49 protein-coding genes and 1 tRNA gene (2 of these 50 only partly in view) are annotated in these 57671 nt (G+C 65.9%); 37 read left to right on the forward strand and 13 right to left on the reverse strand.

All coding sequences use genetic code 11. The features are described 5' to 3' along the window. Nucleotides 1-212: the 5' portion of a class I SAM-dependent DNA methyltransferase gene (locus HBF26_RS03185; RefSeq protein WP_167122953.1), read on the reverse strand. It extends 385 nt beyond the left edge of the window; 212 of the gene's 597 nt are visible here — the first part of the coding sequence; its start codon is at nt 210-212; the stop codon falls past the left edge of the window. 96 nt (nt 213-308) lie between these two features. Between HBF26_RS03185 and HBF26_RS03190 the strand changes: the two genes are divergently transcribed. Then, the gene (locus tag HBF26_RS03190; RefSeq protein WP_167122955.1) at nt 309-608 is read left to right on the forward strand and encodes a hypothetical protein; all 300 of its coding nucleotides are present in this window, start codon (nt 309-311) and stop codon (nt 606-608) included. 121 nt (nt 609-729) lie between these two features. Here HBF26_RS03190 and HBF26_RS19850 read toward each other — a convergent pair whose 3' ends face one another. From HBF26_RS19850 to HBF26_RS03205, 3 genes are all read right to left on the reverse strand, one after another. After that, nucleotides 730-2547, reverse strand: coding sequence for a glycoside hydrolase family 15 protein (locus tag HBF26_RS19850; RefSeq protein ID WP_205287581.1), 1818 nt, complete (start codon nt 2545-2547; stop codon nt 730-732). Nucleotides 2548-2628: 81 nt separating this feature from the next. Next, entirely contained in the window at nt 2629-4863 is a 2235-nt protein-coding gene (locus tag HBF26_RS03200) for a DUF5916 domain-containing protein (protein WP_167122957.1), read from the reverse strand. Nucleotides 4864-4943: 80 nt separating this feature from the next. Then, nucleotides 4944-5831: a LysR family transcriptional regulator gene (locus HBF26_RS03205; RefSeq protein ID WP_193569737.1), complete on the reverse strand. Its 888-nt coding sequence runs from the start codon at nt 5829-5831 to the stop codon at nt 4944-4946. 110 nt (nt 5832-5941) lie between these two features. Here HBF26_RS03205 and HBF26_RS03210 point away from each other — a divergent pair, with 110 nt between their 5' ends. Next, nucleotides 5942-7360, forward strand: a complete 1419-nt coding sequence (locus tag HBF26_RS03210) for an aldehyde dehydrogenase family protein (protein WP_167122959.1) — start codon at nt 5942-5944, stop codon at nt 7358-7360. A 101-nt stretch (nt 7361-7461) separates the two neighbouring features. Beyond that, the gene (locus HBF26_RS03215; protein ID WP_167122961.1) at nt 7462-8361 is read left to right on the forward strand and encodes a peptidylprolyl isomerase; all 900 of its coding nucleotides are present in this window, start codon (nt 7462-7464) and stop codon (nt 8359-8361) included. A gap of 97 nt (nt 8362-8458) precedes the next feature. Here HBF26_RS03215 and HBF26_RS03220 read toward each other — a convergent pair whose 3' ends face one another. The 4 genes from HBF26_RS03220 to HBF26_RS03235 form a co-directional block, all read right to left on the reverse strand. Beyond that, the gene (locus HBF26_RS03220) at nt 8459-9289 is read right to left on the reverse strand and encodes a DUF3014 domain-containing protein (protein WP_167122963.1); all 831 of its coding nucleotides are present in this window, start codon (nt 9287-9289) and stop codon (nt 8459-8461) included. A 128-nt stretch (nt 9290-9417) separates the two neighbouring features. Further along, complete coding sequence (locus HBF26_RS03225; RefSeq protein WP_167122965.1) at nt 9418-10185, reverse strand: SGNH/GDSL hydrolase family protein; 768 nt, start codon at nt 10183-10185, stop codon at nt 9418-9420. A gap of 115 nt (nt 10186-10300) precedes the next feature. Continuing rightward, nucleotides 10301-13753: a methylmalonyl-CoA mutase family protein gene (locus HBF26_RS03230; protein ID WP_167122967.1), complete on the reverse strand. Its 3453-nt coding sequence runs from the start codon at nt 13751-13753 to the stop codon at nt 10301-10303. Nucleotides 13754-14055: 302 nt separating this feature from the next. Next, nucleotides 14056-14925 carry an alpha/beta fold hydrolase gene (locus tag HBF26_RS03235; protein WP_167122969.1) on the reverse strand — a complete coding sequence of 290 codons (870 nt, stop codon included), beginning with the start codon at nt 14923-14925 and terminating at the stop codon, nt 14056-14058. A gap of 103 nt (nt 14926-15028) precedes the next feature. Here HBF26_RS03235 and HBF26_RS03240 point away from each other — a divergent pair, with 103 nt between their 5' ends. Both HBF26_RS03240 and HBF26_RS03245 read left to right on the forward strand, forming a co-directional pair. Beyond that, entirely contained in the window at nt 15029-15367 is a 339-nt protein-coding gene (locus HBF26_RS03240; RefSeq protein ID WP_167122971.1) for a YXWGXW repeat-containing protein, read from the forward strand. Between the two features lie 189 nt (nt 15368-15556). Then, nucleotides 15557-16660: a Glu/Leu/Phe/Val dehydrogenase dimerization domain-containing protein gene (locus HBF26_RS03245; protein WP_167025921.1), complete on the forward strand. Its 1104-nt coding sequence runs from the start codon at nt 15557-15559 to the stop codon at nt 16658-16660. A gap of 63 nt (nt 16661-16723) precedes the next feature. Here the strand turns inward: HBF26_RS03245 and HBF26_RS19720 are convergent, their stop codons facing one another. Beyond that, nucleotides 16724-16852 (reverse strand): hypothetical protein, encoded by a 129-nt coding sequence (locus tag HBF26_RS19720; RefSeq protein WP_275690549.1) that lies wholly within the window; start codon nt 16850-16852, stop codon nt 16724-16726. 445 nt (nt 16853-17297) lie between these two features. On the opposite strand from HBF26_RS19720, the gene HBF26_RS03250 reads away from it, so the two are divergent. The 15 genes from HBF26_RS03250 (at nt 17298) to HBF26_RS03320 (ending at nt 29485) form a co-directional block, all read left to right on the forward strand. Beyond that, complete coding sequence (locus HBF26_RS03250; protein WP_167122973.1) at nt 17298-17567, forward strand: acyl carrier protein; 270 nt, start codon at nt 17298-17300, stop codon at nt 17565-17567. 8 nt (nt 17568-17575) lie between these two features. Then, nucleotides 17576-18364 carry a glycosyltransferase family 2 protein gene (locus HBF26_RS03255; RefSeq protein ID WP_167122975.1) on the forward strand — a complete coding sequence of 263 codons (789 nt, stop codon included), beginning with the start codon at nt 17576-17578 and terminating at the stop codon, nt 18362-18364. A 31-nt stretch (nt 18365-18395) separates the two neighbouring features. After that, nucleotides 18396-19622, forward strand: coding sequence for a beta-ketoacyl-ACP synthase (locus HBF26_RS03260; RefSeq protein ID WP_167122977.1), 1227 nt, complete (start codon nt 18396-18398; stop codon nt 19620-19622). Further along, entirely contained in the window at nt 19622-20848 is a 1227-nt protein-coding gene (locus HBF26_RS03265) for a beta-ketoacyl-[acyl-carrier-protein] synthase family protein (RefSeq protein ID WP_167122979.1), read from the forward strand. The genes HBF26_RS03260 and HBF26_RS03265 overlap by 1 nt, the downstream gene beginning before the upstream one ends. Continuing rightward, nucleotides 20845-21570 carry a beta-ketoacyl synthase chain length factor gene (locus HBF26_RS03270; protein WP_205287582.1) on the forward strand — a complete coding sequence of 242 codons (726 nt, stop codon included), beginning with the start codon at nt 20845-20847 and terminating at the stop codon, nt 21568-21570. The genes HBF26_RS03265 and HBF26_RS03270 overlap by 4 nt, the downstream gene beginning before the upstream one ends. After that, a complete protein-coding gene (locus HBF26_RS03275; RefSeq protein ID WP_338039618.1) occupies nt 21531-22331 on the forward strand; it encodes a lysophospholipid acyltransferase family protein in 801 nt (266 codons plus the stop codon). Before HBF26_RS03270 ends, HBF26_RS03275 begins: the two co-directional genes overlap by 40 nt. Further along, entirely contained in the window at nt 22328-22591 is a 264-nt protein-coding gene (locus HBF26_RS03280) for a phosphopantetheine-binding protein (protein ID WP_167122981.1), read from the forward strand. The genes HBF26_RS03275 and HBF26_RS03280 overlap by 4 nt, the downstream gene beginning before the upstream one ends. Further along, entirely contained in the window at nt 22579-23751 is a 1173-nt protein-coding gene (locus HBF26_RS19490) for an ApeI family dehydratase (RefSeq protein ID WP_240151165.1), read from the forward strand. The genes HBF26_RS03280 and HBF26_RS19490 overlap by 13 nt, the downstream gene beginning before the upstream one ends. After that, nucleotides 23744-24697 carry a lysophospholipid acyltransferase family protein gene (locus HBF26_RS03290; protein ID WP_167122983.1) on the forward strand — a complete coding sequence of 318 codons (954 nt, stop codon included), beginning with the start codon at nt 23744-23746 and terminating at the stop codon, nt 24695-24697. The genes HBF26_RS19490 and HBF26_RS03290 overlap by 8 nt, the downstream gene beginning before the upstream one ends. Next, a complete protein-coding gene (locus HBF26_RS03295) occupies nt 24687-25145 on the forward strand; it encodes an acyl-CoA thioesterase (protein ID WP_167122985.1) in 459 nt (152 codons plus the stop codon). Before HBF26_RS03290 ends, HBF26_RS03295 begins: the two co-directional genes overlap by 11 nt. Beyond that, nucleotides 25142-25864, forward strand: coding sequence for a class I SAM-dependent methyltransferase (locus HBF26_RS03300; RefSeq protein WP_167122987.1), 723 nt, complete (start codon nt 25142-25144; stop codon nt 25862-25864). The genes HBF26_RS03295 and HBF26_RS03300 overlap by 4 nt, the downstream gene beginning before the upstream one ends. Further along, nucleotides 25861-27039, forward strand: coding sequence for a beta-ketoacyl-ACP synthase (locus tag HBF26_RS03305; protein ID WP_167122989.1), 1179 nt, complete (start codon nt 25861-25863; stop codon nt 27037-27039). Before HBF26_RS03300 ends, HBF26_RS03305 begins: the two co-directional genes overlap by 4 nt. A 2-nt stretch (nt 27040-27041) precedes the next feature. Next, entirely contained in the window at nt 27042-27509 is a 468-nt protein-coding gene (locus HBF26_RS03310; RefSeq protein ID WP_240151166.1) for a hotdog family protein, read from the forward strand. After that, on the forward strand, nt 27506-28234 hold the full coding sequence (gene fabG / locus HBF26_RS03315) for a 3-oxoacyl-ACP reductase FabG (RefSeq protein ID WP_167122991.1): 729 nt from the start codon (nt 27506-27508) through the stop codon (nt 28232-28234). The genes HBF26_RS03310 and fabG overlap by 4 nt, the downstream gene beginning before the upstream one ends. A gap of 93 nt (nt 28235-28327) precedes the next feature. Continuing rightward, the gene (locus HBF26_RS03320) at nt 28328-29485 is read left to right on the forward strand and encodes an isovaleryl-CoA dehydrogenase (protein WP_167122993.1); all 1158 of its coding nucleotides are present in this window, start codon (nt 28328-28330) and stop codon (nt 29483-29485) included. Nucleotides 29486-29582: 97 nt separating this feature from the next. On the opposite strand, the gene HBF26_RS03325 is transcribed toward HBF26_RS03320, so the two are convergent. Continuing rightward, nucleotides 29583-32393, reverse strand: a complete 2811-nt coding sequence (locus HBF26_RS03325; protein WP_167122995.1) for a S8 family serine peptidase — start codon at nt 32391-32393, stop codon at nt 29583-29585. A gap of 248 nt (nt 32394-32641) precedes the next feature. Between HBF26_RS03325 and HBF26_RS03330 the strand changes: the two genes are divergently transcribed. From HBF26_RS03330 to HBF26_RS03350, 5 genes are all read left to right on the forward strand, one after another. Then, the gene (locus tag HBF26_RS03330; protein ID WP_167122997.1) at nt 32642-33817 is read left to right on the forward strand and encodes a thiolase family protein; all 1176 of its coding nucleotides are present in this window, start codon (nt 32642-32644) and stop codon (nt 33815-33817) included. A gap of 156 nt (nt 33818-33973) precedes the next feature. Continuing rightward, nucleotides 33974-34357, forward strand: coding sequence for a hypothetical protein (locus HBF26_RS03335; protein ID WP_167122999.1), 384 nt, complete (start codon nt 33974-33976; stop codon nt 34355-34357). Between the two features lie 146 nt (nt 34358-34503). Next, nucleotides 34504-36111 carry a carboxyl transferase domain-containing protein gene (locus HBF26_RS03340; RefSeq protein ID WP_167123001.1) on the forward strand — a complete coding sequence of 536 codons (1608 nt, stop codon included), beginning with the start codon at nt 34504-34506 and terminating at the stop codon, nt 36109-36111. A gap of 74 nt (nt 36112-36185) precedes the next feature. Beyond that, a complete protein-coding gene (xseA, locus tag HBF26_RS03345; protein WP_167123003.1) occupies nt 36186-37532 on the forward strand; it encodes an exodeoxyribonuclease VII large subunit in 1347 nt (448 codons plus the stop codon). A 73-nt stretch (nt 37533-37605) separates the two neighbouring features. Further along, entirely contained in the window at nt 37606-39039 is a 1434-nt protein-coding gene (locus HBF26_RS03350; RefSeq protein ID WP_167123005.1) for an aldehyde dehydrogenase family protein, read from the forward strand. A gap of 25 nt (nt 39040-39064) precedes the next feature. Here the strand turns inward: HBF26_RS03350 and HBF26_RS03355 are convergent, their stop codons facing one another. Both HBF26_RS03355 and HBF26_RS03360 read right to left on the reverse strand, forming a co-directional pair. Continuing rightward, entirely contained in the window at nt 39065-40450 is a 1386-nt protein-coding gene (locus HBF26_RS03355; RefSeq protein ID WP_167123007.1) for an FAD-containing oxidoreductase, read from the reverse strand. 56 nt (nt 40451-40506) lie between these two features. Beyond that, nucleotides 40507-40583 (reverse strand) — tRNA-Arg (locus HBF26_RS03360). Between the two features lie 187 nt (nt 40584-40770). Between HBF26_RS03360 and HBF26_RS03365 the strand changes: the two genes are divergently transcribed. The 5 genes from HBF26_RS03365 (at nt 40771) to HBF26_RS03385 (ending at nt 48798) form a co-directional block, all read left to right on the forward strand. Further along, nucleotides 40771-41973 carry a hypothetical protein gene (locus tag HBF26_RS03365; protein ID WP_167123009.1) on the forward strand — a complete coding sequence of 401 codons (1203 nt, stop codon included), beginning with the start codon at nt 40771-40773 and terminating at the stop codon, nt 41971-41973. A 75-nt stretch (nt 41974-42048) separates the two neighbouring features. Further along, nucleotides 42049-42567: a hypothetical protein gene (locus HBF26_RS03370; RefSeq protein WP_167123011.1), complete on the forward strand. Its 519-nt coding sequence runs from the start codon at nt 42049-42051 to the stop codon at nt 42565-42567. Between the two features lie 34 nt (nt 42568-42601). Next, the gene (locus HBF26_RS03375) at nt 42602-43603 is read left to right on the forward strand and encodes a hypothetical protein (protein ID WP_167123013.1); all 1002 of its coding nucleotides are present in this window, start codon (nt 42602-42604) and stop codon (nt 43601-43603) included. A gap of 26 nt (nt 43604-43629) precedes the next feature. Further along, on the forward strand, nt 43630-47652 hold the full coding sequence (locus tag HBF26_RS03380; RefSeq protein ID WP_167123015.1) for an RHS repeat domain-containing protein: 4023 nt from the start codon (nt 43630-43632) through the stop codon (nt 47650-47652). 12 nt (nt 47653-47664) lie between these two features. Beyond that, on the forward strand, nt 47665-48798 hold the full coding sequence (locus HBF26_RS03385) for an RHS repeat-associated core domain-containing protein (protein WP_167123017.1): 1134 nt from the start codon (nt 47665-47667) through the stop codon (nt 48796-48798). 22 nt (nt 48799-48820) lie between these two features. On the opposite strand, the gene HBF26_RS03390 is transcribed toward HBF26_RS03385, so the two are convergent. Next, complete coding sequence (locus tag HBF26_RS03390; RefSeq protein ID WP_167123019.1) at nt 48821-49081, reverse strand: DUF2188 domain-containing protein; 261 nt, start codon at nt 49079-49081, stop codon at nt 48821-48823. Between the two features lie 207 nt (nt 49082-49288). Between HBF26_RS03390 and amaB the strand changes: the two genes are divergently transcribed. The 7 genes from amaB to ppk1 all read left to right on the forward strand — a co-directional run. Next, nucleotides 49289-50824 carry an L-piperidine-6-carboxylate dehydrogenase gene (amaB, locus tag HBF26_RS03395; RefSeq protein ID WP_167123021.1) on the forward strand — a complete coding sequence of 512 codons (1536 nt, stop codon included), beginning with the start codon at nt 49289-49291 and terminating at the stop codon, nt 50822-50824. A 13-nt stretch (nt 50825-50837) separates the two neighbouring features. Then, nucleotides 50838-51605 carry a class I SAM-dependent methyltransferase gene (locus HBF26_RS03400; RefSeq protein ID WP_167123023.1) on the forward strand — a complete coding sequence of 256 codons (768 nt, stop codon included), beginning with the start codon at nt 50838-50840 and terminating at the stop codon, nt 51603-51605. Beyond that, a complete protein-coding gene (locus HBF26_RS03405; RefSeq protein WP_167123025.1) occupies nt 51605-52633 on the forward strand; it encodes a quinone-dependent dihydroorotate dehydrogenase in 1029 nt (342 codons plus the stop codon). The genes HBF26_RS03400 and HBF26_RS03405 overlap by 1 nt, the downstream gene beginning before the upstream one ends. A gap of 17 nt (nt 52634-52650) precedes the next feature. Then, on the forward strand, nt 52651-53670 hold the full coding sequence (gene murB / locus HBF26_RS03410) for a UDP-N-acetylmuramate dehydrogenase (protein WP_167123170.1): 1020 nt from the start codon (nt 52651-52653) through the stop codon (nt 53668-53670). A 111-nt stretch (nt 53671-53781) separates the two neighbouring features. Then, nucleotides 53782-54864: an RHS repeat-associated core domain-containing protein gene (locus HBF26_RS03415; RefSeq protein WP_167123027.1), complete on the forward strand. Its 1083-nt coding sequence runs from the start codon at nt 53782-53784 to the stop codon at nt 54862-54864. Between the two features lie 27 nt (nt 54865-54891). Beyond that, nucleotides 54892-55998 (forward strand): RHS repeat-associated core domain-containing protein, encoded by a 1107-nt coding sequence (locus tag HBF26_RS03420; protein WP_167123029.1) that lies wholly within the window; start codon nt 54892-54894, stop codon nt 55996-55998. A gap of 200 nt (nt 55999-56198) precedes the next feature. Then, on the forward strand, nt 56199-57671 hold the 5' portion of the coding sequence (gene ppk1, locus HBF26_RS03425; protein WP_167123031.1) for a polyphosphate kinase 1. It continues 678 nt past the right edge of the window; 1473 of the gene's 2151 nt are visible here — the first part of the coding sequence; it begins with the start codon at nt 56199-56201; the stop codon falls past the right edge of the window.

Consider the following 57671-nt stretch of genomic DNA (forward strand, 5'->3'; position numbering starts at 1 on the left):
TCGATATCGGGACGCAGGCGCCGGAGTTCGGCCCGCCACGGCGCCTCGCCGCAACCCACGTCCAGCACGTTGCGTATGGGCCTGCCGAGATAAAACTCGGCCTGCCCCACCACCATGGCCACCTTGCGCCGAAGCTCGGCCGGCGACCGCACGGCATGGCCGGCGCTGCGGTACCACTTGTCGAAATAGGCCTGGTCGTAGGTCTTGGGCATGATCGCGGCCGTCGAAAACGCCCATGGTAGCGGCGGCGTACACTTTCGGCACACATGTCAGGCGCCAGCATCATCCCATCCGGAAAGGAGACTTCCATGCCACGCATCCAGCTACGCATCACCGGCGACCGCGACGTGTTCGAGGACGTGTTGAACGCCATCCACGGCATCGACCGTATCGAGAGGGTCGAGGAGATCGACGACTTCATGAACGACTTCCGCGACGACTCCAGCTCGCAGAACCTTTCCGACGACATGAGTTCGAAAACCTACACCCTCGAGGTGGAGGTTCCCAACGAGAAGATCGGCGAGCGCGTGCGCGAAATCGCCGAGGAGACGGCCGGCACGCGAGAGGCCGCGATCGAGTTCGTGGATCCGGACGAGAACGAGATCTAGCCCGGCATACCTCTGTGGGAGCCGCTTCAGCGGCGATGGGTGCTCGCTGGAAGCGTGCCCGCTGCCGCGGGGAAGCCTGCCCGCTGCCGCGGGATCGCCGGCGTAGCCGGCTCCCACATAGTCAGGGTTGCCACGTCTCCCCTTGCGGGGTGGACAGGCGCCGATCCAGATAATAAGCCGCGCTGATAAACGCGAGATGTGTCAGCGCCTGAGGGAAGTTGCCGAGGGGTTCCGCCCGAAGGCTCAGTTCCTCGGCGAACAGGCCCACATGGTTCGCATAGCGCACGCCCCGCGCCATGACCTCGCGCGCCTGGTTCAGCCGCCCCGCCCGTGCCAGGCACTCCACGTACCAGAAGGTGCACGTGGTGAAGGCGCCGTCGCCCCCTTCCAGGCCGTCGGTATTCCGGTAGCGGAACACCATGCCGTCGTCGGCCAGTTGTTCGCCGATCGCATCGAGCGTCTTCAGCCATATCGGGTCGGTGGCCGACACGAAACGCACCAGGGGCATCATGAGCGCCGACGCGTCGAGGTCGCGGCCGCCCTTGGTCTGCACGAAATAGCCGTGCTCGGGGTGCCGGAAATGCGCCCAGATATCTTCGGAGATGCGGTCGCGCTCGGCCGCCCATTCCACCACCGTGCCAGGCAGCGAGCGCTTGCGCGCGAGCCGTATCGCGCGATCGAGCGCCACCCAGCACATCAGACGCGAGTGCAGGAAATGCCGCGGCGTGTCGCGCACCTCCCAGATGCCTTCGTCCGCGTCCATCCAATGCGCGCACACGTGATCGACCAGGCGCTGCACGTGTGCCCACCCTTTTCGGCTGATCGCCCGGCCGTACTTGTTGGATAGGTAGATGCTGTCGAGCAGTTCGCCGTAGATGTCCAGCTGGGTCTGCGAGCGGGCGGCGTTGCCGATGCGCACGGGCCGCGAACCGGCGTACCCCGCCAGGTGATCCAGCGTGGACTCGGCCAGGGCTTCGCTGCCGTCCAGCGAGTACATGATGCGCAACGTGTTGCCGTTCTCCAGTTCCGTGAACCGGTCTTCCGTCCACTTCCGGAAATGTTCCGCCTCATCGACATAGCCCAAGCGCATGAAGGCGTACACGGTGAAGGACGCATCGCGCATCCAGCTGGCACGGTAATCCCAGTTGCGCGAGGCGCCGGTAGCCTCCGGCAGGCCGAACGTTCCGGCCGCCGCGATGGAGCCGTGCTTGTGCGACACGAGCAGCTTCAACGCGAGCGCCGAACGGTCCACCATTTCGCGCCAGCGCCCACGGTAATTGGAGCGCCGCGTCCAGTGCCGCCAGATGTCCGCCGTCGCATCGAGCGCGGCCGCGCACTCGGCGGCATCCAGGGGATCGTGTTCCTCGTCGCACAGCACGAACCAGGTCTCTTCGCCCACGTCGAGCGCGAATTCCGCCTGCGCCTCGCCGTCACCGCACTGCAAGGGAACGGAGGCACCCAGACGCAGGGCGCGTGCGCCGTCGTGGAACACCACGGTGGCCCCGTATTCCTCGGCCCTGGGTACGCACGCAGCGTAGTCGAGCCGGGGGCGACAGCGAACGCGCGTCCGCACCCTGCCGCGCGACACGCGAAGCCGGCGCACGAGGCTGCGCGGAAGGCGTGTGCCGCACTCCGGGTGAGGCATGAAATCCGTCAGCTCGATGCTGGCTTCGTCCGCCATCCAGCGCGTGACCAGGATGTTGGTCTCGGGAACGTACAACTGCATGCGGTTGGCGTCCTCGAGCAGGGGCTCGACGGTGAACTCCCCACCCCTCTCGGGATCGAGCAGGGCCGCGAACACCGACGGACTGTCCAGGTGCGGCCAGCACATGAAGTCGATGGTGCCGTCGCTCGCCACCAGGGCGATGGTGTCCTGGTTCCCGATGACGCCGTGGTCGCCGATGCGGCGCCCCGGCACGGGATTCTCGAGATGTGGCACAAGGCGCTCCGCAGGCCGTTAGTGGCGGAGGAATGCCACACGGCATGTGAAGCCGGCCTCTACTCCGAAGGGATGAGCCGATCAGAACTCCAGGCGGTACGCGATCTTCACCAGGCCCTCGTTCACGTCCTTCAGGCTGAAGCCCTGGCGAAACTGCGACCCCACATCGTCCTCGGTGTCGTCCCGATAACCCCCGCGGTTGTACACGATGTAGAGATCGGACAGCGGCGCGATCTCGTAGCGGTAGCGAATCTGGAAACCCAGGTTGGCTACGCCCAGATCGTCCACCGGTTCGTCGCTGTGCACGGTGCCGCCGCTGGGCGTCACCTCCAGCGTGTCGCGCAGCTTCGCGCCGACCGCCAGCGTCTGCAGTTTCACGCGCAGTTCCTGCCGGTTGCTGAGGTTCCAGTTGAGGCCGCTGTCGATACCGATGGTGCGCCCGTCGTAGGAGCCCACCAGGTTGTCGCGGCCCTGCCAGATCAGCCAGTTCGGATCCCACTCGTAGCTGCCGCCGAGGAACAGACTGAAGGCGTCGGTGATGAAGTAAGTGGGCGTGAACTTGAAGTAGTAGCCGAGCCGGTGGTAACCGGTGAGCTGGTTTCCGGTGACGAAGCCTTCCGCTTCCCAGGCCCAGCGGCCCACGCGGGGGCGAGTGCGGTCGTAGCTCAGCTTCGCCGTGGGTGGCTCATGCAGTGCGTACCCACCCCGCGTAAGCAGGTCGTCGTAGGCGGACGAAAAGGTATCGAGACGCCATTCTTCGTCGCCACCGTCGCGACGCCGGCTGTCCCGCTGGATGCGGAGACGGCGGCTGATGGGCAGGCCGCGGGTGTTGTTCGCGCCCGAGATGCGGTACCTCCAAAGGTGCGACGCATACGCGGAGTCCTCCGGCAGGCCGGTGACGCGCCGACGCACTTCCCAGTGCAGGTATTCCATGTTGTTGCGCGGCAGGTAGCCGAAGTCGTCGATGTCGAGCCGCTCGCCGAAGTACATGCCGAGCCACTGCTGCGCCCATACATCGTTCATTTGCCAGTACGCGATGCTGGTCGCCCCGAGGCCGGAGGTCCTGGCATCTGGCTGGTCGATCTTGCTGCCCACCACGTTGCTGGTGATCGAGAAATCGGTGCTGGGCTGCCAGCGGTGGTCGAACCCCAGCACGTTGGCGTCGCGATCGAGGTAGGGATGGCTGACATGGGTCGCGAGCATGCCGAAGGTCTGCGTGCCGACGTTCTGGCTGAGACGAAGCGCGCCGAAGCTGCGGCCTGCGTCGCCCTTTTCCTGCGCAGTGAGGATGCCGTAATTGGTGGAGCCCAGGCTGCCGTTGACCTTCACCGCGGCCGAGATGTCGGCAGCACCATGGCCATCGTCCGAGGCACCGCCCACGCGCCGCGTGTAGACCAGCTGCGAGTAATCGTCGAGCAGGCTGAAATCGAAGATGCCCTGGTTTTCCGTGAAGAAGGGGCGCTTGTCGGTGAAGAAGGTTTCCTCGGGCGAGAAGTTCACCACGAGGTCGTCGCTTTCCACCTGGCCGAAGTCGGGATTGATGGTGGCCGTAAGCTGCGTCTGGCCATTCGGTTTCCAGAGAATGTCGGCGCCCTGCTCGAACGTCGTGCCACCGTGCGCCCGGTCCACCTTGCCCACCACGTAAGGTGTCACCGCGAACAGCGACTGCGAATACGCGGGCATCCGCACGCGCTGGAAGCCCGAAAGGAAACGCCCCTGGTCGAACGTGATCGTTGGCCACCCCATGCGTTCGCCGGTACTGCCGATCACACGGTCGATGTAGAGACCGATGGTTCGCTCCCCGCCCTTCGCCTTGTGCATGGGCGCGATGTACCAGGGGATGAGCACTTCCACGGAATAACCGTCGGCGTCCTGGCTGACCGCATGATCCCAGCGACCGTCCCAGTCGTAGCTGAAGTCGGATTCGTTGGTGATCACCTCGTCGGCGATGCCACCTTGCGACTTCACCTCGAAGTCGTAGCCCACGCGTCCGTCACCGTTGAAATCCACCATGACATTGATGCGATCGACCAGGGCATTCTCGTCACGCCGTGTCTGCTGGCGCGAGCGAACCACTTCGCCATCGGGTTGCGTCGCCCGGATCGCCACCGCAAGGCCCTTGGGTGTGGAGAGGATCCAGGCTTCCGTCGGCTGGCTGCCGGGTTTGCCCGTGAACGGCTGCGTCTGGCGAAAGTCGACGATGTGTTTCGCGCCAGCCCATTCCGCGGGATCGATGTGCCCGTCGATCTTCACCTCCGCGAACGCGGGAGCGGCGGCGAGGCCCAGCAGCAAAGCGAGGGTGAGACGAGCGAGCATGAACGATCCAAAGCGTGAGAACTTACGCAAAGGATGCCCGCGAAACCGGAAAGGTTTGCCATGACCGTTGGCCCATGCGCTCAACCCACCTCCCTGATCAACTCCACCAAGGCGCGGAGTGGCGCGGGCACGTGCCGCCGTCCCGGGTAGTAGAGGCAGAGGCGGTCGAACGGCGGGGTCCAGTCCTCGAGCACGCGTTCGAGGCGGCCTGCCGCCAGGGCCTCGGTGGCCTGGAATTCGGCAACGTAGGCAAGCCCGAGTCCGGCCAGTGCCGCTTCCAGCATCAGGCGCGGCTCGTCCAGGGTGAGCGTGCCGCCCGTTTCCACCGCCAGCGTTTCACCGCGCCGTTCGAACTCCCAGCGATAGATGTGGCCGGCCGACATGCGTGCGCGTACGCACACGTGGTGCATGAGGTCCGCCGGCGTGCGTGGCCGGCCATGCCGCGCGAAGTAGTCGGGCGTCCCCACCACGGCGAAGCGGATCGGCGGCCCGAACGGCACCGCCACCATGTCGCCCGGCACCGTATCGGCGGTGCGAATGCCAGCGTCGAAACCCTCCCGCACGATGTCGATGAGGCGGTCGTCGGTCACCAGATCCAGATGCACATCCGGATACTTCCGCAGGAATGGGACAAGGTAGGGCCACATGGCCAGGTGCGCCGCGCCGGCCGAGGCATTGATGCGCAACGCCCCGGAGGGCGTTCCTGCTTCTTCGCTCGCCCGTTCCAGCGCACCCTGGATATCGGCCACGGCGGGCGCCACCTCGCCGACGAACCGCTCACCGGCTGCCGTGAGCCGGACACTGCGCGTGGTGCGATGAAAGAGCCGCGTGCCGATGCGGGCCTCCAGGGCGGCCACGGCCTGGCTGAGCGCCGACGTGGACATCTCCAGGGACGCCGCGGCAGCCCGGAAGCTGCCCAGCCGCGCCACGGCAAGAACCGCTTCGAGTTCGGTGAGACCGGATCGCATTATCCGCTCCAGCTTAATGGGTTATTCCGATTTGTCCTTCTTATCAGATCAATGACCCGCCCGCATCCTGGAGAGCACCCGCGCCCTGGCGCGCTCATCTAGGACAGGTCATGCACACCATCGAGCACATCTACATCGACGGCGCCTTCGTCGCGCCGCACGGCACCGAGCGCTTCGAGCTGTTCAATCCGGCCACCGAGGCAGTCATCGGCACGGTACGACTGGCCGACGCCGACGACGCGCGCCGCGCCATCGCTGCGGCGAAGCGCGCCTTCGAGACCTTCAGGACCGCGGGCGTGGAGGAGCGGATCGCCCTGCTCCAGCGCATGCACGACGCGGTGCTCGCGCGAGAGGACGACCTTTTCGCCGCCATCCGCGAGGAATACGGCGCACCCGTGTCCCGGGGGCGCTGGATGGCCCGGCACGCGTCCAGCGTGTTCGCCGATGCCATCGAGACACTGCGCACGTTCGAGTTCGAACGGCGCATGGGCACTGCCACGGTCGTCATGCAGCCGGCGGGGGTCGCGGGCCTCATCACGCCATGGAACAGCAACGCGGGCTTCATCTGCGGCAAGCTTGCAACGGCCATCGCCGCCGGCTGCACCGCTGTGATCAAGCCCAGCGAGATGAGCGCGTTGCAGACGAAGATCGTGACCGAAGCGCTGCACGAGGCGGGCGCCCCCGCGGGTGTGTTCAACATCGTGACCGGACGCGGCGACGTGGTGGGCGCGGAAATGGTGGCGAGCCCCGACATCGCGAAGATCTCGTTCACGGGCTCCACGGCGGTCGGCAAGGGCATCCTGCGCGACGGCGCGGCCACCCTGAAGCGTGTGACGCTGGAACTGGGCGGCAAGTCGCCGAGCGTGATCCTCGACGACGCGGATTTCGAGAAGGTCGTCCCGCTGGTGATCGGCGCAGGGTTCATGAACAGCGGCCAGGCATGCATCGCCGGCACACGCATCCTCGTACCGCGCTCGCGGCTCGCGGAGTTCGAGGCCCTGGCGGCGTCGGCGGTCGAAGCCGTCGTCGCCGGCGATCCGGCGGACAGCGCCACCGAGATCGGCCCCATGGTGAGCGCGAAGCAGTGGCAGCGCGTGCAGGGCTACATCCGCAAGGGCATCGAGGAAGGTGCCCGCCTGCTCGCCGGTGGCGAAGGGCGCCCGGCCGGGCACACGCGTGGCTGGCTGGTGCGCCCGACGCTGTTCACCGACGTGCGCAACGACATGACGATTGCCCGCGAAGAGATCTTCGGTCCGGTCCTCTCGGTGATCGCCTACGACGACGAAGAGGAAGCGATCGCCATCGCGAACGACACGAGCTACGGCTTGCAGGCCTATGTGTTCTCGGGCGATCTCGAACGCGCCCGGCGTGTGGCCACCCGCATCGACGCCGGCCGCGTGCTGATCAACACGCTGGCACACGAACCCAAGGCGCCCTTCGGCGGATTCAAGCAGTCCGGCATCGGGCGCGAATACGGCCAGTTCGGACTGGAAGCATACCTCGAGCCGAAGGCATACCTCGGCCTGTGAGGCCGACGAGGCGCGTCGCGCAAGCCCGACCATTGCGCGGCGCGCCCCACCAACGGCCGCCTGTCTGCTAACGTCTGCAGGCCAATCTCCCGGGGGATCCCATGCTCGCACGCACCTGTCTCGCGCTCGCTCTCGCCATCGCCCTGCCCGCCATGGCGGATGACGCGAAGAAGACGCCCACGCCGAAGGAACTGCTCGCCAAGTCCGCCCCCGCCGAGTGGCGCACGCCCGATCCACAGAACCTGGTGTACATGGACCTGCCGCAGGGTCGGGTGATCATCGAGCTGGCGCAGGACTGGTCGCCGCTGCACGCCGCGAACATCCGCACGATGATCCGCGAACACTATTTCGACGGCACGCAGATCATCCGCGTGCAGGACAACTTCGTCACCCAATGGGGCGATCCGGACGGCGACGACAAGAAGAAGGCCAAGAGCCTGGGCACCGCGAAGGAAACCCTCGCGCCCGAATTCACGCGCAAGGGCGGCAGCTATCCCTTCACCAGGCTGCCCGACGGCGACGTCTACGCGCCGGAAGTCGGATTTTCCGATGGGTTCCCGGTGGCGCGCGACGGCAAGGGCGAGGCCTGGATCACGCACTGCTACGGCACCGTGGGCGTTGCGCGCGATACCGGCGCGGAAACCGGCAACGGCAGCTCGCTCTACGCCATCATCGGCCAGGCACCGCGCAACCTGGACCGCAACCTCGCGGTGGCCGGCAAGGTCATCAAGGGCATGGAGATCCTCTCGGCCTATCCGCGCGGCGGCGAACCGATGGGCTTCTACGACAAGCCCGAGCAACGCGTGACCATCAAGAGCGTTCGCCTCGCGGCAGACGTGCCCGAGGCCGAACGCACGCCGATCCAGGTGCTGCGCACGGACAGCAAGACCTTCGCCGCGGTGATCGAAGCCAAGCGCAACCGCCGCGACGACTTCTACACCCGCCCCGCGGGGAAGATCGACCTGTGCAACATCAGCGTGCCGGTGCGCGATCCAAGGTAGGAGCGCGCCCTGCGCGCGACATGTTTTGAGGCAGTGCCCGGAGCTGGCGCGCGAGATGGAGGACTGGCGCGAAAAGATGTCGCGCGCAGGCGCGCTCCTACATCTGCGATGCACCCGCAGGCGCATCGGCCAGGATGGCCTCGCGCAGCGCCTTGAGTTTCGCCTTCAACTTCGCCTCGTTCTCGGGCCCCACGCGAATCATGAACTTCTGGCCCACCGACAGCTGCTCGTAGGTGGGATTGGCATAGACGTAACCTTCCTTGGCCGGAATCAGTTGCAGCGAGCCCTTCGGTTCGGGCGCGGCAAGCATATGGTCGATCACCTCGATCAGGCGGTCGTTGAAATAGCCGCCGGTGCCGAGATCGCGATAGGCGCTCTGGAACAGCGGATAATTGCGCTTGTACCAGTCTGCGGCCGCCTTGGGATTCACCCGGTCGGCAACGTACATGTACGTGTCGTAGCGCGTGTAGTTCTTTTTCGCCTCGACGAACATGCCGTCGTCCGATTGCACCTGGAAACGCCCCGTGGGCGTGCGCAGCGGCACGATGTTCATGCCGATGGTGTGCTTCGGTAGCGCGTCGATGGTCGAAACCATCCGCGAGACGATGGCCTGAGGTTTCAGCAGCGACTTGAGCGCGTCGTCGCTCGTGAGCGCGAGCAGCCCGGCGAGCACGGCGTCGTCGCTCTGGTCCAGCGACGGCAAGGCAGCCGTGGAACCGCTGGCGGGGCCGATGGGATGCTGCGGCAAGGCCGCGTCGTGCACGGTGCCGGCATGCGCCGGCTCGGACGAACCCGCGGCGGCAAACGGCGGCGCTTCCGCCTTGTCCCGCGCCATCTTCTCCCGATACACGAAGATGCCGACGACGACGGCAATCGCCACCACCAGCAAACCCGCAACCCATTTCGAACCCGACGACTGATTGCTCAATGTACCGCTCCCGCTGAAAACCAAGCCTCCATGGGACTACGGATGAGGGGTTGAGTTCAAATCGAGTCGTGGGCAATCCATCGAAAACACCGCTCGTCCCGCGAAATCACGCCTGTGAGCGCCTGGGGCTACGGGTCGACCGCGAGTTTGCGCACGGCGTCCGACGGCACCAGACACGTGCGGGGCTTCCTCGACAGGTCGATGTGCAGGACGCCTTCCGGCTTTGGCGCGTGATAATGCACCTCGCCGGCGACGCAAGGCACCGTCGTCGGTGTCACGCCGAACATGGCGCGCCATAGGCGCAGTGCCATCATGGCGGTGGTCGCGTAGCCGGGGTGCTGACCATCGGCGTGGGTCCAGGCAAGCTCTGGATGAGTTTGCATCAGTTTCCTGCGCGGTTCGGCGATCTCGACATAGGCCGCGCCGCTGGCGCTCGCGATGGCGCGTTCGCCGAATTCGAGCGCTTCGTTCGTTTCCCTGCTCGACTGCCACGTACCCAGATAGAACACGCGTGCCCCGGCCGCTCGGGCCATACGCGATGCTTCCCTGGCGGACCGCATCGCGGGAAGCGTGGAAAAGCCCTCCTGCCGGCACGCGGCCGGGCAGAAGGCGTCGCCTCCCCGCTCTTGCAGAATCACGTCCGTGTAACCGCCCTCGGTAAGGGCCTTCGTCACCAGAGGATTGCGCATGGCGTCCGCCAGTGAGGCTCCGGGGCTGGCGATCATGTCGACGTCCATGCGCGTCCCGTCAGGAGCAAGCGAGGCGAACGCGTTCGGCAGGTCGTTGACGTAGGTGAGGCTGTTGCCGATGAAGAGGACGCGGTGCTCGGGTTCGCTGGCCTGCGCCCCGGCCAATGCAAACAGAGTGAGGATGGCCACGACGAGGCATCGGCGCATGGAGAGTTCCGGGAAGAAAGGCCACTACCCGGCCTTAGTTTGCATAGGCTACGCTGGAGACGCGGGGAACTGGGGCGCTGGGCCCCTGCTTTCGCAGGGGCGACGGCCTTGGTGGTTACATGTTGCGGCGGTATTCCCCGCCCACGTCGTACAGCGCGTGACTGATCTGGCCCAGCGAATTGTGCTGCACGGCTTCCATCAGTTCCTCGAACACGTTGCGGCGGTCGCGGGCCGTCTTCTGGAGCTTCTTCAGACTTTCCGGGGCCAGGCCGTTACGGGCCTTGCCGTAGAGGCGCACGTTGTCGATCTGCTGGCCCTTCTCTTCTTCCGTGGAGCGGATGAGTTCGATCTCGGTGGCGATCTCGCCACCATGGTCCTTGGGCAGGAAGGTGTTCACGCCGATGAGCGGCAGCGAGCCGTCGTGCTTCTTGTGCTCGTAGTACATCGACTCTTCCTGGATCTTGCCGCGCTGGTACATCGTGTCCATCGCGCCGAGCACGCCGCCGCGCTCGCTGATCGCCTCGAATTCCTTGTAGACAGCCTCTTCCACGAGGTCGGTGAGTTCGTCCACCACGAAGCTACCCTGCCACGGGTTCTCGTTAAAGTTGAGGCCAAGCTCGCGATTGATGATGAGCTGGATGGCCACCGCGCGGCGCACGCTTTCCTCGGTGGGCGTGGTGATCGCCTCGTCGTACGCGTTCGTGTGCAGGCTGTTGCAGTTGTCGAACAGCGCATAGAGCGCCTGCAGCGTGGTGCGGATGTCGTTGAACTGGATTTCCTGCGCGTGCAGCGAGCGGCCCGACGTCTGGATGTGATATTTCAGCATCTGACTGCGCGCGCTGGCGCCGTAGCGTTCGCGCATGGCGCGGGCCCAGATGCGGCGCGCCACGCGGCCGATCACGGTGTATTCGGGATCCATGCCGTTCGAGAAGAAGAACGACAGGTTCGGCGCGAAGTCGTCGATCTTCATGCCGCGCGCCAGGTAGTACTCGACGATGGTGAAGCCGTTCGACAGCGTGAAGGCCAGCTGGCTGATCGGGTTCGCCCCGGCTTCGGCGATGTGGTAGCCGGAGATCGACACGGAATAGAAGTTGCGCACCTTGTGATCGACGAAGTACTGCTGGATGTCGCCCATCATGCGCAGGGCGAATTCCGTGCTGAAGATGCAGGTGTTCTGCGCCTGGTCTTCCTTCAGGATGTCGGCCTGCACCGTGCCGCGCACGGTGGCCAGGGTATGCGCCTTGATCCGCGCGTAGGTTTCCGCGTCCACCACTTCCTCGCCGGAAACGCCGAGGAGGCCGAGGCCCAGCCCGTCGTTGCCCTTGGGCAATTCGCCGTTGTACCGCGGACGGTTGCCGTCCGGGTACAGCTCGGCGATGCGCGCATTGACGCGCTCCCAGCGGGACGCATCCTCGTTGAGGTATTTTTCGACGTTCTGGTCGATGGCCGTGTTCATGAACATGGCGAGGATGATCGGCGCCGGCCCGTTGATCGTCATCGACACGGAAGTGGTCGGCGCCGAAAGGTCGAAGCCGGAGTAAAGCTTCTTCATGTCGTCGAGCGTGGCGATGGACACGCCGGAATTGCCGATCTTGCCGTAGATGTCGGGACGCGGCGCCGGATCTTCGCCGTACAACGTCACCGAGTCGAACGCCGTGGACAGGCGCGCGGCCCCGCCGCCCAGCGACAGGTAATGGAAACGGCGATTGGTGCGCTCGGGCGTGCCCTCGCCCGCGAACATGCGGGTCGGGTCCTCGCCGGCGCGGCGATAAGGGAACACGCCGCCGGTGTACGGATAGTGCCCCGGCAGGTTCTCGCGCATGAGGAAGGAAAGCAGGTCGCCCCAGTCCTTCGTTTTCGGCGGCGACACCTTCGGAATCTTCTGGTGGCTGAGCGATTCGCGGTAGTTCTCCACGCGGATCACCTTGTCGCGAACCTGGTATTCGTTGAACTCGGCGGTGACCGATTCGAAGCGGGCCGGCCACTCGCGCAGCAGGTGGATGGCCTCGCTGGACAACTCACGCACCGCTTCGTTGTAGCGCTGGCGCAGCGTGATGAGCGAGCGGTCGCCATGCACCGTGAGCAGCGCATGGTCGTAGAGATCGAACGCACGCGGCAGCGATTCGTCGCCAATGTCCTTCAGCGATTCGTAGTAATGCTGCGCCTTGCTGGCCGCCGCGGCCTGCGTCGCGATGGCGGCATTCACGCCGCGCCCCTGCTCGGCGATTTCCGCCAGGTAGCGCACGCGGCTGCCGGGGATGAGTACCGTGGCGCGAGGCTCGCGCAGGCTGGTATCGACGTCCGGCGTCCACGTGGCCTCGGGGAGCGAGAGCTTTTCGCGCAGCAGGCGGCACAGGTTGTCGAACATCCAGGTAACACCCGGATCGTTGAACTGGCTGGCGATGGTCGGATACACCGGCACCTTGTCGTCGGCCAGCTGGAAGGCCGCGCGATTGCGCTTCCACTGCTTGCGCACATCGCGCAGGGCGTCCTCGGCACCGCGCTTATCGAACTTGTTGAGTACCACGAGTTCCGCGAAGTCGAGCATGTCGATCTTCTCGAGCTGGCTCGCGGCGCCGTACTCGCTGGTCATCACGTAGACGGGGAAGTCGACGAGGTCGACGATTTCCGAATCGCTCTGGCCGATGCCGGCGGTTTCGACGATCACCAGGTCGTAGGCCTGGGCCTTGAGGAAATCGATGCAGTCGTGCAACACCACGGACGTGGCGGCGTGCTGCCGGCGTGTCGCCATCGAGCGCATATACACACGCGGGCTGCGAAGCGAGTTCATGCGGATGCGATCGCCCAGCAGCGCGCCGCCGCTACGCCGGCGGGTCGGGTCCACCGCAAGCACCGCGATGCGCATCTGCGGGAACGCGTGCAGGAAACGCAGCAGCAGTTCGTCCACGACGGACGACTTGCCGGCACCGCCGGTGCCGGTGAGGCCGAGCACGGGCGTCTTGCCGCCGGCCAGCTTCCATGCCTTTCGCAGGCGGGCCAGTTCTTCTTCGCCCAGCCGGTCTTCCTCGATGGCCGAAAGCATGGCGCCGATGGAGATCTCGTCGTCCACCGAAGCGGACGGCGGCGCGACTTCCACGCGCTGCTTCGCCGCAGCGCGGGTGCGCGTCATCACGTCCTCGATCATCTCGACGAGGCCGAGCTTCATGCCGTCGTTGGGATGGTAGATGCGCTCCACGCCATAGGCCTGGAGTTCCTTGATCTCCTCCGGCGTGATGGTGCCGCCGCCACCGCCGAAGACGCGCACATGGCCTGCCCCGCGCTCGCGCAGCATGTCCACCATGTACTTGAAATATTCCACGTGGCCGCCCTGGTACGACGACAGCGCAATGGCGTCCGCGTCTTCCTGCAGCGCCGCGCGCACCACGTCTTCCACCGAGCGGTTGTGGCCCAGGTGGATCACCTCGGCCCCCTGGCTCTGGATGATCCGGCGCATGATGTTGATGGCCGCGTCGTGGCCGTCGAAGAGGCTCGCCGCCGTCACGAAGCGCAGCGGCGTGGCTTCCGCGTCCGTGTTGCTGGCGGGAATGTGCTTGGGCTGCGAGCTCATGGAAACTCCGGACGATCGACGACAGTGGGGAGCCGTGAATTCTACTGCGGCGTGCGTAGCGGTCCTTGCTGCGCTGCAGCGTATAAGCGCACCTGTGGGAGCCGGCTTTGCCGGCGATCCCGCGGCAGCGGGCACTCTCGCGAGCACCCATCGCCGCTGAAGCGGCTCCCACACAAAGCTCATGCCCGTGGGAAAACTTCTGTGCTTGGGGAGGGCTTCTGACAAAGACAGTTGCTCCCACACGAAGCAGGCATCCAATCCTTAGAGCACCCCCGAAGGCGCCCATGCAGGGCACGCCCGCCTCATGTGGAAGAGAGGAACTCCAGCGCCGCCTTTCGCACCGCCTGATCGTCCACGACGGCGCGGTGACCAAGACCTTCCGTTTCCATAAGCCTCGCGCCGGGCCAGAGCTTCATGTACATCGCAGCCTCTTCGAAAGGTACCTCGGGATCGTCGCGATCGTGTACCACCAGCACCGGCTGGGTGCGCTTCGGAGCATGCCGGGCGATATGCAGGTCGTCGATGAGCACACCGGTGCGCTCGGCCAGCACGTCGTGCAGTTTCGGTCGCAAACGCTCGGCCAGCCTCACGAAACGCGCAAAGCGCCTCGTCGCCCCCTGCACGTCCGCCGCCGCGGCAATCAGCACCACGCGCTTCGTGGTCCAGCCGTCTTCGAGCGCCAGCGCCACCGCCGCACCGCCCAGCGAATGCGCCACCACGCCTTCGGGATCGCCGTAATGCCGGGCCACCGCCGCGACCGTGCTCGCGAAATCCGGCAGTGTGCACAGCGTGCCACCGCTCCGGCCGTGCCCCGGCTGGTCGAAGGCCACCGCCGCCCAGCCGTTCGCAAGAACCTGCGGCACCCAGCTTTCCCAGCGCAAGCCCATGCTCGACCAGCCGTGCACGAACAGGATGTATGGCTGAGTGGCGGGGTCGCCCCAGACGTAGGTGGCGATGGCGCGGCCGCCCATGTCGAGCGGCTCCTCCCCGGCCGACGTGGAGGCGGCGGCATGCGCCGCACGCTCCCGGCTGCTGGGCAAAGGCGTCTGGAACACACGGGCGGCATGCGCCACCGTGGGTCCTGGCGCCAGGTGGCTGCCAAGGCGGTAGGCGATGCGGATGCCGAGGAGAGTTGCGATGGTGCGGACGCCGAAGCGGCGGGGCGGTTTCATTCGCGAAGCTGAACGCATGCGGCCGGAGGTCGTCAACCCGCTCGCCGGAACCCGCGTTCTGACGCACGAATCCGCACCCGCGCGGAGTCCGAAGGAGACAGCTATGAGCCTGACCCGTACCCTCGCCGCCGTGGCCGCCCTGGGCCTGGCCGCCGGCGCCGCGAGCTATACCCCGCCCGCCGCAGCGCGGGAATACGTCTCTGTCACCGTGGGCACCCGCCCGCCGCCGCCGCGCTTCGAGCGCGTGCCGCCGCCGCGCGTCGGCTACGTCTGGGCGCCGGGCTACTGGAACTGGGCCGGCGGCCGCTACGTCTGGGTGGGCGGCCACTGGTATGCCTCGCGTCCGGGCTATGTGTACCGCGCCCCGGTGTGGCGTCCGTACGGCCGCGGCTGGCGCTTCGAGCGGGAGGTCTGGTACCGCGATCCGCACTGGCACCGGTAGCCTTCTGTTGCGGCGCACCTACACAGGGGGCCGCAACGGTTTAAACTAGGCAGCTGACAAGACATATCGCCCCCGCCTCCCAGGTTGGGGCGATTTTTTTGGACGGTCACATTCCACCGGTGGTCCCCACCGCCGGTATCCACCTGAAGGGCGGCCTGGGGGCCGCTTGTAACTGGAGTAACGCGTTCGATGATTTTCGAAACCATCGCCAACACGGGCCACGAAGAAGTCGTCTTCTGCCATAACAAGGACGCGGGCCTGAAGGCCATCATCGCGATCCACAACACCGTGCTTGGCCCGTCGCTGGGCGGCCTGCGCATGTGGCCCTACAAGAGCGAGCAGGACGCCGTGAACGACGTGCTGCGCCTGTCGCGCGGCATGACCTACAAGAACGCGGTGGCCGGCCTGAACCTGGGTGGCGGCAAGGCCGTGATCATCGGCGATCCCTCCAAGGACAAGTCGGAAGCCCTGTTCCGCGCCTTCGGCCGCTTCGTGAACTCGCTCAACGGCCGCTACATCACGGCCGAAGACGTGGGCATCGACGTCAACGACATGGAATACGTGTTCCGTGAAACCGAATACGTCACCGGCGTGCACCAGGTGCACGGCGGGTCGGGCGATCCCTCCCCGTTCACCGCGTTCGGTACGTTGCAGGGCCTGATGGCCGCGCTGCAGCACAAGCACGGCAACGAGGACGTGGGCAAGTACAGCTATGCCGTGCAGGGCTGCGGGCACGTGGGCAGCGAATTCATCAAGCTGCTGCGCGAACAGGGCGCCAAGGTGTTCGTCACGGACATCAACAAGGACGCCGTGCAGCGCTGTGTCGACGAACTGGGCTGCGAAGCCGTGGGCCTGGACGAGATCTACGACGTCGACGCCGACGTGTACAGCCCGTGCGCCCTCGGCGGCACGGTCAACGAGCAGACGATCGACCGCATCAAGGCGAAGATCATCTGCGGCGCGGCCAACAACCAGCTGGCCACCGACGCCATCGGCGACGAACTGGCACGCCGCGGCGTGCTCTACGCGCCGGATTACGCCGTGAACGCCGGCGGCGTCATGAACGTGTCGCTGGAAATCGACGGCTACAACCGCGAGCGCGCGATGCGCATGATGCGCACGATCTACTACAACGTCGGCCGCATCTTCGAGATCTCGGCGCGCGACAACATCCCGACCTACAAGGCCGCGGACCGCATGGCCGAAGAGCGCATCAGCGCCATCGGCAAGATCCGCCTGCCGCACATGGGCAACGGCGCACCGCGCTTCCAGGGCCGCATGCGCGGTCAGTAAGCGCGTCAAGCAAGTGCAAGTCGAAAGCCGCCGGGCAACCGGCGGCTTTTTCGTTTCTTGCGTTCAACGAGCAGCCACCATCGCGGGTGTGGCGATGGTCGCCGCCGTGGTCACCATCGCTCCGAACGTCAGCACGCAGGTCAGCACGGCGACAACGAAGAAGGTCTTCAGCATGGCGGTTTCATATTTCATGGTGGCTCTCCTCGAACGATGATGGGAAGGGTCTCGAGAGGTATGTGGCAAGAGCCGTGCCAGATGCCATACATGCCTCGAGAGCGCGCTGTGGCGCCGTTTTCGAGGAAGCCGCTCGCTACCGCGAACCTGTCCGCGGACGCCGTCACCGCATCGACCGGACAGTGTCCGGCCCGCCGGACCGGTCCTCGATGCGCCCGCCGCCCTGCCCCTGCGATGGCCGACGACCCATTGTTCTCAATCGCGATCTGCTACAATTTCGGCACCCGGGGAATCTTGTAAGGCTTTGCCTACACGATGCTTTTGGGCCAGGGGATGCCGTCCGAGGGGGCGGCGACAACCAGAGCATTCCGATCACTTTCGTCGCCTCGGTGGTGGCGCGTGCTGCCATTGTCCTTCGGGAGGTGGCCACGCCCGTCCGGGGATGAATTGGACTTACCGAGCTATGAGCGCGATCCCAGCCGAAACCTTTACCTCCGACGACGTTCTCGCTCGCTTGCGGTCCGTCCTCCATGAAACCTTCGAGATCGATCCCGCGAAGGTCACGCCGGAAGCCAACCTCTTCACCGACCTGGAACTGGACAGCATCGACGCGATCGATCTCGCCATCCAGGTGCAGGACATGACCGGCACCCGGATCAAGCCTGAAGACTTCAAGAGCGTGCGTACGGTCGGCGACGTGGTCGCCACCGTGCAGACACTGCTCACCCGCTGAGCGAGCCGATGGCGGGCAGGCCGGAGCCGCGCGACGCGGCGGGATCGTTCGCGCCCTGCGCGGTCATACCCGTGTACAACCACGGCCGCACCGTCGGCGCCACGGCGAACGCACTCGCCGGTTACGGCCTGCCGGTGTTCCTCGTGGACGACGGCTCGAACGCCGAAACCCGCGAAGCACTCGACCGCCTGGTAGCCGGACGCGACGACCTGCGCCTGATCCGCCTTCCAGCCAACGGCGGCAAGGGCAAGGCGCTCACCGCCGGTTTTCTCGCGGCGCATGCCGCCGGTTACAGCCACGTGCTGCAGATCGACGCGGATGGACAGCACGACACGCAAGACGTGCCCCGCTTCCTCGAAGCGAGCCGGGCGGCGCCCGAGGCCATGGTCTGCGGCCGCCCGGTGTACGACGACTCCGTGCCGCGTGCGCGACTCTATGGGCGGTACCTCACCCACGCCTTCGTGTGGCTGGAAACCCTGTCCTTCGACATCGACGACTCGATGTGCGGTTACCGGCTCTACCCGCTGGAAGAAACCCGGGCGGAGATCGCACGCAAGCCCCTGCCCTCGCGCATGGATTTCGATACGGAGATTGCGGTGCGGCTCTACTGGCGCGGCGTGCCGGTGCGCAACCTGCCCACGCGCGTCATCTATCCGGAAGACGGTCTTTCGCACTTCCGCATGTGGCGGGACAACCTGCGCATCACCGCCATGCATACGCGGCTCGTGCTCGGCATGTTGCCGCGCATACCACGCCTTATCCTTCGCAAGTTCGCGCGGCAGGAAGCACACGCATGATCATCCAACTCGTCCCACGGGAGTACGCCGCATGAAGCGCGTCGTCGTCACCGGCATCGGCGGCATCACGCCGCTCGGCCACGACTGGGCCACCATCGAGGCGCGGTTGCGCCGCTTCCGCAACGCCGTGCGCCGCATGGGCGAATGGGATTATTTCGACAAGCTCAACGGGCGTTTGGGCGCGCCGGTGGACGACTTCCTCCTGCCGCTGCACTGGTCGCGCAAGCATGTGCGCTCCATGGGCCGCGTGGCCCAGCTGGCCGTCGCGGCCAGCGAACGCGCCCTGGCGGATGCCGGCCTGCTCGGCGACGAGCGCATCGCTGACGGCCGCATGGGTGTGGCGTACGGTTCGTCGGGCGGCAGCATCGAGCCGGCGCGCACCGTCGGCCACATGCTCGAAACCGGATCGATGCAGGGCGTGACCGCCACCAGTTACATCCAGATGATGGCACACACCACGGCGGTGAACGTGGGCGTGTTCTTCGGCCTGAAGGGCCGCGTGATCACCACGTCCAGCGCATGCACGTCGGGTAGCCAGGCCATCGGTTACGGCTACGAGGCGATCCAGCAGGGCAAGCAGGCGCTGATGCTGTGCGGGGGCGCGGAGGAACTTTCCGGGCCGGGCGCAGCGGTATTCGACACGCTGTTCGCCACCAGCACCCGCAACGACACCCCGCAGCTCACGCCGCGTCCCTTCGACGCGGGCCGCGACGGCCTCGTCGTCGGCGAGGGTGCCACCACGTTGATCCTCGAGGAATACGAACACGCCTTGGCGCGCGGCGCGCGCATCTACGCCGAGATCGTCGGCTTCGGCACCAACTCGGATGGCGCGCACATCACGCAGCCCACGCGCGAAACCATGGCCGCGGCGATGCGCATGGCACTCGCCGACGCGAGCCTTCCGCCCGACGCCATCGGTTACGTGAGCGCGCACGGCACCGCCACCGATCGCGGCGACGTGGCGGAAAGCCATGCCACCGCGGACGTGCTCGGCACTCAAACGCCCATCAGCTCGATGAAGAGCTACGTGGGTCATACGCTGGGTGCCTGCGGCGCGCTCGAAGCGTGGTGGGCCATCGAGATGATGCGCGGCGGCTGGTTCGCGCCCACGATCAATCTCGAGACGCCCGATCCGGAATGCGCGCCGCTGGATTACCTCGCGGGCGAAGGACGCGAGATTCGCACCGACTACGTGATGAACAACAACTTCGCGTTCGGGGGCATCAACACGTCGCTGATTTTCAAGGCGCACCGCTGATGCGGCGTGTGGTCGTCACCGGCATGGGCGCGGTGTCCTGCCTGGGCGCGGGACGAAAGGCTCTGTTCGATGGCCTGCGCGCCGGCCGTGCAGGGTTCCGCGCCATGGCCGACTTCGCCGCGCTGGGCATGCGTTGCCAGGTGGCGGCCCCAGCCGATACCTCGGGCCTCGAACCACCGCCACGCAAGCTGCGTCGTTACCTGCCGCAGGCCGCGGAATTCGCGTGGCATGCCACCACGGAAGCACTGGCGGAAGCCGGACTGGATGCGGACCGCGTGCGCGAGCGCGACGTCGGCATCGTGATGGGCGGTGCCGCGGCGCTCAGCGAATACGAAGCCGGCCTGGACGTTTTCCACGCCAAGGGCATTTCGCGTCTCTCGCCGTTCATCGTGCCGCGCAGCATGGGTAGCGCCGTATCGGCCACGCTCACGCACGCGCTCGGATTCGGCGGGCGTGGCTTCACGGTGGGGTCCGCCTGCACCAGCGCCACGCATGCCATCGGACAGGCCATGGAGCTGATCCAGCTCGGACGACAGGAAGTCGTGGTGTGCGGCGGCGCGGAGGAACTGCACGACAAGGCGGCCATGTGTTTCGACGTGATGAACGCGCTTTCGACCGCGAGCGTCGTCGGTACACGCGTCTCCACGCCTTATGCGGCCGATCGCGACGGCATCCTCCTTGGCGGCGGTGCCGGCGTGCTGGTTCTCGAATCGCTGGAGCACGCACGGGCACGCGGCGCGACCATCCTCGCGGAAATCGCGGGATACGGTGCGGCTTCCGATCCCGACGGCATGATCGGTCCCGCCGCCGACGGCATGGCCGAAGCCATGCACCAGGCGATCGACCTGGCCGGCGTCATGCCGGACTACGTGAACACGCACGCCTGCGCCACCGTGGCGGGCGATCTCGCCGAATGGGACGCGCTGCGGCGTGTCTTCGGCGACCGCGGTGTCGATGTGCCGCCCATGTCGTCCATCAAGGGGCTCATCGGGCACGCGCCCGCAGCCGCCGGGGCGCTGGACGCCATCGCCTCGATCGCCATGATGGCGGAAGGCGTGCTGCTCGGGGGCGCGACGCCGGCCGTGCGCGATCCCGCGTTCGCCGACGCACCCCTCGTCGAGGGCGAACTCGCCCTGCGGATCGACGCCGTCTTGTCGAACAACTTCGGCTTCGGCGGAAGCTGCGCCGCACTGCTGATCCGGCGCCACGACGAGGCATCGGCATGATGGAATTCGTCGTCGACGCCTGGCGCGCATGGGCCCCGGGCATGGAAGACGAGACGGCATGGGCGACCTGGTGCGCCGCGCCGCATGCCATCGTCGACAACGGCGAGCAACCCGCCTGCGAATTCGTGCCGCCGATGCAGCGCCGCCGTCTGAGCCGGTTGGCGCGCATCGTCATGCATGCGGCATGGCCGCTGTGCGGCGACGACGAACAACTTCCCTTCGTGTTCGCCTCGCGCCACGGCGAGACCACACGCACGTTCGCCATGCTCGACGAGATCGGCCGGAACGCGCCGCTCTCCCCCACCCAGTTCGGCCTGTCCGTGCACAACGCTATTGCAGGGCAGTGGTCCATTCTGCGTGGGCAGCGCGGGGAATCGGTGGCGATCGCCGGCGAAGCGGACACCTTCGAGCATGCCATCGTCGAGGCCGCCGCGCTGCTGGGCGACGGCCTGCCCGCGGCGATCGTCGTCATCGCGGAGGAACGTCCGGCTCCGGCCTACGACGGCCACATCGACGACATACCCTTCTCCTATGCGCTGGCATTGCGGCTTTCCGTCGCGGGAAGCGGACCACGCTGGCGCCTCTCGCTCGCGGCAAACGACGGTGCCGCGCCGGTGGCGGGCGTGCCGCACGCCTTGCGCTTCGTTCGCGCCCTGCACGACGGCGCGCCGCTGGATCACCCGTGGAAGACACGACGATGGCACTGGCAGCCGAGCGCATGACCCGCCGCGACGCCTGGGCATGGCGCTTCGTCTGCACCGCGCTCAGCTTCGCGTTGTTCGGCATCGGCGGCGTGCTGTTGCGCGTGCTGATCCTGCCCGTGGTCCTGCACCTGCCCGGCCCCGCTGCCGTGCGCCGCCGGCGCGCGCGCCGCACCGTCGGCCGCGCCTTCTGGCTGCATTCGCAGTTCATGTATCGCACCGGTGTGCTCGACTACCGCTTCGAAGGGTTGGAGCGGCTGGGCCGCCCCGGCCAGATGATCGTCGCCAACCATCCGTCGCTCATCGACGTGGTGTTCCTCATCGGACACGTTCCCGACGCGAACTGCATCGTCAAGCACAGCCTCTGGAAGAATCCGTGCATGCGCGGTCCGGTACGTGTCGCCCAATACATCAGCAACGACGGCAGCGCGGAGATGCTGGAACGTGCCGCCGACGTATTGCGGGAGGGCCAGACGCTGATCGTCTTCCCCGAGGGTACCCGCACCACGCCGGGCAAGCCGCCGGCCTTCCACCGCGGCGCGGCCGCCATCGCGGTGCGCGGTGCGCACACCATCACGCCCGTGTTCATCACCGTCCGCCCCACCACGCTCACCAAGGCGGAGCCGTGGTACCGCATTCCGTATCGGCGCGTGCAGATGGAACTGCGGGTGGGCGAGGACATCGCCGTGGCCGACTTCAGCGAAGGGGTGCCCGCGCCGATAGCCTCTCGCCGCATCAACGAACATCTGCACGCTCTTTACGCCAGGGAACTCATGGCATGACCGACCTCGAACGCGACATTGCCCGGCTGATCATCGACACGCTGGCGCTCGAGCACCTGACGGTGGACGACATCGCCGCCGACCAGCCGCTGTTCGGCCAGGGGCTGGGGCTGGATTCGGTGGACGCGCTGGAACTCGCTCTCGCGTTGCAGAATCGCTACGGCCTGCGCATCGCGTCCGACTCGCGCGAAGCACGGCGGCACTTCGAGACCGTGCGCAGCCTCGCCCTGTACGTGGAGAGTTCGTCGTGCGCCGGCTGAGCGACCTGATCCTGGTCGTCGTGGGGGTGCTCTACCCCTTCATCGTGTATTTCGGCACCGACCATGTATCCACTCCCGTCTTCGGACTGATCCTCGGCGCCCTGTGGCTCGTGCGCGCCCCGGCCCTGCTGCGCCAGCCGGGCGGCCGCTGGATGCTCGCCATCACCCTCGTCTACTGCATCGTGCTCGCGTTCGGTGGCGAGGAGCACCTGCTGCGCTGGTATCCCAGCCTGATCTGCGGCCTGCTGCTGGCCGCGTTCGGACTCAGCCTCAAGTTCGGTCCGCCGATCATCGAGCGCATCGCGCGCGTGAGCGAACCCGACCTGCCACCGGTCGCCGTGCGATACACGCGTCGCGTCACCTGGGTGTGGGTGGCCTTCTTCGCGTTGAATGGCACCGTGTCGTGCCTGCTGGCCGAATGGGGGCCGCTGTCGTGGTGGACCTTCTACAACGGCATCCTCGCTTATTCCGTCATGGGTGCCCTGTTCGTGGGCGAATGGATCCTGCGCCAGCGACTGCGCCGAAGGATCAACAAGGCCCCGATGGACGCCGCGGCCGCGCGACTCGCTTCGCACCCCTGGGTCGCCGGCGCGGCAGGCGGCTACGCGGGGAAGCTCGGCCCAGGCATGGTCGTGGCGCTGTCGCCCGTCGGCCGTACCGCATTGCTGCGGCACGGCCGCGCCGGGCTGGTGAACGAGCTGGGCCAGCACGCCGCCGGCGACGACGCCCTCTCCACGCCGCTGGTGTGGCGATTCGTCCACACGCTGCCGGAGCCTACGGATGTCGATGCGCTCTTGCGCGGCCCTCTTCCCGCCACCGCCACGGTGCTCGACGAACGGCGCGACGGTGACACGCACGTCGTCGAGCTGGAACTGCCACTCGATCTGGCCTGCTTCGCCGAGCATTTCCCCGACGCCCCCGTGCTTCCCGGGGTGGTGCAGGTGGCCTGGGCGGTGGATTTCGCCGCGTCGCGCCTGGGAACGCGGAGAACCTGCCGGGCCATCGACGGCATGAAGTTCCAACGTCTTCTGCGCCCCGGCGATCGCGTGCGGCTCACGCTGCGTCACGACATCGAACGCGGGCGAGTGCACTTCACCTATCAGTCGGGCGATGCTCCCGTGTCCTCGGCGCACCTGCGGCTGGAGAGCCACCATGGCTGATTCCGCCACGGCCGCGCACTGGGCGGAACAGAAGGAACGCGGCAGCTTCCTGGGGATCAAACTCACGGCCATCGCCGTACGGGTGCTGGGACGGCGTGCGGTCACGCCCGTGATCTGGCTCGTCGTGCTGTATTTCTTCGTCACCGGGCGCGCCGCGCGCCGCAACGTGGCGGAGTACCAGGCACGGCTTGCCGCATGGAGCGGGCGCGGCAACCTCTTCCCCCGTTCGCGCGCCGTGTTCGCGCAGTACCGCGCCTTCGGCGAATGCATGCTCGACCGTTTCGATGTCTGGCGCGGCAAGTTGCGCCTGTCGTCGGTGGACATGGACGACCCGGACGGCGTACGCGACGCGCTGCTCGCCGGCGGCCGCGGCCAGATCCTCGTCTGCACGCACCTGGGCAATCTCGACGTCTGCCGCGCCATGGCGGAAGTGGGCGAAGGCGTGGCGCTCAACGTGCTCATGCATCTTCCGAACGCGGCGCACTTCAACCGGCTGCTCGGCGAATCGGGCGACAAGCGCCTGCGCCTGATGCACGTGGGGGACCTCGACACGGCCGCCATGCTGGAACTGTCGCAACGACTCGAGCGCGGCGAGTGGATCGCCATCGCCGGCGACCGCGTGCCCATGCACGGCGGCCGCGCGATCGACACCGATTTCCTGGGCGCCCCTGCGCCCTTCCCCCAGGGACCCTGGCTGATGGCGGCGATGCTGCGCTGTCCGGTGAACCTGGTGTGCTGCCTGAAGCACGGTGGCCGCTACCGCATCCATCTGCGCCGGTTCGACGATGCCGCAGGCTGGGAGCGCACACGGCGCGAGGCCGTCATCCGCTCGGCCGTGGCACGATATGCGGCGTGGCTGGCGGAACACTGCCTCGTGGCTCCGCTGCAATGGTTCAACTTCCATCCCTATTGGCACGACACGAAGGATGCCTCCCATGCGCGCTAAGGGTGTGTACGCCACGGAAATCGACGTCACCGTGCCGTTCTTCGATGTGGACTCCATGGAGGTCGTCTGGCACGGCCATTACGTGAAGTACCTCGAAGTGGCGCGCTGCGCCCTGCTCGACGAGCTCGGGCACAACTATGTGCGGATGAAGGAAACCGGTTATGCATGGCCGATCATCGACCTGCAGCTGCGCTATGCGCGCCCCGCCCGATTCGGCCAGACGCTGGTGGTGCGCGCCGAGCTCGTCGAATGGCGAAACCGCCTGAAGATCCACTACACCCTGAGCGATGCCGCCACCGGCGAGCGCCTCACCCGCGCCAGCACCATCCAGGTGGCCGTGCGGCTTGCAGACGGCGAGATGCTGCTGGTCTCGCCCGCCGTTTTCGTCGACGACGTGGAGCGCCATCTCGCGTCGTCGTTTCCCCGTTCCACCGGACCCACGCCATGAAGTACGCCAGCGCCACCTATGTCGAGGAAACCCGCATCGGTTTCGTGTTCCTGCGCACCCACACGTGGCAACACCATGTCTTGCGCGTGGCCATCAACGACCTGAAGCGTCTCGTGGGCGAACCGCTGCCACAGGGCGGCACCCTCCTCGACGTGGGCTGTGGCCAGGGCCGTTCCTTCCGCCTGCTGCGCGACGCCTTCGCGCCGCAGAAGCTGGTGGGACTGGATGCGGACCCGCACAGCGTGGCGCTCTCGCGCCAGGAAGCCGAACGGGAAGGCATCGACGCCACGGTGCTGCTCGCCGACTGTGCCCGCATCGATCTGCCGGACGCGAGCGTGGATATCCTGTTCTGCCACCAGACCTTCCACCACCTGGTGGAACAGGAGCGCGCGCTCGACGAATTCTGGCGTGTGCTGAAGCCGGGCGGGCTCCTGCTCTTCGCCGAGTCGACGAAGGCCTATATCGACACCTGGGTGATCCGCTGGTTCTTCCGCCATCCCATGCACGTGCAGAAGAGCGCGGACGAATACCTGGCGATGCTGCGCGGACGCGGGTTCGCATTCGAACAAGCCAATGTGTCGCTGCCCTACCTTTGGTGGAGCCGCGCCAGGGACTTCGGCCTGCTGGAACGCTGGGGCATCAAGGCCCCGCCGCCGCCCGGCAAGCGCGAAGAGACGCTCGTCAACGTCGCGGCGCGCAAGCCCCTCGCGCACGCATGAGAACGTACCTCAACGCGCTGGGCGTCACGTGTTCGCTCGGCGTGGGCAAAGAGGCCGTGGCGGATGCCCTCTTCGCCGCCGATGCGCACGGCCTGCCGTCGCTAGCCGGCTGGGTGCCGGACCGGTTGTCGCCCCTCGGCGCCGTGCAGGCACCGCTGCCGGCGATGCCACCCGGGCTCGCGCATCGCGACACGCGAAACAACCGCCTTCTGCTGCTCGCCGCGCAGGAGATCGAAACCGATATCCGCGCCGCCATCGCGCGCTTCGGCGCGGCGAGGATCGGCGTGGTCATCGGCACCAGCACCACCGGCATCGAAGAGGCGACAGGGAACATCGCGGCGCTTGCAACGACGGGCCGGTGGCCGGAAGGGTACCGCTATGCGGACCAGGAACTCGGCGCGCCGGCCGCGTTCCTCGCGGAATGGCTCGATATCGCCGGCCCTTGCTATGGCATTTCCACCGCGTGCACCTCGGGTGCCCGCGCCTTGCTGAGTGCGCGCCGGCTGCTTCGGCTAGGCCTGTGCGACGCAGTGCTCTGCGGCGGCGCCGATACGCTGTGCCGTCTTGCGACGCACGGTTTCCATGCGCTGGAGGCCACCTCGTCGGAACGCTGCCTGCCCTTCTCCGGTTCGCGCCGGGGCATCAACATCGGCGAAGCCGCCGCGCTCTTCCTCATGACCCGCGACGAGGCGCCGGTGGCGTTCCTGGGCGGCGGTGCCAGTTCCGATGCCTACCATATGTCGTCGCCCGAGCCCGAGGGTCGCGGTGCGGTCGAAGCGATGCACCGCGCGCTCGCCGCTGCGGGCATTGGCGCGGAGGCCATCGATTACGTGAACCTGCACGGCACCGCCACCGAACACAACGACGCGATGGAAAGCCGCGCGGTGGCGGACATGTTCGCGCGTCCGGTGCCCTGCTCGTCCACGAAGGGTCTTACCGGGCACACGCTCGGCGCCGCCGGCGCACTGGAAGCCGCCTTCTGCTGGCTTGCCCTGACGGACAGCCGCCGCCGGCTGCCGCCGCACGCCTGGGACGGGGTGCCCGATGCGGCCCTGCCGTCCCTGGCCTTCACCCGGACGGGCGACACGTTGCCTGAGGGACGGCGGCACCTCATGAGCAATTCCTTCGCCTTCGGCGGCAACAATGCCAGCCTCGTCTTCGCCGGGGGCACCTGAGCATGTGGCCGATCGAAAAACTCCTGCCGCATGCGGGGCGCATGATCCTGCTCGACCGTGTCGTGTCGTGGGAACCGGAGCGCATCATCTGCGAGCGCACGGTGCGGCGCGGCGACGCCTTCGTCGAGGCCGGCGGGCTGCCTGCCTGGGCCGGCGTGGAACTGATGGCGCAGGCCATCGCCGCCTGGAACGGCTGGCAGGTGCTTGCCGCCGGCGGGAACGTGCGCCCGGGGTTCCTGCTCGGCACACGCGCCTACCTCGCCGACGCCGACCTGTTCCCCATCGGCGCGAAACTCGTGGTCGAAGCGGTGCGTCGTTTCCACGACGAGGACGGCATGGGTGCCTTCGCGTGCCGCATCGACGCGCCGGGCATGCACGCCGAAGCTCGCCTTACCGTTTTCAGCCCGCCGGATCCCGGGCCGTACCTCGATCCGCGCAACAGCCTCGATCCCAAGGGAACCGCCACATGACCGACACCGTCCTCGTCACCGGCTCCAGCCGCGGCATCGGCCGCGCCATCGCGCTCGAACTCTGCGACGCCGGCTACGACATCGTGCTGCATTGCCGCTCGCGCCGCGACGAAGCCGAAGCCGTGCAGGCCGACATCGCCGCCCGGGGCCGGAACGCGCGCATCGTCCAGTTCGACATCTCCGACCGCGCCGCTTCCGCGGCGGCACTGGAAGCCGACATCGTGGCCCATGGCGCCTACTACGGCGTGGTCTGCAATGCCGGCCTCACTCGCGACGGCGCGTTTCCCGGCCTGACCGCGGACGACTGGGACCAGGTGCTGCGCACCAACCTCGACGGCTTCTACAACGTGCTGCATCCGCTGGTGATGCCGATGATCCGCCGCCGCGCCGCAGGCCGCATCGTCTGCATCACCTCGGTGTCCGGCCTCGTGGGCAATCGGGGTCAGGTGAACTACAGCGCCTCGAAGGCGGGCGTGATCGGTGCCTCGAAGGCGCTCGCCGTGGAACTGGCCAAGCGCAAGATCACCGTGAACTGCGTCGCGCCCGGCCTCATCGACACCGACATGCTGGAACCGGAGGTTCCGGTGGAGCAGATCCTCAAAGCCATCCCGATGGAACGCACCGGCACGCCGGAAGAAGTCGCGGCAGCGGTACGCTTCCTGATGAGCCCACAGGCGGGCTACATCACCCGGCAGGTGCTGGCCGTCAACGGCGGGCTCTGCTGACGCCCCCAGGCCCGATGCTGCGACGCGCCGTGGCTTGGCCCGCCCGGCACGCTACGATGGGCCGATTTTCCCGCCTTTCCGGAGCTTTGCAGCATGCGCCCCTTTTCCCTCGGTGAAGACCTCGACCTCCTGCGCGAAAGCGTCCACGCTTTCGCGGAAAAGGAGATCGCGCCGCGGGCCGACCGCATCGACCGCGAGAACGTGTTCCCGGAAGACCTTTGGCGCAAGTTCGGCGACATGGGGCTGCTCGGCGTCACCATTCCGGAGGAGTACGGCGGCTCCGGCCTCGGCTTCCTCGCGCACATGATCGCCATGGAGGAAATCTCCCGCGCGTCGGCATCCGTGGGGCTGTCCTACGGCGCGCACTCGAACCTGTGCGTGCAGAACATCTACCACAACGGCAACGACGCCCAGCGCCGCAAATACCTTCCCAAGCTCGCCAGCGGCGAATGGGTGGGCGCGCTCGCCATGAGCGAACCCGGCGCCGGCTCGGACGTGGTGGGCTCGATGAGCTGCCACGCCGAACTGGTCGGCGACACCTGGGTGGCCAACGGCTCGAAGATGTGGATCACCAACGGCCCCGACGCCGACGTGCTGCTGGTTTACATGCGCACTGCGCCCCGCCCCGCGGGCAGCCGGTGCATGACCGCCTTCATCGTCGAGAAGGGCATGAAGGGCTTCACCACCGCACAGAAGCTGGACAAGCTGGGCATGCGCGGTTCCAACACCTGCGAACTGGTGTTCGACAACTGCGAGATCCCCGCCGAGAACGTGGTGGGCGAGGTGAACGAAGGCGTGCGCGTGCTCATGGGCGGCCTGGACACCGAGCGCCTGGTGCTGTCCGGCGGCCCCATCGGCATCATGCAGGCGGCGGTGGACCTCGTGTTGCCGTACGTGCGGGAGCGCAAGCAGTTCAACGCGCCCATCGGCACCTTCGGCATGATGCAGGCGAAGGTCGCCGACATGTACACGGCACTGCAATCGTCGCGTGGCTTTGCGTACATGGTGGCGCAGCAGTTCGACAACGGTGTGAAGTCGCGCATCGACCCGGCAGCCTGCCTGCTCAACGCCTCCACCAACGCGGTGAAGGTGGCGCTCGAAGCCATCCAGGCCCTCGGCGGCAACGGCTACATCAACGAATTCCCCGCCGGCCGCCTGCTGCGCGACGCCAAGCTCTACGAGATCGGCGCCGGCACCAACGAAATCCGCCGCATGCTGATCGGCCGCGAACTCTTCCACGGCAAGTCCTGATTGTGGGAGCCGCTTCAGCGGCGAAAAGCCGACGAAGCGATGAAGCGGCGAGAGGAAGCCCCCTCGCCGCCATCACGGTTCCTGCTAAGCCGAGGCCTTACCAGTTCATCCGGAACGACGCCCGCGCCGAGCGCGAGTGATCGCGATCCGCGAAGCGCTGATCCACGTCGAAACCGAGCTGGGTGTGCTGACTCATGTCGAGCGACAGGTTCAGCCCGGCGGTGCCTGCGCGACGGGAAAGGCCGATGCCCTCGACGGGAGCCCACTGCGCAAACCCGGTGTACCGGGCGGCGAACACTTCGCCCTTCGTCGCGAACGCGTTCTGCCAGCCCAGCTTGGCGTTGAGCTGAAGCTTGCCCACTGACGTCAACCAGGACCCGCCGGCGCGCAGGCCGAAACCCGCCTGCCAGCGTGAGGTGGTGTGTCCGTCGGCCGCGAGGCCGAAGCCGTCGCCGCCGTATTCCTGGAAGCCATCGCGGCGGATGCTCGCGTATTGCACGTTCGCGAACGGCGTGAGGGTGAACGCACCCGCGTTCGTGCGGAAACCCACCTCGCCGTAGGCCGAGTTATAGGTACCGTTGAGGTCGGTGCCCGCGAACGTCGCCTGGTCGCCGAAGCGCAGCATCCGCTGCATGTCGCCGCGGAAGCTGCCGTAGCCCACCTGCCCCACGCCGTACCATTTTTCACCGCGCGATCCGGCATAGAACATGCCCTGGGTGGCGTGGCTGCGCTGGCGGTCGAAGTTGCCGTTGAGCTGGCCGTTGCTGCTCATCTGTGCCACGGCGACACCGGCAAAGCCGTTGTTGCCCAGGCGGATGTCGTGGCCTACGAGACCGCCGCCCAGGTTGAATCCGACGTTGCCGAACCCTGCGCGGCTGAGCCCGCCCTGGTAACCGAGCGACTGCGACCACGAACCCGAACCGTTCTGGTCGAGATGCGTCATCAGCGCGTCGTTGCCGGCGTCGATACCGGCGAGGGTCACCGCGGTGCCGGCGGCATAGAGCTGGCCCGACAACGACTCGAGCGACGCCTGCGCCGTCTGCGTGTCGCGCGACTGCTGGATGCCGCCAGCGGCAAGCAGCGTGCCTTGCGCGACGCCCGCCGCGGAAACCGGCGAGGACAGGGCCTGGTCGAGTTGCCCGAAGGCACCATCCAGACGCGCGGCCGAGGACACCGCGGCCGCCGACCGCGACATCGTCGCCGAGGCCACCTTGACCACGGTGATGGTCGTCGTGTCGATCCAGACGTCCGTCGGCGTGTACTGCAGCGACGTGGAAAGGAACACGCTCGGATCGGTGGAGAGCGAAGCGAACGTACCTGTGACGGTCGCGGCCTGCAGGACCTCCTGGCGGGAGGTCTTCACATAGCCGTCGGTCACGCCGGAAACGTGGAAGTCGCCGTCGAGCGTCGCATCGCCGTCGACGATCAGCGGCGCGCCCAGCACCTGACGAAGCTGCCCGGTGGGCCCTTGCACGAAGTCGCCGCCGATACGCGTGCCCGCGGCCGTCGTCTGCAGCATGCCCGCATTGGTCACCGTTCCGCCGATGTTGCCCCTGGCGAGCAGCATGCCGCTGGACAGGATGGTCGCGTTGCCAGGGAAGAAACCGGTCGAGTCGAGCGTCGCGCCGTTTCCGATCGTGCTGTTGCCGGTGAAGGTGTTGGCGCTGCTCGAAAGCACGAGCGTTCCCGCCCCCTGCACGCTGAAGCCACCGGCGCCAGCCACGGGGTTCGAAAAGGTGACCACGTTCTGGTCGAGGTCGACGGGCAGTTCGCCCCAATCCACCCGGCCCGGACCGAGAATCGCCTTGCCGAGGTTCAGGCGGCCATAACCGAACACGGAGTCGGGACCGGGCGCGCCGAGGTCGTCCGCGGTGCCCAGGATGATCTGGCGCACGGCATCCATGGAAAGCGTCGGGAAGACCCCCTTCACCACCGCCGCGGCACCCGACACCTGCGGGGCCGCGAACGACGTGCCGCTTCCCTCCACGTAGCTCAGGTTCGTGTCGGTCGCGGTGGGGGCAAGCGCCACGATGCTTCCCGGGGCGGCCAGGCAGTACGTGATGGCGACGCCGCAGCGGTTCGAATACGAGGCGATGGTATCGAGGTGGTTGCTGTCCAACGCGACGACGGCGAGCCAGCCTGGCTCGAGGCTGGCATCGCGGGCAGGCAAGGCTGCGATGTCGGAAGGATTGGCCCTTCCATCATTGCCCGCGGCGAATACATAGAGGGTGCCGGTTCGGGCCGAGGCATACGCCGCGGAAAAGCTGGCCGTCGTCGGGGCATCCGTCGCGTCCCAGTACAGCCCACCCCACGAGTTGTTGACGATCGAGGCACCGGCGGCGATGACATCCCTGTTGATGGTGCCGAGCGGATCGGCACTGGTCACCTTGTTGCCCTGGCCCGAGCCGTCGTCGGCCGGCGCCTTGTCGGCGATGATGCGTGCCGATACCAGGCTGGCGGACGGCGCCACGCCGCCCGCGAAGTAACCCGTGGCGGTTCCCGCGGCGAGTTCCGCCACGACCGTGCCATGCCCCACCACGTCGTCGACGGCGACGTTGTTCACCGCCGGATCGACATAGACGAGGCTCTTCGTCACCTTGCCCGCCAGTGCGGGGTTGGTGGTCGTGACACCGGAATCGACGATGGCGATGGTGACGCCGCCACCCTTCGCACCGGCATCGTGCGCGGGCTGCGTGTTCGTGCCGGAAATCTGCACGTCGGCCGGCACACTGAAGGTCGGCGGTGCGGGTGGTGTGGGCGGCGGAGGCGGCGGGGGTGGCGTCACGATGGCCGGCACGTTGTAGCTCGGCCGGCTACCACCGCCTCCACCTCCGCAAGCGGTCAGCGTCACACCCACAGCAACAGCCAGCGCGAGTTCGCGCCGACGCGGCATCCTGATCGTATTCACATTGTCCCCCGGTTCGACATCATGTCTGCGCCCAGCCTGCCGGGCGCCCCTGCGCGGATATTGCCACACCTGATTGCGAAAAAACTCAAGGCCTGAAGTGGCGTCGGCGATCCCCTGCCGAAACCTCCCGCAACCCATGCCCTCGGACCTTTGCGGCGCCGCAGATTGCCCCTCCCCGGCCCCCGCTGCGATACTCGACGGGTTTTCCGCCCCGAAAGGGCGGCCATCCGAGTCTTACGGAGTACCCCATGTCCGACATCGTCATCGCGGGTGCCAAGCGCACCGCCATCGGTTCCTTCCTCGGTCAGTTCACCGGCGTTCCGACACCGAAGCTGGGCTCCATCGCCATCAAGGCCGCGCTCGACCAGGCGGGCATCGCACCGGCGGACGTGAGCGAAGTCATCATGGGCTGCGTGCTGCCGGCCAATCTCGGGCAGGCGCCGGCGCGGCAGGCCTCGCTCGAAGCGGGCCTGCCGACTTCCACCGGCTGCACCACCATCAACAAGGTGTGCGGTTCCGGCATGAAGGCCATGATGCTCGCGCACGACCTGATCAAGGCCGGCTCGGCCGGCATCGTGGTGGCAGGCGGCATGGAATCCATGACCAACGCGCCGCACATGGTCAATGCGCGTACCGGCATTCGCTACGGCGACGGACAGCTCGTCGACCACATGGCGTGGGACGGCCTCACCAATCCGTACGACGGAAAGGCGATGGGCGTTTTCGGCGAGCAGTGCGCCGACAAGTACCATTTCTCGCGCGAGGAACAGGACGCCTATGCCATCGCTTCGGTGGAGCGCGCGAAGGCCGCCCAGAAGAACGGCGCCTTCGCGGGCGAAATCGTTCCCGTGACGGTGCAGGGCCGGAAGGGGCCGCAGGAGTTCGTCGAGGACGAACAGCCGGGCCGCTCCGACACGGCCAAGATCCCGACCCTCCGGGCGGCCTTCCGCAAGGAAAATGGCACGATCACGGCGGCCAGCTCGTCCAGTATCTCCGACGGCGCCGCGGCCCTCGTGCTGCTTTCGGCCGACGACGCCAAGGCCCGCGGGGTGAAGCCGCTGGCCCGCGTCGTGGCCCATGCCACCCACTCGCAGGAGCCGGAATGGTTCACCACCGCCCCCGTGGGCGCCATTTCCAAGGTCCTGGAGAAGGCCGGCTGGAGTGCGGACGAAGTCGATCTTTACGAGGTCAACGAGGCTTTCGCGGTGGTCCCGATGGCCGTGATGCGGGAGCTGGGCGTGCCGCACGACAAGCTCAACGTCCATGGCGGTGCCTGTGCCCTGGGCCACCCGATCGGCGCCAGCGGTGCCCGTATCGTCGTGACTCTTCTCAATGCCTTGACGGCCCGTGGGGCAAAAAAGGGCGTCGCCGCGCTCTGTATCGGTGGCGGCGAGGCAACGGCTGTCGCCATCGAACTGGTGTGAAGCCGCCGTCGAAAGGCGCTCATACCGGAACGATCACGCGACATACATGGGTTTTAATGCGCCCTGAAGCGAAATGGCTCTATGTGTAGCTAAGTGAATACAACTGAGCTATTAATACGCCCGCCTAACGGCATTCCACGGCTAAGGAGAAACATAATGAATTTGACGCGTACCCTTCTCGCCTCTGCGCTCGTCGCGCTTCTGGCAGCTTGCAGCAACGGCGCGCAGGATTCCGCGCAAGACGCCCAGAAGTCGGCTGCCGATGCTCAGCAGCAGGCTGACAAGGCCCAGCAGGCCGCCGACCAGTCGCAGAACGCCGCGACCTCGCAGGCCGCCGACCAGGCTCAGCAGTCCGCTGACCAGGCCAAGGACGCTGCTTCGCAGGCTCAGGCTGCCGCTTCGGCTTCCACGGCCGGTGGCTCTTCCGACATGGCCAAGGACGCTGCTTCCAACGCCGCCGATCAGGCCGACAAGTCGGCTGACCAGGCAAAGGACGCTGCCGACAACGCCAAGAGCGCTGCGGACGACAGCAAGAAGTAAGCCTTTCCAGGTTTATCTTCGATGCAAAGGGCGGCCACCTTCGGGTGGCCGCTTTTTTTTTGCCGCTGCCGCTCCTACCGCAACGCAGCGTTTGCCTGGGGGGCCGCGCCGTTATCATGTCGGTTTGGCCCGCCCGTGAATCACTCATGCCCATCCTCACGTCGCAGCTCGATACCCGCTCCGCCGAATTCCAGGCCTCCAGTCTGCGCCTGCGCACATTGACGGAGGACCTGCGCGAGACATTGAGGCGCACCGCCGAAGGTGGCGGGGCGAAGGCCCGCGAGAAACATGTGGCGCGTGGCAAGCTGCTTCCGCGCGAGCGCATCCGCGCGCTCCTCGACCCGGGTTCGCCGTTCCTTGAAATCGCCCCGCTTGCCGCGCATGGCATGTATGACGACGCGGCACCCGCGGCGGGTGTCATCGCCGGTATCGGGCGGGTGATGGGCCAGGAAGTGGTGGTGCTCGCGAACGACGCCACCGTCAAGGGCGGCACGTATTTCCCCATGACGGTGAAGAAGCACCTGCGCGCGCAGGAGGTGGCGATGGAGAACAGGCTGCCCTGCGTATACCTCGTCGATTCCGGCGGCGCCTTCCTCCCCTTGCAGGACGAGGTGTTCCCAGACCGCGAGCACTTCGGCCGCATCTTCTACAACCAGGCGCGGATGAGCGCGCAGGGCATCCCGCAGATCGCCGTGGTGATGGGGTCCTGCACCGCCGGCGGTGCCTATGTGCCGGCGATGAGCGACGAAACCATCATCGTTCGCGAGCAGGGAACGATCTTCCTCGGCGGCCCCCCGCTGGTGAAGGCGGCCACGGGCGAGGTCGTTGACGCCGAAGCGCTCGGCGGTGCGGACGTGCATACGTCGGTGTCCGGCGTGGCCGACCACTTCGCGGAGAACGACGCCCACGCGCTGGCGATCGCGCGCGACATCGTGGGTTCGCTCAACCGGGTGAAGAAGCAGCCGCTTGCCGTGCGCCCGCCGCTGGAACCGCGTTTCGCGGCCGAGGAACTCTATGGGGTGATTCCGGAGGACACCCGCCGCCCGTTCGACATCCGCGAGGTGATCGCGCGGCTGGTGGACGACTCCGAATTCCATGAATTCAAGGCACGCTACGGCAAGACGCTGGTTACCGGGTTCGCGCACATCCATGGCTACCCGGTGGGCATCGTGGCGAACAACGGCATCCTGTTCGGCGAGTCGGCGCAGAAGGGCGCGCATTTCATCGAACTGTGCAACCAGCGGAACGTGCCGCTGGTATTCCTCCAGAACATCACGGGCTTCATGGTCGGCCGCAAGTACGAGAACGGCGGCATCGCGAAAGATGGGGCGAAGATGGTCACCGCGGTCGCATGCTCGCACGTGCCCAAGTTCACCGTGGTGATCGGCGGCAGTTTCGGCGCCGGCAACTACGCCATGTGCGGCCGCGCATACGGCGCCCGTTTCCTCTGGATGTGGCCGAACGCACGCATCAGCGTCATGGGCGGCGAACAGGCTGCGTCGGTGCTCGCCACGGTGCGGCGCGACGGTATCGAGGCCGGTGGCGGGGCATGGAGCACGGAGGACGAGGAAGCGTTCAAGGCGCCTATCCGCGATCAATACGAGCGCCAGGGGCATCCCTACTACGCCAGCGCACGTCTCTGGGACGACGGAATCATCGACCCAGCCGATACGCGGCGCGTCCTGGGTCTCGCCATCTCCGCGTCGCTCAATGCACCCATCGAACAGGGCCGCTTCGGCGTTTTCCGGATGTGATGTTTTTATAAAGAGTGCGCGGTAAGTCCCTGCCCCATCGACATTCGCCGCCGCCGTGCTAACCTCGGCGGTCCATGTCAGCCCACAACGAGCACGCGCCTCCGGAGATCCTGACACCCACCGGCCTCAACCGGCTGGTGCGCGACCTGCTGGAAGACGCCCTGCCCATGGGCGTGTGGATCGAAGGCGAATTGTCGAACGTGGCGCGGCCTTCCTCGGGGCATGTCTACTTCACGCTGAAAGACGCCAACGCGCAGGTCCGCTGCGCCATGTTCCGCATGGCCGCATCGCGCCTGCGCTTCCGTCCGGTGGACGGCATGCATGTGCTCATGCGTGCCAAGGTAGGGCTTTATGAAGCGCGCGGCGAGTTCCAGCTGGTCGCCGACCACATGGAACCTGCCGGCGAAGGCGCCTTGCAGCGGGAATTCGAGCAACTCAAGGCGCGCCTCGGGGCGGAGGGGCTTTTTGCGCCCGAGCGCAAGCGCGCGCTACCGCCCTTCCCCGGCCGTATCGGTGTGATCACCTCGCCCACGGGCGCCGCGATACGCGATGTCTTGAGCGTGCTCGGCCGACGCTTCGGCCTAGCCGAGGTGGATGTGCTTCCGGTGCCGGTGCAGGGGCGCGAAGCGCCCGCCGCCATCGCATCGATGCTTCGCCGGGCCTCGTCGAGCGGCCTCTACGACGTGTTGCTGGTGACGCGCGGCGGCGGCTCGCTCGAAGACCTCTGGGCCTTCAACGACGAACAGGTGGCGCGCGCCATTCATGCGAGCGCCGTACCCGTGGTGTCGGCGGTCGGTCACGAGGTGGATTTCACCATCGCCGATTTCGTGGCGGACCTCCGTGCGCCCACGCCATCGGCCGCGGCGGAACTGCTTGTGCCGGAATCGGGCGACATCGCGCGGCAGCTGGCGCGGTTGCGCCAGCGCATGGCGACCCTGATGGCGCGCCGTCTCCAGGCAGCGGCGCAGCGTGCCGACCAATGGCAGGCGCGTCTCAACGCGCAGCGGCCGCAAGCCCGCCTTGCGCGCGATGCACAGCGTCTGGAAGCGTTACGGCGCCGCCTCTACGTCACCGTGGGGCAGACGAACAACCTGCGCCACGCAAGGCTGGAGCGCCTGCATGCCCGCCTGGCCGCCCAGCATCCCCGCCTGCGGCTCACGCCTTCCCGCGTACGCATTGCCGACCTGCGCCAGCGCCTGTCGGTGGCCATCGCGCGGCGCATCGAGCGCGACCGCCTGCGCCTCGCGGAACAGGGACGCACGCTGCACGCGGTCAGCCCGCTGGCGACGCTCGAGCGCGGCTATGCCATCGTCTTCGACCAGCACGAAGCCGTCGTGCGCCGCGCGTCCGACGTGTCGCCGGGCGACCTCCTGCGCGTGATGCTCGGCAACGGCGAGATCAAGGTACGCAGCGAAAGCTAGGCTGCCCGTATACGGGCAGTGAACGCGGCGGGCGTCATCCTGTTTCCATCGATCGGCGCAACGGAGTTCCCCCATGCTCGCCAAGAGCTACCCCTACTACGTGGCGAACAAGCCGGTGAAGCCCGGCAAGAAGAAGCTCGACGTGCTGGACAAATACACCGGCAAAGTGGCGACGCGAGTGGCCCTGCCGGACGCGGCCGCGCTGGAACGAGCCATCGCTTCGGCAGCGGCGGCGGCGCCCGCCATGAAGCACTTCCGTCCCTATGAACGGCAGGCCGTGCTCGAACATTGCGTGCGCCGCTTCCAGGAGCGACGCGACGAGCTGGCCTATGCGCTGTGTGTCGAGGCCGGCAAGCCTATCAACGATGCACTGGGCGAAGTCATCCGCCTCATCGATACATTCAAGATCGCGGCGGAGGAGTCCGTGCGCATCGACGGCGAGACCCTCAACCTCGAGATCTCGCCACGCACCGCCGGCTACCACGGCTACACGAGGCGGGTGCCATCAGGGCCGGTGGCGTTCATCACGCCGTTCAACTTTCCGCTGAACCTCGTCGCGCACAAGGTCGCGCCCGCCATCGCCGCCGGTTGTCCGTTCGTGCTGAAACCGTCGGAGAAAACGCCCCTCGGAGCGTTGATCATCGGCGAGATCCTTGCCGAGACCGACCTGCCGAAAGGCGCGTTCTCCATCCTTCCGCTGGATGGCAGGCATGCCGAACCGCTCGTGACCGACCCGCGCCTCAAGCTGCTTTCGTTCACCGGCGGGCTTGTCGGCTGGGACCTCAAGGCGCGCGCAGGCCACAAGAAGGTAACGCTCGAACTGGGTGGCAACGCTGCCTGCATCGTGGACGGCGACCAGGCCGATCGGCTCGACGCCGTGGTCGACCGGCTCGTGTTCGGCGCCTTCTATCAGTCGGGGCAGAGTTGCATCAGCGTGCAGCGGATCCTTGTCCACGACGACGTGTACGAGGCACTGCGCCGCAAGCTCGTGGCGAAGGTGAAAGCACTGAAAGCCGGCGATCCGAAGAAGAAGTCCACCTTCCTGGGGCCCATGATCGACACGGCGACGGCGGAACGGCTCGAGGGCTGGATCGCCGAAGCGAAGAAGGCCGGCGGCCGCATCCTCTGCGGCGGCGGCAGGAAAGGCGCGATGCTCGAGGCCACGTTGCTGGAAAACGTGCCGCGCGATGCGAAGCTGCAGCGGATGGAAGCCTTCGGGCCGGTGGCGCTCCTGCAACGCTTCATGACCTTCGACGAGGCGCTGGCCTTTGCCAACGACTCCGACTTCGGCTTGCAGGCTGGCGTATTCACCAACGACCTGCGCCATGCCATGCGTGCCTGGGACGAACTCGAGCAGGGCGGCGTGATCGTCAACGATGTGCCGAGCTTCCGCGTGGACAACATGCCGTACGGCGGCGTGAAGTCATCGGGAATCGGGCGGGAAGGTGTGCGCTATGCGATCGAGGACATGACCGAAACGCGGTTGATGGTGATTCGGGACGTCTGACGGGCGATGGTTCGCGCAGGGACGATCAGCGGTTCGTTTCAACCGGTTGCAGATCGCCGATCAGCGTGGGGATCAACTCGGACACCGTTGGATGGATCGGTACGGCCCATTGCAAGGTGCCGATGGATGCCTTCGCGTTCATCATGTCGAGAATCCCGTGGATGGCTTCGTCACCGCCGGTGCCGAGAATCGCGGCACCGAGGATCTGTTTCGTTTCCGCATCCGCAACGACCTTCATGAAGCCATGCGTCTCGGCTTTTTCCACGGCGCGCCCCACGCGCGTCATCGGGCGTTTCGACACCAGCAGCGGCCTGCCGCTGGCGCGCGCCTGGGTTTCCGTCATGCCCACCCGCCCCAGCGGCGGATCGACGTAGAGCGCATAACCCAGGATGCGGTCGCTGACCCTTCGGTCGCCACCATCGAGGAGGTTGGCGGCCACGATCTCGTAGTCGTTCCACGCCGTGTGCGTGAAGGCACCCTTGCCATTGCAGTCGCCCATGGCCCAGACACCTTCGGCACTCGTGGCAAGGCGGTCGTCCACCTTGATGTACCCGCGCTCGTCGACGGCGATGCCGGCCTTGTCCAGACCCAGATCGTCGGTGTTGGGGCGGCGGCCGACGGCCAGCAGCACGTGCGTGCCGACCACTTCCGGAGAGCCGTCCGTGCAATCCACGCCCACGCTCACACCGTTGGAGTGCCTTGCCAGGCGAATACAGCATGCGTCGGTGCGTACTTCGATGCCCTCGCCTTCCAGGAAGGCGCGAATCTCGGCGGAAACGTCTTCATCTTCGCGCTGCACCAGACGGGGCCCCTGCTCCACCACCGTCACCCTCGCGCCGAAGCGACGGTACATCTGTGCGAACTCCAGTCCTATGTAGCTGCCACCGACGACGACCAGATGTTCGGGCACCGACTCCAAGGGGATGATGGTGCTGTTGGTCAGGTAGTCCACCTCGTCGACGCCCGGGAAATCCGGCACGTTGGCGCGGCCCCCGACGTTGAGGAAAACCTGGGGCGCCTCGATCGTTTCGCCATTCACCTCGAGTCGGCGCGGCGCGACAAAGCGTGCGTGTCCGCGGATGAGCGTGAGCCCCGGCATGCCTGCCAGCCAGTCTTCGTTGCCTTTGCGCGAATCGAGGATCACCTTGCGTGCACGCGCCGCCACCGTCGGCATGTCGATCGACACCGCTCCCACGCCCACCCCGTATTCGGCGCCACGCCGGGCGAGGTGCGCCGCGTAGGCGCTGGCGACGAGGGTCTTGGTGGGCTTGCACCCGGTGTTGACGCAGGTGCCGCCGACGAGATGTCGCTCGACGATGGCGACGGTCTTCCCGGCGCCGGTAAGGCGGTTCGCCAGCGCAGGTCCCGCCTGCCCGGCACCGACGATGATGGCGTCGAACGAACGGGGCATGGCGGCTCTCCAATGGGGGCGGTCACCGCGAGCCCAGCCGGGCCGCGGCTCGAAGCTGGTGACCCCGGCCCGATTCGAACGGGCGACCTTCCCCTTAGGAGGGGGACGCTCTATCCAGCTGAGCTACGGGGCCAGAAGTGGCTCTACACCAGGGCTGCATTTTGCCACCCTCGCGATCCCGCTCATAGTACATGAACACGCCTTGGGGCCGCCCGTTACCTCTGCAGGCTCCGAATCGACATACCGAATCATTTGGACTTGCCGTGCAAAGGAGAACATCCTCAGCACACGGCCAAGGCGTCAAGGACGAGCCGGGCGACGTGCACTCAGACAAGGACAGTCCAATGAAAAACTCCTCAACAACGGCCACCTGGGCACAGGTCCTGTTCTTCAGGGTCTTCAAGGATTTCGCGCAGGAACAGCAGCCTGCGCGCGTCAAGGTCTTCAACAACGGACGACAGCAGTGCCAGGTCAAGGTATCCATCGTGGTCCAGGACGCGGCCGGCAATCCCGTCGACCTGCCCGAAGCCGATTTCCAGAAGCTCGAACTGATCGATTACGGCACCGGCCAGCCTCTCCCTGCAGGGTGGCAAGTCTCGCGGACGCCGGGCGAATACACGTGGGATGAAACGATCATTCCAGACACCGCCGAAGCCGCCTCGCCCGCAGCCCCGTCCAGGCAGACAGAGGACGACGCGGCTGGCCGGCTCCTCACCACGCGGGAGCAGAGGCAGTTACGCCAGGCGATTTTCTATGTCGCCACGAACTCGACAAGCCGCACGCAGATCGCGGCTCGCATCCCGCTTCCCGGCGGCGGCGCATATGCAACGACCAACACGGTGTGGATATCCGACCCCGACGGCCTGGGCGACAAGAACGGAAATTTCAACTCTTCGGTTCTTGTCACGCCTGCCGCCTTCCCATCACTTCCCATCACCAGCTACGGCGAGTTCGATACCAACGGAAATCTCATGGCGCACCGCGTTGGGAACACTTCCAACTTCTTCCTCGCGGAAGAGCACTACGTGTTCGTCAACCTCAACGGGCGCGAGCTCGCCTTGAAGTCGGTGAGCGCGAGTAAAACAGCACCGACCGGATTTGCCGTGTACACGCATGGCGATGACTTCGACACGTTCAAGTGGGGCATCAGCTACTACGGCCAGCCCAACGCCTCGGCTCCGGAACACCTGCCACTTCCCCCACTCAGATGGTTCCAGCTGACGGTCGCGAGCGAAGATCGGCCCGCGGAGGCCAAGGAATCCCGCCAGTCGAACTACGACCCGCTGACCATGTTCCGCAATTCCGCAGGGTCGATCGTGGGCCGTTCCACCACGCGCGTGGTCATCGGCTTGATCCTCGGCATCCTCCAGGGCCGTTTCCTCGATAGTAGCAACGGCTCGGTTCCCGATAAGAATGCGACGACGCTGCATATCCTGGACGCCTACGGCAACTATCACAGCCTGAATCTCACGTTCGGCGCCAAGGCCAATCAACTGAAGATATCCAAGGCGGCGAAAGACTAGCGCGAACGCGGCATAAGGACACGTGGCCGGGGCGTAACCAAGAGAGCGGGCCACCCAGCGAAGGAAATATCCGCCATGAAAAAATTCATGACCATTGCGTGCGTACTATTGATAATGGCCGGCACGGCGGCGTGTGGCATGACCCACCCTGCCGAACGACACGAGGCCGGACACGTCGCACAGACAACGGGCGCTGAGCCGAAACAGGGCTACTACGGCACCATACGATTCTACGAGGGCTACAACGGTAGCCAAGACACGTTCTGCCCTGAAACCATCACCCAGCGCCCCTTTTTCAAACAGAAGAAGATGGGGGATTGCGGGAAGAACGACGAAGCAAAATCAATGAAATTCGAGGGCACTCCCGCGGGGGTTGTCGTCAAGGTGTACGACAACCCCAATTGCGACACCGGCGACGACTATGCCGTTATCACCACACTGAGGAGCGCGGTGAATAATCCCATCACCGTATGGAACTTCGAGGACAACGACTCGGACGATCCGAACGGTTACCAGATCAGGTATTACTATCAAGATGGCAACCTGGACGGTAAGGTGTCCTGCGTGCAGTTCATTGTGCCTGAGGCACCCTAAGCCACCTTCGAATTCGGGATGCTCGGAGAAAGCCATGGAAAAGGCGTCAGGTCGACAGAGTGATACCTGGGCGATTAATGGCGTGGAAATCGTCCTTACCCAGGTGCGCGTTTACCACAATGGTCTTCAGCAGGCGCGTATCCGACTTCGCGTGCAGCCCACTCTGAATGGACAGACAGTGAAGTTGTCCGACACGGAGCGACAGAACATCGCATTGTTCGACTACGATGCCAATGATCAACGCATACCGTTCAGCGACGACGGATCCTCGAACTACAGGGGATGGTCGGCACAGCGCACCGATCGCGGATACACCTACCACCCAGGTGTCCGGCACAACGGCGTCACGCCAGCGCAAGGGCCGGGCGAGTGGCTCGATTTCTACGTGTCGGCCGACCCGAGCGCGGGCAACCGGTCCATCCGCCTGTCGTTCACCATTTACGGCGACAACGGTTCAACCTGGAGCACCACCGGATACATGACGCCACCGGGCAGCGAAACGCCGGAATATTATGCCTACCTGGACTTGCGCGAGAACATCGAGGTGACGGCCGATCCGCCGGTCCTCTATTCCGCGGACAATTTCCAACTCGATCGGCGAAGCATCATAGGTGTCCGAAACGACGAGGCGGCGCCGCTGTTCAACGACATCGTGGCCGTATCGATCGTCGCGGCAGGCGGCAGGCACGTGGGCATCCGGGACATGCGCTGCACACCGGCCGGCATGATCCATTGGATCAACAACCTGCCGGACACGTCCAACCCATGCTTTACCGGCTATGCGCGCCCAGGCGAAACCACCATCTACTGGAACCCCGACGTGCCGGTGGGCAGTCAGCCTTTGCCGACCCTTTCCTCCCCTGAAACGTCACGCGGTGTCTTCGTACTGTGTGGGCGGATCGATATTCGCCGGGGCAATTACATCAATCCACCGCAGGGCCCGCTTGCCGTGATCATGACGGACGAATACGGCACGACCCAGAACCGCCAGATTGTCTTCGTTGCCGGACAGCGGGACGAGTTGAAAATCGTGTAAGGCGAACTACCAGGGAAGAACAAGCCATGACAGACACGGATGTCGGATCGCCACTCGAAAGCGGAGACATGTATTCCACCGCGTTCCAGTTCTACAGCCATATCAGTGCCCGTGTCGATCCGCGAACCGGTACGTACGGAGCAAGCGTGGATCTGTCGTCGGGCGAGGGCAATCATCTTCGCGGGCCGAACCTGCCGTTCAGGCTCTCCTATAGCGCGCTGGGTGCCGGTCACAACGAAGGATTTGGCGACGGCTGGCGTCTCGCCCTGACGGAAGTCGATCTCACGACGCGCATCGTGACCCTCTCCAGCGGGGACAGTCATCGCTATGAAGGCCTGTTTCCCGAATCGTCGGCGACGTTTCCGGACCGGAAGATCGACAGCTTTTCGCTGGTAAGGCCCGGGCCCGCGAACGACGCCGTGGTGGAACATATCACGGGTGTGATCGAGCATCTGGGCATGCTCCCGGGATCGACCCGTTATCTTCGGCCGGTTCGCGTCGTCAATCCGAGCGGGGATTCGATGCACCTGCATTGGGGCTTCGCAGCAGGGCGGTCCGTCCTGCTCAGGGTGTCCGACGACGAGGGGGAAACACTGCTGAGCCTCGACTACACGCTGACGAGTGTCGTCTTGACCCTGCATCTCGGCCATGCTGACATGGCCATGCACTTTACCCTTACTGGGTCGGAGCTGCGTCGCATCACCGTTCCGCTGATCAACCAGCTCAACGCCAGGTCGACGAACCTGCAGGACGAGGCGGTGTGGCAGTTCGACTACCATCCGCTCGCGAACGGCATGAGGCTGCTGGCCGCTGTCGTATCTCCCGACGGCATTCGCGAAGAAGCGCTCTACGATGCTTCGGCATTACGCCTTCCCGCAGGCGCCCCGATGACTTCGATGCCCGCTGTGTCGACGCATACCCGAAGGCGGGCGTCCGACCTGACGGTAATCCAGAAGATCGAATACTCCTACGACAAGTACAACCTCAATAATTTCTACGGATACCCGGTGGTGCGCAGCTGGGAGAACCGCAACGACCAATTGCTGCACCTGATCGGCCAGGACGCCTTTCGCTACGGATCGACGGAAACCCAGTACGACGGTCCGGATGTGGTGACCACCGTCGAAAGGGACTACAACCAATTTCACCTGATCGTTCGCGAAAAGACCACCCGCGGCAGCGTTGTCCAGGACGTCGTGACCGACTACGGGCAGATACCCGGCGAACCGTTCGAACGTCAGCCAAAGGCCTTCCAGCTGCCGAGAAGGATAACGACGACGACCTATCACGTGGCGTCGCCGCAGATACAGCAGGTCACCTACGTCGAGACCGAATATGACTCCCACGGCAACATCGAGCGGCGTTACGACGGTGCCACGGACACGACAGAAATCTCCAGTTATTACCCCCCGGAAGGAGAGGTGGATGGGGATGTGGAACTCTGCCCGCCCGATCCGATCGGTCTGGTACGCCGGCTGAAAAGCCGAAAAGTGGAGCCGGGTACGCGGGGAGGTCCGGTCCGCGAAACGCGTTACCGCTATACCCGCGTTCCGGTCCGCCAGACCGCCCTGGCCTGGACGCGCAATCGCACCTATTACGTCCAGGCGAGCGAAGAGACCTCCTTCTCGGTGGAAGACGGCACCGCGCGGGAGCTCGAGCACAACGTCCAGTACTTCATCGATGACCAGGGCCCCCAGCACGGCAGTCTTCGCGGCGAGACACACGAACAGGACGGACTGGTAGAAATCCGAGATTTCACCTACGACATCGACGATGACGGGAAGACCATCACGAAACACACGAGGGAACGCACGCACGACGGGATCGAAACCCACACCAGCGAAACGCTGTATCAACTGAGCGGACTGGTGCGTGCCGTGGAGGACGCGCACGGCAACACAACCCAGTATGAATACGACGGCATGAGCCGTCGCACGACTGAAGTCGTCGCTCCGGACGACGAGGCGTACAGAGCCGAGACCCGCTGGATCTATCAATTGTCCATGGCCGAACGCTGGGTGGAGCGCATCGGCATCACCGGCCTTCCCCACCGGGTGTGGATGGACGAGCAAGGACGCGTCATCCGTCGCGAGGAACCCCTTGAGGATGGCTCATTGTTCGTGGTCGACGAACTGGAACACGACATCTTTGGTCAGCTCGTTCGCGAAGTGGAAACCGACCGGCTGCGCGACCGCCTTCTTCGGCGGGAGTCGACGTTCCAATACGACGACTGGGGCCAGCGCAAGCTCGAGACGGCGCCGGACGGCAGCCAAACGGTCAGCCAGACGAGCCTGGTGGTCGACCCGGGGGATGGGAGGGTATTGACGCAAACCGTGCAATGGCAGGTCGACGGGACGGGGAAACGTACGGGCTGGCGTGCCAGCTATACCGACGCCGCGGGTCAGCAGGTCCGTACCCAGAACGGCCTGTGGTCAGGCGACGAGCGTCTGGTGCAGATGACGACGGCGTGGGAGTACGACGGCTTGGGGCGTTGCGTGACGATGACGGAAGCCTTCGAAACCACCGATCGGGTGAACGGCGACACGCGGGCTGTCGAGAAAGAGACGCGGCAGACCTGGGACGCCTACGATCGGCTGGCGACCAGCACCTTGCCCGATGGCACGATCGTGAAGCGGACCTATGCACCGGGCCACGACAGCGAGCTCCTGGCCAGCCTCGCCGTCGTTCCACCGGACGACGTGACGGAAATGCAACTTGGCACCCGAACCTGGGACGGACTCGAACGGCTGTCGAGCGAACAGGCGGGCAGTCTTGTCTCGCGTCACGAGTACATGCCGGGACAGATGAGCCCCGTCCGGAAAACGATGCCCGACGGCAGTGTGGTGAGCATGAACTACGATCGCCGGCTGCGCGAGGTATTGCTGGACTCCACGCTCACGGATGCGCGCTCACATACGCAGACGGTGGTCACCGAGGCCGCTTACCACAAGCGTGTCGGGCTTCCATCGCTAATTACCACGCCGAATGGGAGCATGGACGTCACGCTGGACTACCTCGGCCGCATGACCCACCAGACGATCGCCTTGCAGGGCACCGACCCGCGTCAATGCGACGTCATCGTGTCGCCAGGCGGCGTGGTGCTGGAGAGGACCGGCACAGACGGTGTCACCCGAAGCTTCGAGTATGACGATATCGGGCGCACAACCAGCGTGACGGACCGGGACGTGACGGTCGAGCTTGACTACGACGCGTTTTCCCGCCTGGAACGGCTGAGCACGACGTCAGCCGAAGGCGGTTCGGTAACGCAGACTTTCGGGTACGACGCGCAGGGCCGTATCAGCACTCAGACCTGGGACCATGTCGACGAGACGAACACCCTGTCGCGCAGGCTCGTGTTGACCTGGCGCCCTGACGACAAGCTGTCGGGCAGACGCTGGTACGACAGCACCGACCGGCTGCTGCGCGACGAAGCCATGGATTACGACGCACGCGGACGCCTGATCGATCACCGCATACAGGCGGACGCCGGCGAACACCCACAGGACGAGATGCTGCAACCTTATGTGCGGCAGCAGTTCGAACACGATGCCATCGACAACCTGCGAAAGGTAACGACCACGCGCCTCGACGGACAGGTCAACGTCACCGACTATGGTTACGACACGACCGATGTCGACCGCCTGGTAAGCGTCCGGAACACCCTGCCCGGATATCCGGGCCATGACACACCTCTGGCGCTGTCCTACGACGCCAACGGCAACCTTACCGACGACGGACGAGGCCACGCGCTTGAATGGGATGGCATGGGCCGCCTGGCGTCGGTCACCCTGCCGGACAACCGGACGATCCGTTATCTGCACGGGCCGGATTCGCGGGTGTGCCAGGTCGTGACACCGGAACGATCGACTTATCGGTACCGGGAGGACGGCGCGATTGCCTTCGAGATCGACCAGATCGAAGGGCGCCGATACATCCGGGCCGAAGGCTCCATCGTCGCGGAGACCCGCATCGCCGCCTCGGTTCGGGAGGTCCTCTTGCTTGGCACCGACCCGCAAGGCTCGGTGGTGACGGAATCCGGCGCAGGCTGAGGGGACGCCATCATGCTGTCTCGCGTTTACGATGCTTACGGGCAAAGCAGCGCGCCCGCCCGTGCCCGCACCTCCTACACCGGGGAACTCGCGGAGTCCGGCAGCGGGTGGTACCTGCTGGGTACGCGCCCCTACAACCCCACGCTGCGCCGCTTCCTCGCACCGGATGCGGCAAGCCCTTTCGGCGAAGGTGGCATCAATCGTTATGCCTATTGCGGCGGCGACCCCGTCACCCGCATCGATCCTGACGGTGACTCGTGGATGGATTGGGCCCTTACCGCCATAACGATTGGCGCCTCGGCGGTGACCACCGTCATCACTGCCGGTGCGGCGGCGGCGACGCTCATGCCCGCGGCCATGGCTGCCACCACAGCGCTCAGTGCGGGATCGGGGGCCGCCGCCGCCGCGTCGTCCTCACTCGCCGTCGCCCTTGCGACCCCTGGCATCGCCGTTGCGACGTCGGTCGCCTCCGCCAATGCTGTCAGCCTGGTAAGCCAGGTGGGTTCGGTCGCCGCGAGTGCAGCGGGCAACCGTGCGGCCACCGAAGTTCTGGGCATGCTCGACTTTGCCGTCAGCCTGGGCATGAGCGTCGCCGTGGCAGGCATGTCCTTGAAGCCAATGCCAAGAGTTGCCGGGGTATCCGCCCCGCGGCGGGCGTCTGCCGCCACGCCGACCGAATCCTTCAGGACGAGCTCTCGCCCGGCCGGAAACAACGCGATCGCGGCTGACGGAAGCCGCCTCTCCACGGGACATACCGAGGTGGTCATGAATTCCGCGAACCTCAGCCAGGCGGACCTTGGGGGATTGGCGGGCGACGCAAGACAAGACGGAGCCGCAGCGTTGGCTGTTTACGTCGGAAGCCCGGTTCCCCGATCAGGCCCCCGGACATTGCGGGCAGACGACAGGACCCGCCGTGCACCACGCACGTACAGGGCAGCCGAAGCCGCTCGACTGGGACAGTCCGCAGGGCTGGACGTGACGGTGAACGATGCGACCCAAACCTCTTCGGACAAGCTAAGGCGGGAACTCTCGTGGAAAGACGCTTACGTCGTCCCACTCGTGAGCACGCTGGATGCCTCTACCGTCACCGGTCTCGGCATCGAAGTGACCTCTTCACGGCACGTGTCCGTCAGGGCGGGCATTTGAAACGGATGATCCGCCAGGCCTGTCAGCGCACCGCGGAAAGCCTCCGCATCGGCACGGCCTGGACGGACACCGGCCGTTTGGCATCACTGCCGAACGGCCGCCATATGCCGTCGGCTCCTTCCACCCCGATGGTGGCCCCTGCCCCGTCGGCCGCGGCCAGATTGACCGCGGCGCGCAAAGCCTCGAAGCGGGAGGGGAAGCGCCCCACGGGCACGCCGGCCAGGCGAACCGTCCAGGACGAGCCGTCATCGGGCTGGTAGGGAATCTCATAGACGCGCGTCATGAATGGCGCTCCGCTCAGCTCAACAAGTTCAACTGAAGCATGGACTTGCTGGCGTCATTACAAGGTGCTCGCAACGCGCTCCGACGACGACACCGCCGCGACATCCGTCCCGCAGCGCACAACGGGCCGTGAAGGCGGTGTTTGCTAGAATTGGCGCTTTATCCGCGCCGGCCGACATCCCGCCGGCCTGTCGTCCAAGGAGCTTCCATGTCCGCCAAGATCCTCGCCGCACTCGGTCTCACCAGCAACGAGTCGGGTACCTACCTCGGCGGTGGCCAGTGGGCCGCCACCAGCGACGCAGGCAGCCTCAAGCCCGTCAACCCGGCCACCGGCGAGGTGATCGCGACGGTGCAGGCGTCCAGCCCGGCAGACTATGAAACGATCGTTCAGCGTGCGCAGGAAGCGTTCGCGGTCTGGCGCACCGTGCCGGCTCCGCGCCGCGGCGAGGCCGTTCGCCTTTGCGGCGAGGCCCTGCGCAAGCACAAGGATGCCCTCGGTTCGCTGGTCGCCCTGGAAATGGGCAAGATCAAGCCCGAAGGGGATGGCGAAGTGCAGGAGATGATCGACATCGCCGACTTCGCTGTGGGCCAGAGCCGCATGCTCTACGGCAACACCATGCACTCCGAGCGCCCGGGCCACCGCATGTACGAGCAGTGGCACCCGGTCGGTCTCGTGGGCATCGTCAGCGCCTTCAACTTCCCCGTGGCGGTGTGGGCCTGGAATGCGTTCCTGGCCGCCATCTGCGGTGACATCTGCATCTGGAAGCCGTCGCCGAAGACGCCGCTCTCCGCCATCGCCACGATGAAGATCTGCAACGAGGCCCTGAAGGAAGGCGGCTTCCCGGACATCTTCTTCCTGTTCAACGATGCCGGCAGCGATCTCGCGCAGGCATTCGTCGACGACAAGCGCGTTCCGCTCATCAGCTTCACCGGCTCGACGAAGGTCGGCCGCATGGTCGGCGAGCGCGTGGCGAAGCGCATGGGCCGCAGCCTGCTCGAACTGGGCGGCAACAACGCCATCATTCTCGATAAGTCGGCCGACCTGAAGCTCGCCATTCCCGCGATCGTGTTCGGCGCCGTCGGCACCGCCGGCCAGCGTTGCACCACCACGCGCCGCCTGTTCGTGCATTCGTCCATCCACGACACCGTGGTGGATACGCTGGTGAAGGCCTACGGTCAGGTGGAACAGAAGATCGGCGACCCTACCCTGCCGACCACGCTCATGGGCCCTCTGAACAGCCCCGAGGGCGTGCAGGCATTCCTCGCGGCCGTCGAGAAAGCCAAGGCGGCGGGCGGTACGGTGCGTACCGGCGGCAAGGCGCTCACCGACCGCAAGGGCAATTTCGTGCTTCCCACGATCGTCACGGGCCTCGATAACGCAGACGAGGTGGTGCAGACGGAAACCTTCGCGCCGATCCTCTACGTGATGCCGTTCGACACCCTCGACGAGGCCATCGCACAGCAGAACGCCGTGCCGCAGGGCCTTTCCTCGGCCATCTTCACGCAGGACCTGAAGGCCGCCGAGCAGTACCTGTCGGCGGCGGGTTCCGATTGCGGCATCGCCAACGTGAACATCGGCACGTCCGGCGCCGAGATCGGCGGCGCGTTCGGCGGCGAGAAGGAAACCGGCGGCGGTCGCGAGTCCGGCTCCGACGCGTGGAAGGTCTACATGCGCCGCCAGACCAACACCATCAACTACTCCGACGCGCTGCCGCTGGCCCAGGGCATCAAGTTCGAGTTCTGACAAAGGCCGCACCATGAACGACCTGCGCTCCACGGAACGTTTCTCCGATCGCGTCGAGGACTATGTCCGCTACCGCCCGGATTACCCGCGAGCGCTGGTCGACTGGCTGCACGGACTCGGCGTAAGGCCCGACTGGCTCGTCGCCGATATCGGGGCGGGTACCGGCATCTCCAGCAAGCTGTTCCTTGATGCCGGCCACCGGGTCACCGCTGTCGAGCCCAATGCGGCGATGCGCGCGGCGGCAGAGCGCTGGCTGGCGGACGAGCATCGCTTCAGCGCAAAGGAAGGCAGCGCCGAGGCCACCGGCCTTCCTGGCCAGGCAGTCGATCTCGTCGTGGTGGCGCAGGCCTTTCACTGGTTCGACAAAGACAAGGTGCGTGCGGAATTCGCGCGCATCCTGTCGGCGCGTGGGCTCGTCACCGTGTTCTGGAACTCGCGCCGGCTGACCGGCACGCCGTTCCTCGAAGGCTACGAACGCCTTTTGCTCGAATACGGCCTCGATTACCGCGGCGTGGCCGAGCGTTATATCGATGACGCGTCCATGGCCCGATGGTTCGGCCAGGGCTACCGCGGCATGGCCAGCTTCCCGCACGGCCAGAAACTCGACTACGAAAGTCTGCTCGGGCGCCTGATGTCCTCGTCGTATGCACCCAAGCAGGGACACGCCAACCACGAACCGATGCTCCATGCCCTGCGTGCGCTCTTCGACGACACGCAAGAAGGGGGCATGGTCTCTTTCGACTACGACACCCGTGTGTTCGCGGGTCGTCCGGACGCCTGATGTACGACCTGATCCGCCCCCTGCTCTTCGTACTCGACCCCGAGACCGCGCACGGGCTCACCCTCTATGCGTCCGACGTGGCGCAGCGCAGTGGCCTGTCTCACCTGATCGCGAAGCCGCCGGCGGACTTGCCGACGACTGTCTTCGGTATCGAATTCCCCAACCCCGTCGGCCTTGCGGCAGGCCTCGACAAGAATGGCGAACACCTTGACGGCCTCGCCGCCCTCGGATTCGGCTTCGTGGAGATCGGCACCGTCACGCCGCGCCCCCAGGCGGGCAATGAAAAACCGCGCATGTTCCGCCTGCCCGCGCATGAGGCGGTGATCAACCGCCTCGGCTTCAACAACGGCGGCATCGACGCGCTGGTGCGCAACGTGGAGAAAGCGACATTCCGCGGCGTGCTGGGCATCAACATCGGCAAAAACAAGGACACGCCGAACGAGCGTGCCATCGACGATTATCTGCTGTGCCTCGAGCGCGCCTATCCGCTCGCCAGCTACATCACGGTGAACATCTCTTCGCCCAACACGCAAGGCCTGCGCGATTTGCAGGAAGAGGAAACGCTACGGCGCTTCATCGGCGAATTGCGCGAGGCGCAGGAGCGCCACGCGGGCAGGCATGGCAAGCGCAAGCCGATGCTGCTGAAGATCGCTCCCGACCTTACGGACGCCGAATTGGACGCCATCGCGGAAGTGCTGCTCGCTTCCGGCATCGACGGTGTCATCTGCACGAACACCACCATCGATCGCACGGCCGTCGCGGGAGACCCGAATGCTCACCAGGCCGGCGGGCTCTCCGGCCGGCCGCTCTTCGCGAAGTCCACCGCGGTGCTGCGCGGTATGCGCGCGCGCCTTGCCGGCAGGCTGCCGATCATTGGGGTGGGCGGCATCCTCGACGGCGATTCGGCGGCCGAAAAGATGGAAGCCGGCGCCGCGCTGGTGCAGGTCTATTCGGGCCTCATATACCGCGGCCCGAAGCTTATCGCCGAGGCGGTCGCTGAAATCCGGCGGCGCGGAATCCTGGCATGAACAATACCCCTGTGGACATGGGCGGGTTTACGCTCGCCAGCGACGCCCCGCTCGGCGCCCGGAACACGTTGCGCGTGGACGCGCGCGCGAAGCTGCTCGCCGAGGTGCGCGACCCCACGAAGATCCCCGAACTGCTGGCCTATCCAGCCGTAAAGGCCGGCAAGGTGCTGGTGCTCGGCGAAGGCAGCAACATGCTCATCAAGGGCGACTTCGACGGCACGGTGCTCGCCATGGCAACGCGCGGCGTCGAAACCTTCCAACGCGACGATCGCGTGCTGATCCGCGTGGCCGCGGGTGAACGCTGGGACGACTTCGTGCGCTGGTCGCTGGGCCAGGGTTTCGCCGGCCTCGAAAACCTCATCCTCATTCCCGGCACCGTCGGCGCCTCTCCCATTCAGAACATCGGCGCGTACGGCGTCGAGGTAGCGGAGTTCATCGACACGGTCGAAGCCTGGGACACCCACAAGGGCGAATTCGTCGTGCTTGACAAGGCTGAGTGCGCGTTCTCCTACCGAGACTCCACGTTCAAGCAGCAGGCTGGCCGCTGGATCGTGGTGGCCGTCACCTTCGCCCTCCCCCGTGAGCGGCCGCTGTCGCTGGACTACGCGGGCATCCGGGAGGAAGTGGAAAAAATGGGCGTAGCCCGGGCTACGCCCTATCACGTGGCGGAAGCCGTGGTGCGCCTGCGCTCTCGTAAGCTTCCCGATCCGGCCGTCATCGGCAACGCGGGCAGCTTCTTCAAGAACCCCATCGTGCCGGCCGCGCAGGCCGACGCGCTCGCTCTCGCCCACCCCGGTCTTCCCGTGTGGGCCCACGCGGGAGGCACGGCGAAGATCTCCGCCGGTTGGCTTATCGAGGCGGCCGGGTTCAAGGGCGAGCGCGACGGCGATGCCGGCATGTCGAACCGCCATGCCCTCGTGCTGGTGAATCACGGCAAGGCCACGGGTCCGCAACTCTGGGCCTTCGCGCAGAGGGTGATCGCGGGGGTGCAGGCGAAGTTTGGCGTGGCGCTCGAGCCGGAGCCGCTGATCGTCTGAACGTAGCAGGCAAAAGAACCTGGATCCGCCCCGTCCGAATTCGCGTCGTTTTCGCGATGGACCGCCACCGAGTTGAATACTAGGCTCCGGGTGAACCCAGGGAGGGGCGCCATGGTGGTCGACGAACAGGTTTACAGTGCCTATGGGGATCGAGCCAAGGGAACGGTGGGGGCTCGCAGCGCCTATGCGGGGCAGATACTCGAAGAAGGCGCGTATGGCTACATGCTGGGCGAGCGTCCCTACGCTCCGACGCTGCGCCGTTTCCTCAAGCCCGATGCTCTCAGCCCGTTCGCGTCCGGAGGCATCAACCGATATGCCTACTGCAAGGGCGATCCGACAAACCACATCGACCCCTCGGGAACGATCCGGCGGCGCTGGTCGCCTGTCGGCAAGGCGCCCTACCCTGTCGGCATGAGCACGCGGCGCGGTGCCGGCGACACGCCGGGCTTGTCCCTTACCCCTGGCATGAGCATGGCGGCCGCAGCGGCCGCTGTGGACGTGGCGACGATATCGGCCGGCATTCCTCAAGGGTCGCTGGCCGCCGCCCGGCCTCCAGGCAACATGGTCCAGGGACAACTGGCAGCCCAGGCGACCGTCGCGCCGATCGCCCCCGGAAGACCGGCATCCGGAACACGAACGAAACGCGGCGCCGGACGCACTGTGACGGTCCTGCACGAGGAAGATTTTCCCCAGGACAGGCAGACGCTCGATCGATTGGGCAGGTCGGCACTCAAGCCGAAGTGGTTCGAACACTTGCACCTCTTCAACGAAGAAAGCACGATCTGGGCAGCCGACACCGTCATCTCCGCAGACCATTTCCCTCCCTTGTTCCAGACGCTTCAAGCGCGGGGAATCACCCATCTATCGCTCTATTCAGGCGCTCATGGGAACGCCACCGGAAAGAACTGGGCCAGCGATTCCGCATTCAAGACAGATCTACTTCAATTCGACTTCTTATCCGCCGATCTGTTCGATACGACGTCTCAGGCTCGTGCAGCCGGCATCGATGTGTACGTAGCGGACATGAAAAACCTGAGCAGGCAAGCCATGCAGGAAATGTTGGCGGAAGACGGCGTACACGTGATCGGTTACTGCTTCGGCATAGCGGACAGGGAAGTCATGAGGGCCATCGGTCTCACGAACGTCACCGTGTTCGAGCCCTGGATAGCGGAACCCAGGCAACCGTTACCGTGACCTCGACCGGCAAGGGAGCTCAAAGTCATGGAGCAGACCGTTTATGGTGCCTACGGGCGTAACGTCCCGAAAGACATCGACAAGCGCACGGCTTTCGCGGGAGAAGTGCGGGAAGCCGGCACTGGCTGGTACATGCTGGGTCGGCGCATCTACGACCCGGCAATGCGTCGTTTCCTGAATCCTGACGAGGCCGCTCCGTTCGATGCCGGCGGCATCAATCGCTATGCCTATTGCAGCGGCGATCCGATCGGCCGGACCGATCCCGGCGGCAACATATCGTTTCCCTGGCTCGTCTCGATGCTGGACAGGATCGACCTTCCCATCACTACGGCGCGCAACCGTTCCGGCGACCATAGCGTCTTCGTTACACCGACACTGCGGGCAACGGCCGTGTCCCGACCTGAATCCGCTGGCCTGCGGAGCGCCATAAAACGAAAGGCTCCGAACGATGAACTCATGGGGGAGCTTCGGGCGTACGCCAACGCAAGGGTGCCGGTCAGCGGACCGGGCAGTCAGCAGACCGTTCTTTTTACGCTCACGCCAACGACACCGGCCATCCAATGGCCGCGGATAGGCGACACCGCCTCAGGCACCGTGATCACATCAGACCGGCGAACGATCCAGGTTATTTCCGGGCCACTTGCATTCAGCGATGACCCAAAGCGGGCAAGGCACGCCGCGAGGGGTGTGACCTATCCTCACTGGATGGAACGAACCAACGTCAGCGGAGGCATCCATTTCGCGGCGACCACGTCCGTCAATATGAGCTACATGCACTCGTTGAAGAACTATATCGACGCCGTGTATCCCGGCCGCCCAGTCACCCTGTTTGCCGGCGCTCACGGGGCCCAGGCCGGGCCCTTCTGGGACGACGAGGGGAACCGCATGCACCTGGAACAGAAATTCTTCGATGCGGTGGAAAAGAAGGTGAGGAAGCTTCAATGGCCGGTGACGCTGGTGAATTACGCCGACGTCAATTCCCATCACGTCCGCAATCGCATGGAGTACGGCAAAGGAGTCGATATTCAGTTTACGTGCTTCGGCGCCACGGATTCGATGTTCATGCAAACCTTCAATATCTACGACATCACTTCGCGTGCTCTGAATCCGGTCCCCAGGGATCCCGCCCATTGATGGCCTTGGGGGCCTGGACTGGCTCCCGTCCACGAACTCCGTCACGAGTCGTCATGGCCTTGCATGAATGTGAGGCCAGGGAGGCTGCGACGCGGTCTCGAGCGACCGTCACGCGGCTGTAAGACGTCCGTCATACGCTGCGCCAGGCGGCGTATTATCAAGGCGTCGCCATACGCGACGAGGATGCCGTTCTGGACACGATGAGCCCACCGACCGAAACCACCAGCCCGGCCGCAAAGGCTGCCGTACGGCCCGCCGCGCAAGTGGATGCCCCCGATATCGACCTCGGCGACTCTTCGCTTTATGTCCATCGCGAGCTCTCGCAGCTACAGTTCAACATCCGCGTGCTCGACCAGGCGCTGGACGAATCGAAACCACTGATCGAACGCCTGAAGTTCCTCCTGATCTTCTCGTCCAACATGGACGAGTTCTTCGAGATCCGGGTAGCGGGGCTGAAGCAGCAGATCGCCTTCGACCACGAGATGATCGGCGCCGACGGCATCCCGCCCCGCCGCGCGCTCGCCGAGATTTCCGAGGTGGCGCACCGCCAGATCGAGCGGCAGTACGCCATCCTCAACGAGAAGATCCTTCCCGCCCTGGCGGACGAAGGCATCCGCATCGTCCGACGCAACCAGTGGACGCACAAGCAGAAGCTGTGGGTAAGGCGCTATTTCCGGCATGAGGTGGCCCCGCTGGTCACGCCCATCGGGCTCGACCCCACGCACCCCTTCCCGCGGCTGGTGAACAAGAGCCTCAACTTCATCGTGCAACTCGAGGGCACCGACGCCTTCGGCCGCGATTCGGGCCTGGCGATCGTGCCGGCGCCGCGCATCCTTCCCCGACTCATCCGCCTGCCGGAAGATGTCTGCGAAGGCGGCGACAACTACGTACTGCTCTCGTCCATCATCCATGCGCACGCGGACGACCTCTTCCCCGGCATGCGCGTGCTGGGTTCCTATCAGTTCCGCCTTACCCGCAACGCCGACCTCACGATCGATCCGGAAGACGTGGAAGACCTCGCACGCACACTGCGCGGCGAGCTGTTCTCGCGGCGCTATGGCGACGCGGTGCGCCTGGAGGTGGCCGACAACTGTCCCAAGCCGCTGGTCGATTACCTGCTGAAACAGTACTCGCTGGACGCCGACGCCCTGTACGAGGTGAACGGCCCGGTGAACCTGGCCCGCCTGTTCGAGATGACCCTGCAACCGACGTACGCACGGCTGCAGTTTCCGGCGTTCGTGCCGGCGCTGCCCAAGGCGATGGCGGACGCCGACGACATGTTTACCGTCGTCGGCAAGCAGGACATCCTGCTCTACCACCCGTTCGAATCGTTCACGCCCGTCGTGGATTTCCTGCGCGAGGCCGCCAAGGACCCGCAGGTACTCACGATCAAGCAGACGCTGTACCGCAGCGGCGCCAATTCCGAGATCGTGGACGCTCTGGTGGACGCGGCGCGCGCGGGCAAGGAAGTGACGGCCGTGGTGGAATTGCGTGCGCGCTTCGACGAGGAGTCCAACCTCAGCCTCGCGTCGCGCCTGCAACAGGCGGGTGCCGTGGTGACCTACGGCGTGGTCGGCGTGAAGACGCATGCCAAGCTGATGCTGATCCAGCGCCGTGAGAACGGCAAGCTCGTCAGCTACGCACACCTGGGCACCGGCAACTACCATTCGGGC

Source organism: Luteibacter jiangsuensis, assembly GCF_011742555.1.
Lineage (GTDB): Bacteria > Pseudomonadota > Gammaproteobacteria > Xanthomonadales > Rhodanobacteraceae > Luteibacter > Luteibacter jiangsuensis.

Coding starts and splice junctions, on each gene's coding strand:
- HBF26_RS03190 (WP_167122955.1), top strand. CDS start 309: ATGCCACGCATCCAGCTACGCATCACCGGCGACCGCGACGTGTTCGAG.
- HBF26_RS03200 (WP_167122957.1), bottom strand. CDS start 4,863: ATGCTCGCTCGTCTCACCCTCGCTTTGCTGCTGGGCCTCGCCGCCGCT.
- HBF26_RS03205 (WP_193569737.1), bottom strand. CDS start 5,831: ATGCGATCCGGTCTCACCGAACTCGAAGCGGTTCTTGCCGTGGCGCGG.
- HBF26_RS03210 (WP_167122959.1), top strand. CDS start 5,942: ATGCACACCATCGAGCACATCTACATCGACGGCGCCTTCGTCGCGCCG.
- HBF26_RS03215 (WP_167122961.1), top strand. CDS start 7,462: ATGCTCGCACGCACCTGTCTCGCGCTCGCTCTCGCCATCGCCCTGCCC.
- HBF26_RS03225 (WP_167122965.1), bottom strand. CDS start 10,185: ATGCGCCGATGCCTCGTCGTGGCCATCCTCACTCTGTTTGCATTGGCC.
- HBF26_RS03230 (WP_167122967.1), bottom strand. CDS start 13,753: ATGAGCTCGCAGCCCAAGCACATTCCCGCCAGCAACACGGACGCGGAA.
- HBF26_RS03235 (WP_167122969.1), bottom strand. CDS start 14,925: ATGAAACCGCCCCGCCGCTTCGGCGTCCGCACCATCGCAACTCTCCTC.
- HBF26_RS03240 (WP_167122971.1), top strand. CDS start 15,029: ATGAGCCTGACCCGTACCCTCGCCGCCGTGGCCGCCCTGGGCCTGGCC.
- HBF26_RS03245 (WP_167025921.1), top strand. CDS start 15,557: ATGATTTTCGAAACCATCGCCAACACGGGCCACGAAGAAGTCGTCTTC.
- HBF26_RS19720 (WP_275690549.1), bottom strand. CDS start 16,852: ATGAAATATGAAACCGCCATGCTGAAGACCTTCTTCGTTGTCGCCGTG.
- HBF26_RS03250 (WP_167122973.1), top strand. CDS start 17,298: ATGAGCGCGATCCCAGCCGAAACCTTTACCTCCGACGACGTTCTCGCT.
- HBF26_RS03255 (WP_167122975.1), top strand. CDS start 17,576: ATGGCGGGCAGGCCGGAGCCGCGCGACGCGGCGGGATCGTTCGCGCCC.
- HBF26_RS03260 (WP_167122977.1), top strand. CDS start 18,396: ATGAAGCGCGTCGTCGTCACCGGCATCGGCGGCATCACGCCGCTCGGC.
- HBF26_RS03265 (WP_167122979.1), top strand. CDS start 19,622: ATGCGGCGTGTGGTCGTCACCGGCATGGGCGCGGTGTCCTGCCTGGGC.
- HBF26_RS03270 (WP_205287582.1), top strand. CDS start 20,845: ATGATGGAATTCGTCGTCGACGCCTGGCGCGCATGGGCCCCGGGCATG.
- HBF26_RS03280 (WP_167122981.1), top strand. CDS start 22,328: ATGACCGACCTCGAACGCGACATTGCCCGGCTGATCATCGACACGCTG.
- HBF26_RS03290 (WP_167122983.1), top strand. CDS start 23,744: ATGGCTGATTCCGCCACGGCCGCGCACTGGGCGGAACAGAAGGAACGC.
- HBF26_RS03295 (WP_167122985.1), top strand. CDS start 24,687: ATGCGCGCTAAGGGTGTGTACGCCACGGAAATCGACGTCACCGTGCCG.
- HBF26_RS03300 (WP_167122987.1), top strand. CDS start 25,142: ATGAAGTACGCCAGCGCCACCTATGTCGAGGAAACCCGCATCGGTTTC.
- HBF26_RS03305 (WP_167122989.1), top strand. CDS start 25,861: ATGAGAACGTACCTCAACGCGCTGGGCGTCACGTGTTCGCTCGGCGTG.
- HBF26_RS03310 (WP_240151166.1), top strand. CDS start 27,042: ATGTGGCCGATCGAAAAACTCCTGCCGCATGCGGGGCGCATGATCCTG.
- fabG (WP_167122991.1), top strand. CDS start 27,506: ATGACCGACACCGTCCTCGTCACCGGCTCCAGCCGCGGCATCGGCCGC.
- HBF26_RS03320 (WP_167122993.1), top strand. CDS start 28,328: ATGCGCCCCTTTTCCCTCGGTGAAGACCTCGACCTCCTGCGCGAAAGC.
- HBF26_RS03330 (WP_167122997.1), top strand. CDS start 32,642: ATGTCCGACATCGTCATCGCGGGTGCCAAGCGCACCGCCATCGGTTCC.
- HBF26_RS03335 (WP_167122999.1), top strand. CDS start 33,974: ATGAATTTGACGCGTACCCTTCTCGCCTCTGCGCTCGTCGCGCTTCTG.
- HBF26_RS03340 (WP_167123001.1), top strand. CDS start 34,504: ATGCCCATCCTCACGTCGCAGCTCGATACCCGCTCCGCCGAATTCCAG.
- xseA (WP_167123003.1), top strand. CDS start 36,186: ATGTCAGCCCACAACGAGCACGCGCCTCCGGAGATCCTGACACCCACC.
- HBF26_RS03350 (WP_167123005.1), top strand. CDS start 37,606: ATGCTCGCCAAGAGCTACCCCTACTACGTGGCGAACAAGCCGGTGAAG.
- HBF26_RS03355 (WP_167123007.1), bottom strand. CDS start 40,450: ATGCCCCGTTCGTTCGACGCCATCATCGTCGGTGCCGGGCAGGCGGGA.
- HBF26_RS03370 (WP_167123011.1), top strand. CDS start 42,049: ATGAAAAAATTCATGACCATTGCGTGCGTACTATTGATAATGGCCGGC.
- HBF26_RS03375 (WP_167123013.1), top strand. CDS start 42,602: ATGGAAAAGGCGTCAGGTCGACAGAGTGATACCTGGGCGATTAATGGC.
- HBF26_RS03380 (WP_167123015.1), top strand. CDS start 43,630: ATGACAGACACGGATGTCGGATCGCCACTCGAAAGCGGAGACATGTAT.
- HBF26_RS03385 (WP_167123017.1), top strand. CDS start 47,665: ATGCTGTCTCGCGTTTACGATGCTTACGGGCAAAGCAGCGCGCCCGCC.
- HBF26_RS03390 (WP_167123019.1), bottom strand. CDS start 49,081: ATGACGCGCGTCTATGAGATTCCCTACCAGCCCGATGACGGCTCGTCC.
- amaB (WP_167123021.1), top strand. CDS start 49,289: ATGTCCGCCAAGATCCTCGCCGCACTCGGTCTCACCAGCAACGAGTCG.
- HBF26_RS03400 (WP_167123023.1), top strand. CDS start 50,838: ATGAACGACCTGCGCTCCACGGAACGTTTCTCCGATCGCGTCGAGGAC.
- HBF26_RS03405 (WP_167123025.1), top strand. CDS start 51,605: ATGTACGACCTGATCCGCCCCCTGCTCTTCGTACTCGACCCCGAGACC.
- murB (WP_167123170.1), top strand. CDS start 52,651: ATGGGCGGGTTTACGCTCGCCAGCGACGCCCCGCTCGGCGCCCGGAAC.
- HBF26_RS03415 (WP_167123027.1), top strand. CDS start 53,782: ATGGTGGTCGACGAACAGGTTTACAGTGCCTATGGGGATCGAGCCAAG.
- HBF26_RS03420 (WP_167123029.1), top strand. CDS start 54,892: ATGGAGCAGACCGTTTATGGTGCCTACGGGCGTAACGTCCCGAAAGAC.